A 57,671-nucleotide genomic window follows, 5' to 3' on the forward strand; every position below is an offset into this window, starting at 1 on the left:
ACATTGATAGTTATGATCCAGAATATGTTCTTATTTTATCAGGAGACCATATTTATAAAATGGATTATTCAAAAATGCTAGATTATCACAAAGAAAAAGGTGCGGATGTTACTATTGCAGTAATAGAAGTTCCACATGACGAGTGTAGTAGATTTGGAATAATGAACACTCGCGAAGATGACAGTATCTTTGAATTTGAAGAAAAACCAAAGGATCCTAAAAGCAATTTAGCCTCTATGGGAGTTTATATTTTTAATTGGCGTGCTCTTAAACAACTTTTAAAGGAGGATAACCTTGATGAAATATCTAGCAATGACTTTGGTAAAAATATAATACCAAAGATGTTAAATAATAATCAAGAGTTATATGCATATCATTTCAAAGGATATTGGAGAGATGTAGGTACTATTGAAAGTTTTTGGGATGCGAATATGGATTTGATATCTGACAATAATGAACTTAATATACATGATGATAAGTGGAGAATATATACAGTCAATCCTATGTTACCACCACAATATATAGGGCCTGAGGCGACTATAAACAATGCTCTGTTAAATGAAGGGTGTACTGTTTTCGGTGAAATAAGTAATTGTGTTCTTTTCCAAGGAGTACATGTAGGGAAAAACTCTAAAATAACTAATTCAGTTATTCTACCAAATACTAAAATAGGAAATAACGTAGTTATAGATAAAGCTATTATAGGAAGCGATGTTATCATAAGACGTAACTCATATATTGGTAATGGTCGCGATATTATTGTTATAGAAAAGGGACGCGAAATTAAAGCTGATTTAAAGGTAGTCAATAAATTATAAAACTTGCGAGGTGCTAAAATGCTTAAAAATTATATAGGAATATTAATGTTAAATGAACAAGAAGATAATATTAAAAGTCTCACAAAATCAAGACCTGTAGCATCTATACCTATAGGTGGAAGATATAGAATTATTGATTTCGTGCTTTCAAATATGGTTAATTCAGGTATTCATAATATAGGTATATTTACTAACACAAAATCTAGGTCTTTAGTTGATCACGTAGGTTCAGGAGAACCTTGGGATTTAGATAGAAAAATAAATGGATTATTTTTATTTAATCTTACCTCAGAAAGATCACAATTAAGGGATATAGATGTATTAAGTGGTAATATGGAATATATATATAGAACAAAGCAAGATTATGTAATAATATCTTCTTCAAATATGTTATGTAATATGGATTACAATGAGGCTGCTAAATATCACGAGGAATCTGGTAGTGAGATAACTTTAATATATAAAAAAACAGCAAACGGCAAAAAGCATTATATAAATTGTAATACTTTATATATTAATGAAGAAAACAAAGTCTTGAGCATTGGGAAAAACATAGGAGCAGAGGACAAACTAAATATATCAATGGAAATGTTTATAATGAAAAAAACTACTCTTATATCTATTATAAACAAGTGTGTTCAGACAGGATATCATAATTCTATAAAAGCGGCTATTTATAATTATGTTTCAAAAATTAATGTTAATGCCTATGAGTTTAAAGGATATCTTCAATGTGTAGATTCTATAAAAAATTATTATAAAACTAGTATGGATATGTTAAACCCTAAAATAACTAAGGAATTATTTCATAGCAAAGGGTTAATTTATACAAAAAGTAAAGATGAAGCCCCTACGAAATATTTTAATGGATCAAAAGTTAATAATAGTTTGATTTCAAATGGATGTATTTTGAAAGGAAAAATAGAAAAGAGTGTTATTTCAAGAAGGGTAGTAGTACATGAGGGCGCAGAAATTAAAAATTGTATAATATTTCAAAACTGCGAAATAAAAAAAGGTTGTAAGCTTACAAATGTCATAATTGACAAAAACACTATTATAAATGAGAATACAGTACTTGAGGGGGATGAAGAATTCCCAGTAGTAATTGAGAAAAAATTCCGACCATAATTATAGGAGGGTTAGTATGAAAGTATTATTTGTGGCTTCTGAAGCATATCCGTTTATTAAAACAGGGGGCCTTGGGGACGTTGCGTATGCACTACCTAAAGCCTTAAGAAAACTTGGTATCGATGCAAGAGTAATAATACCTAAATATAGTAGCATTGCCTTATCCTTTAAGAATTGCATGGAGAGTGTAGCTGCTTTCAGTGTACAAGTTGGCTGGAGAAATCAATATTGTGGTTTGGAATATTTAACTTATGATGAGGTGCCTTACTATTTTGTGGATAACGAAGATTATTTTAAAAGACCTGGGACATATGGATATTATGATGATGGTGAAAGATTCTCTTTCTTCTCAAAAGCAATATTAGAATCTATCAAATACATGGAGGATTTTGTACCAGATATAATTCATTGTAATGATTGGCAATGTGGAATTGTGCCAGCTTTGCTTAAAGAAAACTATAGTTATGACAAACTGTATAGTAAAATAAAAAGCATATTTACTATACACAATTTACAATACCAAGGAATATTCCCAAAAGAAATACTAGGCGATATAATAGACTTAGATCATAAGTATTTTAATGATGATGCACTTAAATTCTATGATGTTGTATCTTACATGAAGGGTGGAATTGTTTTCTCAGATGCTGTGACTACTGTAAGCGATACTTATTCAAAGGAAATACGAACTCCATTTTATGGTGAAAGATTAGATGGATTATTATCATCAAAAGCTGACAAGTTATATGGCATAGTAAATGGTATAGATTATGAATTATACAATCCTAAAAGTGATGAAAAAATATTATACAACTATGATGCAACCAATATAAAAGGAAAGGTTAAAAACAAATTAGCCCTTCAAGAAAAACTAGGTTTTCCTGTTGACGCGGATGTACCTATGATAGGTATTGTAACTAGACTAGTAAAACAAAAAGGTCTAGATTTAATTGTGGATAAGTTACAAGAATTGCTCAGTTTTCCTGTCCAAATAGTATTACTTGGTAATGGTGACGGATATTATGAAGACATATTTCAGTATTATGCTTCTATTTATCCAAGTAGGATATCAACAAACATTGTTTTTGATGAGAAGTTGGCACAACAAATATATGCATCTTCAGATATGTTCTTGATGCCATCGTTATTTGAACCTTGTGGAATAGGGCAGCTTATAGCCTTGAAATATGGAAGTATCCCAATAGTTCGTGAAACTGGAGGGCTAAAAGACACCATTATACCTTATAATAAATATACTGGGAAGGGCAATGGTTTTTCTTTTAGTAATTACAGCAATAAAGAATTATTAGATACGATAATTAGAGCTCTCGAATTATACAAAGATAAAGCATCTTGGGATAAGTTAGTTCAAAATGCCATGAGTTCAAATAATAGTTGGGAAAATTCAGCTGAAAACTATAAGGATTTATATAATAATCTAATAAAATAAATTTTTAGAAATATGTAAATTCTAAAATTGCTAGGTGGTGAATGTCGTGGTAATAGATAAAGAAATGCTTAAAATGGATTATATAGAAAAACTACAAACAATGTTTGCAGAAGACGTTGTTAACGCATCTTCATTACATCAATATTTGGCTTTAGGTTCTCTAGTAAAGGATTATTGCTCTAAACCCTGGATAGAAAGCAATAAAGAGTATGGAAAAAATAGAGGAAAACAGGTGTATTATTTTTCTATGGAGTTCTTAGTTGGTAGATTACTTAATAGTAACTTAGTTAATTTAGGAATAAAGGATATATGCGATGAGGCACTGAATGATTTAGGAATTAGTTTAATAGAAGTTGAGGATATAGAATTAGATGCTGGGCTTGGTAATGGAGGACTTGGAAGGTTAGCAGCATGCTTTCTTGACTCTATGGCGTCGACTGAAATACCTGGTCATGGTTGTGGTATAAGGTATAAATATGGGTTATTCAAACAAAAAATTGAAGGTGGTTACCAAGTAGAAGTTCCTGATAATTGGTTGAGAAATGGTAATGCTTGGGAAATAAGAAAAGAAAGCAAATCTGTAGAAGTAAGATTTGGTGGGCAAGTTCATTTAAGTGATGAAGATGGCGTAATTAAAGTTATCCATAAAAACTATGAAGTTGTGAAAGCTGTACCCTATGATACTCCAGTAAAAGGATATAAAAACGATACTGTAAACACTTTAAGGCTTTGGAGTGCAGAAACTATGGAAGAGGATTTTGATTTCTCATCATTTAGCCAAGGAGATTATGCAAAAGCAGGCGAGAAAAAATATTCGGTTGAAGCTATTTCTCAAGTTTTATATCCAGATGATAGTTATGAAAAAGGTAAATTATTAAGGCTTAAGCAAGAGTATTTTTTTGTAAGTGCTGGACTTCAAAGTATTCTAAGAAATTATAAAAAGAAAAAAATTTCACTCCAAGAGTTTCATAAACACGTGGCTGTGCAAATAAATGATACCCACCCAGCTGTAGCCGTGGCTGAACTAATGAGACTTCTAATTGATGAGGAAAACTTATCTTGGGACGATGCATGGAAGATTACAACTGGGACTATGGCATACACTAACCATACAATTATGTCAGAAGCACTAGAAAAATGGCATGTTGGAATGTTTAAAAAATTACTTCCACGTATTTATATGATTGTAGAAGAAATAAATAGGCGGTTTTGTAACGAAGTATATCATAGGTATAATGGTGATTGGAACAAAGTCAATAAAATGTCTATTATTTATGATGGATATGTAAGAATGGCATACCTCGCTATTGTAGGAGGCCATTCTGTTAATGGAGTTGCTAAGCTTCACACAGAATTATTAAAGCATCAAGAACTTTCTGATTTTTATGAATTTTTCCCTGAAAAATTTAGCAATCAAACTAATGGTATAACTCATAGGAGATGGTTGCTAAATTCTAATGGTGAGCTGTCAAAGCTTATAACGAAAACTATAGGTAATGAATGGATAAAGTCTCCAAATGAGCTCCATAAATTAATGGATTATGCAAAGAATTCTGCTTTTCAAGAGAAAACACATAATATAAAAATTAATAATAAAATAAAATTTTCAAACTATGTACAGGCAAACTATGGAACATCAATAGATCCGAGTTCAATATTTGATGTTCATGTAAAAAGAGCGCATTCCTATAAAAGACAAACTTTAAATGTACTTCATATAATGCATTTATATAATCAGCTTCGCGAAAATCCAAACTTGGATATGGTTCCAAGAACTTTTATATTTGGTGCGAAAGCTTCGCCAAGTTATTATATAGCAAAACAAACTATAAAACTTATTAACACTTTAGCAAATAAGATAGATAATGATCCTATAGTCCGTGGTAAAATCAAGATACTATTCCTTGAAAACTATGGAGTGTCACTGGCTGAGAAAATCATTCCATGCGCTGATGTTAGTGAACAGATTTCAACTGCATCTAAAGAGGCATCTGGAACTGGTAATATGAAATTTATGATGAATGGTGCTATAACTATAGCCACTTTGGATGGAGCAAATGTAGAAATATTTGATGAGGTTGGAAAAGAAAATATAATATTATTTGGTCTTACATCAAAAGAGGTAATAGAGTATTATAAGAATAAAAGTTATAACTCTTATGATTTATATAATAGTGATGCGCGAATTAACTTAATATTAAATCAACTTATAAATGGATTTTTAGAAACCCCTACAAATGAATTTAAAGGTATTTATGATACTTTGCTATCGCATAATGATGAGTATTTTGTACTTAAAGATTTTGATTCTTATGTAAAGGGTCATAAAGAAATTGATCGGTTATACAGGCAAAAATCTTTATGGCAGCAAATGTCTATTATTAATATAGCGAAATCTGGTATATTTTCAAGTGATAACACTGTAAAGAAATACGCAAAAGAAATTTGGGGAACTCCTGCAGTTCATATTAAGTTATAAATATATAAAATGCCATACTAGATAATTATCTAGTATGGCATTTTTTTAAATACATATTGATTTAACAAAAAAAATGTTGTAATATTATAAGATATAAACACGAACAATTAATAAAGAACAAAATTTAATATTCGCAAACTCATATATGCTTAGTAATATGGTCTAAGCGTTTCTACCAAGTAACCGTAAAGTACTTAACTATGGGTGTTTAAATAAAAACAGAGAGAATAGTTATCTCATAATTATTTAATTCAAAATTTTTATTGTAAACTCCTTAGGTAACTTGTTAAATAGTTTACTAGGGAGTTTTTATTTTACCAATTATATATGACAAAAATATAATTAACAAAGGAGAAAATGAATGGAAGCACTAAAGAATAAAATAACAAATCAAGGGATAGTAATAGGTAGTGAGATTTTAAAAGTTGACAGTTTTCTTAATCATCAAATTGATATAAAGCTCCTAAATGAAATTGGACAAGAATTCAAAAAAAGGTATTCTAGTAGTGAAATTACAAAGATATTAACAGTTGAAGCATCAGGTATAGGAATAGCATGTATTGTGGCACAATACTTTAATAACATTCCTGTAGTTTTTGCGAAAAAGAATGAAGCAACTACAATGGACACTAGTGTATATGAAGCTGATGTGTTTTCTTTTACAAAAAATAAGAACTACAAAATAAGAACTAGTAAAAAGTATATAAAAAAAGAAGATAAAATTTTAATAATTGATGACTTTTTAGCTAATGGGAATGCAGCACTAGGACTTATAAAAATTGTACGTCAAGCTGAAGCAAACGTTGTTGGAGTAGGAATTGTAATTGAAAAAGCATTTCAGAATGGGAGAAAATGCATAGAAAAGGAGGGTGTTAAAGTAGAGTCACTCGCAATAATAAAATCGTTACAAGATAATAAGGTAGTATTTAAATAAGAAATAATAATTATTAATTATATTAAAGGGGGATTTATTAATGAAAAAGAAATTAGGAAGTTTATTATTAGCGTTTACATTAATTATGCCATTAATACTAGTAGGATGTAGTAGTGATAAAAAAACTGGGGATAAAGCAACACAAAACAAGGAATTAACTGTAGGATTTATATACGTAGGACCTGTAGGAGATGAGGGGTATACATACTCTCATGACATGGGAAGAAAAGAGCTTGAAAAACAATTAGGTGTAAAGACTCTATATAAGGAATCGGTAAAAGAGGATTTAGCAGAAGTAGAAAAAGTATGCGAGGAAATGATTAATCAAGGAGCAAATGTTATTGTAGGAACAAGTTTTGGATTTATGGACGGAATGGCAGCATCAGCTGCGAAGCATCCTGATGTTAAATATTTGCATGCATCTGGGTACAAAACTTCAGTAAACATGTCTAACTATTTCGGACGTATATATCAAGCAAGATATCTTTCAGGTATAGTTGCTGGAATGAAGACTAAAACAAATAAAATAGGATATGTAGCAGCATTCCCAATCCCAGAGGTAATTAGAGGAATAAATGCGTTTACATTAGGGGTACAATCTGTAAATCCAAAAGCTATAGTAAAAGTTAAATGGACTAATACTTGGTATGACCCAGCTAGGGAAAAAGAGGCAGGAAAAGCATTAATTGCAGAAAAAGTGGATGTAATGGCTCAGCATCAAGACACTGCCGGACCATTACAAGCAGCAGAAGAAGCAGGGATATCTGCTATAGGATATAATACAGATATGAAAGCTAAAGCACCTAAGGCATACATGACTTCACCAATTTGGAATTGGGCACCATATTACATTGAACAAGTAAAAGCTATTCAAGCTGGTACTTGGAAATCAGGAAGTTATTGGAAAGGATTAGAATCTGGAGTAGTAAATCTTGCACCCCTTACAAAAAATGCACCAACTGGAGCAGCAGGAGCTGTGGCTAAAGCTAAAGCAGATATTTTATCAGGCAAAAACAAAATATTTGTAGGACCTTTAAGAGATCAAACAGGAGCCGTTAAAATAGCAAAAGGCAAAGTTATGACAGACGCAGAATTATTACAATTTAATTGGTTTGTTAAAGGAATAGAAGGAAAAATAGCAAAATAATATAGTGTTAAAAATATTTTTGAGAGGAGAATTTAAATATGGATAAAATCCCTTATGTATCTATAGATAATATTAGCAAGACTTTTGGAAAAGTAATAGCTAATAATAATATGAACTTAACGGTGCATGGTGGAGAAATTCATGCACTTCTAGGTGAAAATGGGGCCGGCAAAAGTACTCTCATGAACATGCTATCAGGAATATATACTCCTGATAGCGGTTCTATTTTTATTCACGGGAGAAATATGAATTTCACTTGCCCGAAGGATGCTATTAATGCTGGTGTAGGAATGATATATCAACATTTTAAATTAGTTGAGGAAATGACTGCCAGGCAAAATATATTACTGGGTCAAAATAGAGGCTTGTTTTTTAATAACAAGCTTGAAATTAAAAAGATTAATGGTATATGTGAAAAATTTCATTTAGAGCTTGATATAAATAAATATGTTTCTGATATGGCAGTGGGGGAGAGGCAAAACCTTGAAATACTTAAGGTACTTTATAGGGGTGCTGACATTTTAGTATTAGATGAACCTACTACGGTTTTTACTAAAAGCGAGACTGATAAATTATTTAAAATAATGATGAAGATGAAAGAGAAAGGCTGCGCAATTATATTTATAAGTCATAAAATGAGTGAAGTAATGGATATATGCGACAAGATTACGGTTCTAAGAAAAGGTGAAGCAGTAAAAACAGTGGAGAAAGAAAATACCACTCCGAAACAATTAACAGAATTAATGATGGGACGTAAGGCGAATTTAGCTATACATAGGATAGAGAAAGATCCCGGAGATGTAATGCTTGAGATAAAAGATTTAAAAGTGTTAAATGCCGAAAAGGCAGAGATAATTAAGAATATTAGTTTCACACTAAGGCGTGGAGAAATTCTTGGTGTGGCTGGAATCGCTGGTAGTGGACAAAGAGAATTATGTGAAGCTATTGCCGGAATACAAAGTGTCACTTCTGGTGAAATGGTTTTTGAGGGAGAGAATTTAGTAGGTAAATCTCCTAGAGATATTATTAATAAAGGTATAAGCATGAGCTTTATACCAGAAGATAGATTAGGAATGGGTTTGGTTGCGTCTATGGGTATGGTGGATAACCTTTTATTAAAAGACTATCATAAACAAAAGGGTATGTTTATAGATAGAAAACCAGTCGTAATTAAAGCAAAAAACATGGTTGAAAAATTTGAAATTAAAACGCCAGATATCTATCATCCTATAAAATATTTATCAGGTGGTAATATACAAAAAATATTAGTTGGAAGAGAATTAAGCATGAATCCTAAGATACTTATCATGGCATATGCAGTAAGAGGTCTGGATATTAATACATGTTATACAATTTATGATTTAATAAGCGAGGAGAAAAAAAAGGGAACGGCAATATTATTCATTGGAGAAGATCTAGATGTATTAATTCAATTATGTGATAAGATCATGGTTCTTTGTGATGGACAATCTACTGGTATTGTTTCTGCAAAGGATGCTTCAAGAGAAAAAATTGGCATGATGATGCTGGGAAATGCTACCCAGAGGGAGGAGATATAGATGATACACATTGTTAAAAGAGCTGGAATTAATAAGACTGATAATTTTAAAATTAGATGTATATCAGTACTCCTATCATTGCTTGTACTTGGCATCTTTTTACTAGTAATTAAACTTAATCCTATAGAGGTTTATGCGTCTATTGTAAAGGGTAGCTTTGGTTCAACTTATAGTATAAAGCAAACACTTATCAGGGCGATACCACTAGTTATAACTTCACTTGGAATTTCTATTGCCTTCAAAATGCAATTTTGGAATATTGGTGGTGAAGGACAAATAGTGATGGGAGCATTTGCTGCTACCTTTTTTGCTCTGAAATTCTACGATATGCCTACAATTCCTTTGATACTTATAATGTTTTGCGCAGGTATTATAGGAGGGGGCTTATGGGCATTAATTGCTGCTGTGCTTAAAGGAAAATGGAATACAAATGAAACAATTGTAACTTTGATGTTAAATTACATAGCCTTAAAATTTGTTACATATCTACAGTATGGCCCTTGGAAAGATAAGAACGCAATGGGGTTTCCTACAATACCTAGTTTTTCTGTGAATGCAACGCTTCCAGATGTTTTGGGTATAAATATGGGATGGATAATTGCACTAATACTTGTAATTATAGTGTATATTTTCATGAAATATACTAAGAAGGGCTATGAAATATCGGTTCTTGGAGAAAGTGAAAAAACAGCTATGTATGCTGGAATTAAAATTCGAAAAACTATGTATATAGCTATATTTTTAAGTGGAGCTTTATGTGGAATTGCGGGTGTGATTCAGGTATCAGCTGTGAGTAGAACCTTATCTCCTGCAGTTGCGGGTGGGGCAGGATTTACAGCTATAATCATAGCATGGCTTTCAGCATTAAGTGCACCGATAATAGTTGTAGTATCAATACTTTTTGCTGCACTTTTAGAGGGAGCGTCATTTGTTCAAACAGCATTCGGAATTCCTGAGGCAGCTGCACAATTAATACAAGCAGTTATATTATTTTTCGTATTAGGAAGTGAATTTTTCACTAAATATAAAATGGATTTTAAGTCTCAAAGCATAGTAAAGGAGGAAAATAAAAATGAATAGTATAACAACATTTTTAGCCGCTGCTGTTGTAGCAGGTACACCTCTACTTTTCGCTACCTTAGGTGAATTATTAACAGAGAAGGTAGGTAACCTTAATTTAGGTGTAGAAGGTATGATGCTTATGGGTTCCGTAGTTGGATTTATGGCAGGGTTAAGTACGGGAAATCCAATTATAGCTATGATAGCTGCGGCAATTGCAGGAGCCTTTGGTGCATTAATATATGCATTTTTAACTGTAACACTTCGTGCAAATCAAGTTGTATGTGGTTTAACACTAACTATATTTGGAACAGGGTTTTCTAGTATGTTAGGTAAAAAATTGATTGGACAAGTAACCCCGGATAAAGTTAAAGCATTCTTTGTACCTAAAAGTATTCCAATACTTTCTGATATACCGTATATAGGGGATATATTTTTTAAACAAGATGTGTTTGTGTATCTGGGGTATATAATAACTATTCTCTTATTTATATATTTATATAAAACAGCTAAGGGCTTAAATACAATGGCAGTTGGTGAAAATCCTGCAGCTGCTGATGCGGCTAGTATAAATGTTAATGTATATAAATATGTGAATACATTAATAGGTGGAGCTCTTTGTGGTCTTGGAGGAGCTTATCTATCCCTTGTTTACGTTCCAGCGTGGCAAGAAAATGTAACATCGGGAAGAGGGTGGATAGCAGTAGCCTTAGTGATTTTTGCAACATGGAGGCCTCAGAGGGCAATACTCGGAGCATACCTTTTTGGAGGTCTTGACATATTAGGATTTAGACTTCAGGGGTTACCTAATTTTGAAGTATCTCAATATCTTATTGATTTGCTACCATATGTAGTTACAATAGTTATTTTAGTACTGGTGTCTATTAAGAAATCTAATAAAAACTCACCACCAGCTGGGCTTTCAGTTCCTTATTTTAGAGAAGAGAGATAGTGGTATATATGATTATGATTGCATGGTAATAATAAAAATTGCTATGCAATTTTTATTGGGCGGGGGAGGGACGGTTAACAACTTTTTGATTTATTGTGGATTATTAGCGGGTGATGGTTAATAACATTTTGACTTATGAATTGTACTTAACTGTCCCTACCTTTTTATCATACCTATTTATCATATAAATAATTATTTGTTAACCGTCCCCAATTATTTTGTATTTTTCACTTAATCATAGTATGATGTATAGTAGGAATGGTGAAAAAATGAAATATGCAGTTATTACATTTACAAAACAGGGAGACGAAATTGCACAAAGTCTAGCCTCAAGTATTAATTTCGATTTATATTCAAAGAAAAATCGGAGAGATTTTAATTTCGAAACAGTTAGTAAAATGGTAATGGAAAATTATAAAGGTATTATTTTTATAAGTTCTACAGGAATTGCAGTTAGAGCTATAGCACCATATATAAAAAGTAAGGACATAGATCCTGCAGTAGTAGTTATAGATAATTCTTGTAATTATGTTATAAGTCTCTTAAGTGGTCATTTAGGTGGTGCAAATGAGCTCACATTAGAAGTTAGTAGAATTCTTAAGGCACAACCTATAATAACTACAGCTACAGATAATTTAGGTATTACAGCTCCGGATATGGTAGCTAAAGACAATGAGCTTATTATTGAGGATTTAAAAAAATCAAAAGAGATAGCTACGCTTTTAATAGAAGGGAAAAAAGTTGGTTTTTTTGATGATAAAGGAATAATACAAACACCTACTGGATATAGTAGTAGTTTAGATAATATTTTTGGGTTACTATGCGTTTGTAGTAAAGAAAGTATTAATAAGGGAATAGTAGTGGATGTAACACCTACTCTTAGATTAATAAGAAAGAATATCGTACTTGGAATAGGATGCCGAAAAGATTTTTCATCTGAAAAAATGCAGCAGACAGTAATTATGATTCTTAAAGAATCTAATATAGATTTTAGGGCTATTAAATATATAACAACTGTTACATTAAAAAAAGATGAGGTAGCGATAAACGAGTTAGTTAATTATTTTAAGTGTCAGCTTAGAATATTTACAATAGATGATATAAGGCCAATACAATATAAATTTTTTGGTAGTAATTTTGTAGAGCAAACTATAGGGGTTAGAGCTGTTTGTGAACCTTGCGTAGAACTTTGCGGTGCAAAAATTATAAAAAATAAAATGAAATTAAATGGTATGACCTTATGTATAGGTGAAGTATGATATAATAGAGTAGATGCTTTAAAGAAAAAATCTACAAATAAGTGTATTTTGAAAATAAGAAGGATTTCAATGAATATTTATAGGATCTAGTTATATTAGACTATAAATAATTTAAAGATAAAATTAATAGCAATTATGCAATAAGAGGAGTGTATTTATATGACAACAGAGAATAAGAAAGAAGAAGTTACAATCAAAGATACGACAGCAAATGGTGAAGAGAATGTTACCATGAAAGATATGACAACAGATAGCAACGAGGAAGTTACAATGAAAGATGCAATGGATAATACTGAAGATTCTACAGTAATTATTCATAGTGGAGACGTTGTACAAGGAAAAGTAATTTCTGTAAATGAAGAAGAAGTGGTTGTTAACATAGGTTTTATGGCAGACGGAGTTATATCAAAAGAAGAGATATCAAATGAAAAAGATATTAACCCTACAGACATAGTTAAGATTGGTGATGAAATTTCTGTATATATTATGAAAATTAATAATGGAGAAGGAAACGTGCTTTTATCTAAAAAAAGAGCAGATGGCCTAAAAGTATGGGATAAATTCCAAGAAATTTTAGATGCAAATGAAACTTTAGAAATAACAGTTAGTGATATAGTAAAAGGTGGAGCTACAACTTATATTGAAGGAGTTAGAGCATTTATACCTGCATCACAAATGTCAGATGCATATATAGAAAACTTACAGGACTTCAAAGGAAAAACTTTAGTAGTTAAAATAATTGAACTTGATAAAGAAAACAAAAACATAGTTTTATCTAGAAGAGTAATAGAAAAAGAAGAAAATGCAGTTAAAAGAGATATAGTTTGGAATGAACTTAAAAAGGGTGAAAAGAGAAAAGGCGTTGTAACTAGACTAGCTAAATTTGGTGCTTTCGTAGATTTAGGTGGCATTGATGGTCTTATTCACGTTTCACAATTATCATGGAAAAGAGTTCAAGATCCATCAGAAGTAGTATCAGTTGGAGACGAAGTAGAGGTTAAGGTACTAGATTTTGATAAAGAAAAAGGAAGAATATCTTTAGGACTCAAAGCTGAAGAAGGAAACCCATGGAATAATATAGTAAAGAACTACAAGTCTGGTGCTATAGTAGAAGGAACTGTTGTAAAACTAATGGATTTCGGTGCTTTTGTACAACTTGAATCAGGAGTAGAAGGACTAGTTCATTTATCAGAAATATCAGAGGAACGTATAGCAAAGGTTTCTGACGTATTAAAAGTTGGAGAAGTTGTAAAAGTTAAAATTGGTGAAATAAATGAAAAAGATAGAAGGATAAGTCTAAGTATTAAAGAAGCTGCAAGAGGAAATGAAGATTTTTCACAATATAAGCAAGAAGAACAAGGTGGATTAACTTTAGGAGATATATTAGGAGATAAGTTAAAAAACTATAAATTTTAGTTAAAGCTTGAGTTTTAATAAAATTATAAATCTTAGTAAGACTTGCGAGGCAAAACAACTAATAATTGTTTTGCCTCGTAATACTTTAAGGGGGCAAAATATTGCTAAAGTGTGAAATCTGTGGAAATCCAGCGGATAAACATCATATAGTTTATAAGAGTCAAGGAGGCATCGAATTTCCACTTAACTTTAGATACCTTTGCACGCATCATCATAGAGGGAAAACAGGACCTCATAAAAATAGGAGATTAGATCTAGAGTATAAGCTTAGTATGCAAAGAAAACTCGAAGATATTTTAATTAAGGAATTTTATCTAGTTGAGGAATTAGAATCTTTACTTAAAATAAATAAGGGAATGATTAAAAGACTTTTTAAAGAATATAAGCAAAGTGATAAAGGCTATAAAAGAAGTGATATTATTTTTAAACTTATGGGTAGAAAAAAATATGATGAGAATATGATTTTAGAATCAAAAATCTTAGAAGAAGTGACTTTTAAAACAAGAGTGTGAAAATTTTGAAACCATTATAAAAGATTAAAAGCTATATGAGATATAATTACTGTCTCATATAGCTTTTAATTTTTGACAATAGATATCAAACATTTAATTTAACTTAATAATTCCTGTAGAATATAATAATATTATGCCTATAGAAATAGGAGCAACAAATTTTATTATGAAACTATATAGTTTCTCAACTTTAAATGAATATAATCCATCGCTAGTAATTTCTTTGATTGCATTTTTACTTCCCCAAACCCAACCGACAAAAATACATATCAATATTCCACCTACAGGTAAGAAAATATTAGAGGCAATAAAATCGAAGAGATCAAAGAAGTTTTTGTGGAATATTTTAATATCGCTCCAAATCCCAAAAGATAAGGTACTTGGAATTGAGAGAGCAAAAACTGCTAAGGAAATTAAAATAGTGCATTTCTTTCTTCCAATATTAAATTTTTCTGTAAAGAAGGATACTATAACCTCTAAAAGAGAAATTGTTGAAGTTATAGCAGCAATACCAACTAAAAGGAAGAATAAAGTCTCAAAAACACCGCCGAAAGGCATAGCCTTAAATACTGCTGGAAGAGTTATGAATATTAAAGCTGGTCCTGAGGTTGGTTCAAGCCCATATGCAAATACTGCCGGGAAAATAACTAGTCCTGCCATTAAAGCAATTACCGTATCAGCAATAGTAACTTGAATTGCCAAGGAAACAATATTTACTTTTTTATCAATATAACTTCCATATGTCAATATTATGCCCATGCCTAAACTAAGTGAGTAGAAAGAATGTCCCAAAGCTTCCAATACTCCTTTAGTAGTTAGTAATGAAAAATCGGGCTTAAACAAAAATGCAACTCCTTTTGATGCACCATCTAAGGTCAAAGATCTAAACATTAATATAACTATTAGAATAAATAATAATGGCATTAAAATTTTGCTGTACTTTTCAACTCCGCTTTTAACCCCTAAGATTACAACGAAAGCTGTTAGTGCTAAAACTAAAAAAGTCCAAAATAGTGGTTCTATTGGACTACTAGTAATATTTCCAAAGTATTCACTTAAGTTATCAGGAGATACAGTTATTAAATTACCTATAGCTGACCTACCAATGTATGAAAAAACCCATCCTGCAATTATAGAATAAAAGGATAATATTATGAATGCAGTAGAAACAGATAAAATACCTGCTAAGTACCAAGGTTTATTTGGCTTGATCTGTTTAAAGGCGGCTATGGCATTAACTTGTGTTTTTCTCCCTAAAACAAATTCAGAAATCATTACAGGAAGGCCTATTAATAATATACATGCTAGGTATACTAAAATGAAAGCAGCACCTCCATTTTTACCAGTAATATAAGGAAACTTCCATATATTACCTAAACCTACGGCTGAGCCAGCGGCAGCGGCCAAAAGACCAAATTTTGAACCGAAATTGTCTCTTTTCATTATTAATCCACCTTTTTTAAAATATTTTTTTGATTTTTGATACTTTTAAAAAATTACAAAAGCGTTATTTGAAATTTAACATATAAATATAAAAAAATAAAAATAAAAAAATCTTTCATCCCTATGAATATATTTATATATTCATAGGGACGAAAGATTATACTTAACGTGGTACCACCCTAGTTTGTAATTTATTAAATTACCTCATTATTCAAGTCAAAGTAAATTTTATATAATACGTTGGGAAATATAATGATTTACTTAAACTTTAGTCATATAACGGTGACAGGTCGTCCTCATCTACAGAATAAATCTTTCGAATTGGCACTCAAGAGTGATCATTATACCTATCTAACACTAACTTTCACCAAATGTTAGTTCTCTGTGGATAGAAATCTGGTATTTTTATCTCTGTCTTCACTTTGGGAAATATTTATAATTTTTCTACAACTTATAAATATTATAAGTTTATGATTCTAAAATGTCAATATATTATCTAAGAATTCTTTAATATGGCACTAATAATATAAAGGGAAATCCCTAGGTCATGATAAGACGTAGCTTTACAATTTTGCTAGTTCAATTACTGAATAATATAAATGACTGAGTACTATAGGTGATAATCAAGCTCTAGACAATAATTTTTTACAACCAATTATAAGCACTAATACAAATACAGAGGTGAGAGCTATAGTTCCCCCTGGTGCACAGTTTATATAGTAAGATATAACAAGACCTAATATAATGTCAATAAACCCAAACATTATAGAGTAAATCAGAGTTTGCTTAAAACCTTTATTAAGTTGCAGTGATGTAGCTACAGGTAAGGCAATCATAGAGGACATAACCATTATTCCAAGTATTCTTAAAGATACTGAAATAGTAGCCCCTACAAGTAGAGCAAATACATAGTTGATTACCTTAACCTTTACGCCAGAAACTTTGGCACCTTCTTCATCAAAAGTAATATATAATAATTGATTATATAGAGAAAGTAAAGTTATTATAGAGATTACACTAAGTACAAGCATTATGTATAAATCAGTTTTTGTAACAGTTAGTATGCTTCCAAATAGAAAAGAATTAACATTGGCACCTGCTTTACCTGTACTTAATAAAGTTATTCCAACACCTACACTAAAGGTGAGTACAATTGCTAAGATTAATTCCGCATACTTTTTATAATAATCTCTTAAAAACTCGATGGATAGACCGCATAGAGCTGTGAAAATGAATGCACAAATTATAGGATTATATCCAAGAACTAAGCCAATTGCTACCCCGGCGAAGGAAGCATGAGCCATAGTATCTCCCATCATGGAGTATCTTTTTAACACAAGGAAAACTCCCACAATTGGGAATAAAATAGAAATTAGAACCGATGCAATTAAAGCATTTTGCATAAAGCCATATTCAAACATAAAAAAATCTTACCCCCTTTCATCTTGTAATTTGTTTTTATAATTATGTATAGTATAAAGTATTCCACTACACTTACTCATCTCGAAAATATCAGTTGAATTCTCAAGGGCTGCTTTTAAGTTATGTTCTACAGAAACCACTGTAATACCTAGTTTTTTGTTTAATCCCTTAATAATTCCATATATATCTTCCATACTTTGCATGTCTATGCCGGTTGAAGGTTCATCTAAAATTAGTAGCTCAGGGTTACCAATCAAACTTCTGGCAATAAAAATCTTTTGTTGTTGTCCTCCAGAGAGGTTTCCAATAAGAGTATGAGAATGATCTTCCATACATACAGCTTGAAGACTTTTTATAATAAGATTTTTATCTTTAAGCTTTAATACTTTTCTGTGGCAATTTAGCATCTCATAAACGCTTATAGGAAATTGAGCATTAAAATTTTCAACTTTTTGGGCTACATATGCAATTCTAGTTGTAAAAATAAAAATTTCACCACTATTAGGTTTTAATAAGTTCAATATTAATTTAACTAGAGTACTTTTGGAACTACCATTTTCACCTAAAATTGACACATAACTTCCTTTTTCAATTTTAAGATTAATGTTATTAAGTACATAGGGTTTTGAATTTGTATATGTAAAACATAAATTTTTTATGTTAATCATCTAAATCCTCCTTATTAATTCTTTCAATAGAAAACTATTAGTTATTACATATATAATTATGCAAAGTGGCAATAAATATATGTATAAAATAATAGCAGTAACAAGTAGTATACACCTAAATGCGAATAACTTGCAACAATTCTCTTAGTATTATTGCCAAATAATTATATAAATATATATCATAAAATTTATATAATTGGTAAAACTGTATATGATGATACTTTATTTTATAGCATACTCAAATTTGCGTTAGTATCTTATAATAAAAATGCATAATAAAATGCATTTAATGAGGGAAGGTAGTGTTATTATGAATAAAAACGAAGGTGCAACCCATGCCATTAGTAGAGTAGCAAAGGATAGTCAAGGAGAAATTACAGCATATGAATTTGAAAATGGAGAAATAGTTTCAAAAGAACAAGCTGTATTACTTGCAAAACAAGGGAATATAAGTGGGGTTTCTGTCTCTACTTCAAAAAAAGGTGAAGAATTCTTAAAAAGTCTACCTGATCAAAATAAAGCAAATAATTTAGATAGTCTGCCCGTTATAGATGATAATGATATATATTAAAAAATAACAATAATATTTATGAAATATTTAAAGCAGAGATATTCAGTTGTCTCTGTTTTTTTCTATTTTTGTTTTAGGATAACTTTAGGGTGAAACTTATGAGGGGACGGTTAACAACTAATGAACATTCTTTTATAGTGATTGGCAATTTTCCTTGAAAAAGTTTTTCCTTTGGAATACTATAAAGGTATATTTTAATAGACTTACATTACAATTATACGTATAAAATATGAGTATTATATCACAATAATGTTTCTTTTTTATTATGTAAAACTTTTGTAATAGATATAGATTAGCAGGGGGAGAAACAAGATGGAAATACTAAAAAACACTTTACAGTGCATCGAACCATTGAATAAGGAAGCTACTAAGAATGCATGGAATAGACTTGATAGTTTAACAAAACCTATTGGAAGTTTAGGTGAAATAGAAAACATTATAGCGAAGATGGCAGGAATTACTGGAAAGATACATAATAAAATAAATAAAAAAAATGTGGTTATCATGTGCAGTGATAATGGAGTTGTAGATGAGGGAGTTTCTAATTGCCCTAAAAGTGTAACAGCAACAGTTACTAATAATTTCACAAAGAAAATTACAGGAGTATATGTTTTATCAAAATTTGCTGGAAGTGATATTACAGTTGTTGATGTAGGAGTTGATGTGGACTTTAGCAATTCTAAGATTATAAATAAAAAAATTGCATATGGAACCATGAACATGATGAAGGGTCCTGCAATGACTAGAGAACAAACAATTAAAGCTATAGAAGTTGGGATTGAAACGGTTGATGATTTAGTAGGTAAGGGTTATGACTTGTTTGGAACTGGGGAAATGGGTGTAGGAAACACAGCCACAAGTGCAGCTATTTTAAGCGTTTTTTCTGGATTAGAAGTAGATATGACAGTAGGCAAAGGATCTGGGATTACAGAGGAGCAATACATTCATAAAAAGACAGTAATTAAAAAATCTATTGAAATTAACATGCCCGATAAAAATGATGTTATTGATGTGCTTTCAAAAGTTGGTGGATTTGATATTGCAGCATTATGTGGTTGTTTTTTGTCGGCTGCGAAAAATAGAGTGCCTATAGTTATTGATGGCTTTATATCCTCAGCAGCTGCTCTGTGTGCTTATAAATTAAACCCACTAGTAATAGGGTATATATTCGCATCTCACTTATCTGCGGAACCTGGAGCGGCCTTTATAATGAATGAGATGGGATTAAAACCTATGTTGAACTTGAATATGAGATTAGGGGAAGGGTCGGGTTGTCCTCTTGCTTTTAATATAATTGAGGCGGCTCTGTTTACAATGGATAATATGGGAACATTTGAAGAGGCGAAGCTTGACAGTAACAAGTATATTGATATAAGGGAGAATACCATAGGGTAGAAATTAGGTGTATAAAATTATGAATATATATTTGTTAAGGCATGGACAGACGGAAGAAAATAGAAAAGGTTCTTATTATGGTAACATGGATATAAGCTTAAATGCAAAAGGCATAAGTCAAGGCATTAAAGCGAGAGACTTCTTTAATGACATAAAATTAGATAGAGTATATGTTAGTAATAAAAGAAGAACATTAGAAATGGCAAAGCTAGCCTTAGGACTAGAGAAAATTGAAGTTATACAAGATGATAGAATAAATGAAACTAATTTTGGAGATTTTGAAGGAAGGACCTACGATGAAATCTTGAAGCTCTATCCCAAAGAAAGTATGTGTTGGAAAGAGAATTGGAAAGAGTTTGTACCACCTAATGGAGAAAGTTATATTAAGCTATGTGAAAGAGTTAAGAGCTTCATGGGAGATATAAAAAGGTTAGAAAATGAGAATATTTTAATATGTGCTCACTCGGGAGTTATAAGAGCTATATATTGTTATATTATGGATCAAAACATAGATTTGTTTTGGAAATTTGGTTGTAAGAATGGTGATATAAGTATTATAAAATATGAATATGGTAATTTATATATTGATGCAATTATACATAACTAGAAAATTAAGTTGACATTTAAAAACATATTAAAGGTCGTAGTGATTATTAGTATTAGGAAAGAGGTGAGATTTGCAAGGATTATCTTTGCAAATAAATAAGATGAGAGAATATTTAAATGATTTTTTACTGTTTTTTCAGTTTTTTACACGTATACCTATAAACAAAAGTTTAAAATGTGATAAAGAAAACTTTAGACGAGGATCTGTTTTTTTTCCTGTGGTAGGATTATTTATAGGTATTGTTCAGTGGATAATCTATTATATGTTAATAAAAGTGTTACCAGTTAATATTACGGCAGTATTTGTAGTTATTATACCAATAATTATTACTGGAGGGTTACATGTGGATGGGTTAGGCGATACATGTGATGGTTTCTTTTCATTAAAAGGTGATAAATATAAAATAATAGAAGTTATGAAGGACAGCACAGTGGGTACTTATGCTACTATTGCTATAGTGTTCGATATGTTAGCAAGATATGCAGCAGTGAACACTATCATACAAATTAATCTACCACTTATATTAATTGCCACACCAATAATTGCAAGATTTACTGTGGTTTTTATATCTTTTATAGGGAAAAATGCCAAAGAAACAGGTTCGGGCAACATATTTATTGGTAATATTGATGTCAAAAGGTTAGTAATATCAGGTATTATAACTATAATATTTGGCACTTTATTAATAGGACTAAATAAAAGTATTATATTGATAGTTTCAGGACTACTTTTAAGTTTCCTGATAAATAAGTTTTGTGAGAGTAAAATTACGGGACTTACAGGAGATAGTTTGGGTGCTAATAATGAATTAGTTGAAATACTAGTTATGATGTTATTTATAGCAATGAACTAAAACTAAGTGGGACGGTTAACAATTAGTTGGTTTTTAAAAAGGTACAAGGTTTTTATTGAAATTGTACCTTTTTATTATTGATGCAAGTATTAATTGCGTATGCTTATACGCTGTTAGTCTCTACAATAATAAATAGTATATCTTATGTGCTTGTCCAATGTATATAAATTAAGAATACTTGTGAATTACTTTATAAATTTTCATTTTTAATAACAAATAGTAAACCAATCTCATTAAGCGTATGATTTAATAAAATCACCAATAATGTTTTCGTATTTTTCATTCGATCCAATTAAATCTATGCCAATAGTGCTTAATTTAGATACTCTAGCTTGAGTTATATTTCCAAGGGTGCTAGATATATCACTTGATTTAAAATTACATAGGCTTCTCATTAAAACAACAGCTAAAGCTTTTGCATGCACAAACTTTCTACTATATTTTATATAAAGGTGAATTTTTGATATATCCATTCTTGATGCTATAAATTCTATTATATCTTTTGGGTTAAAGTTGCGCACAAGTATCTTTCTATCATTATTATATTCAGCTTTTTCATCTTCAAATTCAATTTCTTGTTTCAATTTTTCTTCGTTACATCTGAAAACAAGGTTATAGTAATTTTTACGTGCATTTTTAAGGGTGTTGCCAAAAAAACTTATAATAAATGAATAATCAACTAATTTAAAGAAATCACGTCTTTTTCCTAAAAATATTGCTAGACTAGAAAAAGCATATTTTTCAGGGCAATTTTTATATTCAACTATAGTTGTAGGATTATTGTGCATATAGAGAGATAGGGTTTTCAAGTATCTATCGTTATTAACTATTTTACTTTTAAATCTATCCTTAAAAAGATGTCCTTCTCTTTTATATTTTTTATTAAAGTACATTGCATAAGAAAAATTTATTCCATGCATCACTTTTGATATATCCGCGCCATTAGCATCAACTATTAAATGTACATGGTTATTCATAAGGCAGTACCCATAAAGTTTAAAATTATAAAGAGTTTTATACTTCTTTATAAGTGTCAAATATCTTTTTTTATCGCCATCATCCTTGAATAAAGTTACCTCGCTGATACTTTTACACATAACATGAAATATAGAACTATCTGTTTTTACTCTCGCCATTCTTGGCATAGAAATCACCTATCCTCATAAACTTTTCTTTGAATTATTGCCTATGTGGTTGAATGTTATTCTTAAGTTAATATTTTATTTAATTGTTAACCGTCCCTAAGATTGACTGGGAAGATTGTAGTTTAGTATAAACTCTTGATATTGACAGTGGGGCATAAATATAATAAACTAATAACAAATAGAATACAATAGAATTTTAGGTGCCTAGTAATAGGTGAAAAGGGAATGCGGTTTGAATCCGTAGCAGCCCCCGCTACTGTAATTGAGAAATCAAAAGCCAGGAGACCTGCCTAAATGATGTTAACAAGCTTTCGGAGGGAAAGAACTTTTTAATGCAGTTAATATAATTATGAATTAATTAAAAAGTAGTCGCTATCTTAAGTGTGCTATTTTTTTGTTTTTTGAAAAAGATTATTATAGAAAGAATTAAATTTAAAAAATATTTAGTAAGGTGGAAAAGAGAAATGAAGAAAGCAATTTTAGTTGTAAGTTTTGGAACAACATACGAAGATGCAAGAAAAGTAACTATAGATATAATTGAGGAAAAAATAAAACGTACATTTATAGATTATGATATAAGAAGAGCATTTACTTCACATGTTATTCTTAAAGTTCTTAAAAACAGGGATAATATTTATATAGATACGCCAGAGGAAGCTTTGGAAAAATTAAAAAATGAAGGTTACGATGAAGTAATTGTACAGCCTTTGCATGTTATTCCAGGAGTGGAATTTGATTATGTAAATAATGTAGTTAATAAATATAAAGAATGTAATGCATTTGAAAGCATTGTGGTAGGAAGACCTCTTATATGTTTTAAGGGGGAAGAGGCGGGAGTACCAGATGACTACACAATAATGGTTGACGTTTTATCAAAACAATTACCAAAAGATGACACAGTAATATTAATGGGTCATGGTACAAACCATATTGCAAATGCAGTGTATTGTTGCTTTGAAAGTGTTTTAAGGGATAGAGGGTTTAATAATGTGCATGTAGCAACGGTTGAAGGGTACCCAACTTTAGATAGAGTGATACCTAATGTAATGGCTGAGCAGACCAGAGAAGTTACCTTGATGCCATTACTACTCGTAGCAGGAGATCATGTAAAGAATGACATGGTGGGAGAATCAGAACATTCATGCAAGAATATTTTAGAAGCAGAAGGATTTAAAGTTAAATTATACTTGCATGGATTAGGAGAAAATAGTGACGTTCAAGATATTTATATACAGCATATTAATGATGTCATCAATGAAACGTTTGACAATGTAGGAAAAACACCTAAGGGCATTTAAAATAGAGAAAATTGCAATTAGGGAGCTTTTAACAGTAGAAAGGAAGGTATTCAATGGTACATGGTGGAGATGTTTATACTAATGGATTGCTTGAGGGACGAGAATTAATAGATTATAGCTCTAATATAAATCCATTAGGAGTTCCTAAAAGCTTTATTGATAATATTGGTGAAGCACTAGATGCCTTAACAAGATATCCAGATATTCAATATAGAAATGTGTTAAAAGGCTTAGGGGAATACATTGGTTGCCCTCAGGAATATTTTGTTTTAGGTAATGGGGCGGCAGAAATAATCGACTTAGTTATAGCTTGTCATAAAAGTTTGCTAATTGTTGTGCCATCCTTTGTAGAGTACGAAATTGATGCTAAAAAGTGGAATTGTAGTATAGAGTATTCTTATTTAAAAGAAAATATTAATGATGACATGTTATTAAAAAATAGATATGCGCAGCTCTCATACGATTATGATGATATACTAAATAAATTAAAAAATGTACAAGGTATAGTTTTAGGTAATCCTAATAATCCTAATGGCAATATAATAGATAAGCCAGAGTTTCAAAAGATTCTTGAGTACTGTGAGAGGAATGATAAAACAATAATAATAGATGAAGCATTTATAGAATTTACAGGTGGCAAGCAGCACAGTTTTGAAAGCTTGGTGAAAGACTACAAATGTTTATTTATAATAAGAGCTTTAACTAAATTTTTTGCAATGCCCGGCATAAGGTTTGGATATGGAATAAGTAGTAATACTTATTTAATAAAATTAGTTAAAGGAAAACAAAATCCTTGGAACATAAACTCTTTTGCAGAAGTTGCTGCTCGCTACGTTTTAAAGGATGAATTATATATAAGAAAAAGCAAAGAGTGGATAAGAGATGAAAGAGCCAGTTTTCTAAAAGCATTAAATAATATAACATTTATAGATAAAGTATTTTTAACCTATGGGAATTATGTATTATGCAAATTAAAGGGGATAAATTCCGATGAATGCTATAAACTATGTTTTGCTCAAGGTTTTGTTATAAGAAAAGCAGACAATTTTAGAGGACTTGATAAACAATATATAAGGCTTGCTATTAAGGATAAAGATAGAAATAAAAAATTGATAGCAGTTTTTAAGAAACTCAGAATTGAAAATGAGTGAATATATGATAAAAGCTTGGGGACAGTTAACAACTAATTGAACTTTAGAGTGCAGTCCACAAAGGGATGTGAATGTAGATGAGGAGTATAGTTATAGCTTCAAATTCCAGTGGTGGTGGGAAAACAACTGTAACACTTGGGATTATGAAAGCATTGAAAAATAGAGGATATGAGGTGCAGGGGTATAAAGTAGGACCCGATTATATAGACCCAGCTTTTCATACAAAGATAACTGGTAAAGATTCACGTAATTTAGATTTGTATCTTATGGGAGAAGATGGAATTAAGGCTAGCTTTTCTAGAGGAAATGGCGACATTGCAGTAGTTGAAGGCGTAATGGGATTATATGATGGAAAGGGTATAGACACAGAATATTCTACGTATCATGTGTCAAAAGTTTTAGACCTGCCTATTATACTTGTACTGTCTCCAAAGGCACAAGTGGCAACACTTTGTGCAGAAATTAATGGAATGGTTAATTTTAAGGATGCTAATATAAAGGGAATAATACTAAACAACATAACAGAAAATTATTATAAACTACTAAAAGCTGCCATTAAAGCAAATTGTAATTTGGCGGTTTTAGGTTTTCTCCCTAAAGATGAAAGTTTAAGTTTAAAAAGTAGGCATTTAGGTTTAATTCAAAGTAGTGAAATAGAGAATTTAGAGGAAAAAATTGATATTTGTGCTGGATTATTAGAAAAACATTTGGATATAGATTTATTATTAAAGCAATTTAAGGAAAGTGGAAAATACGTAGATGAATTTCATGTGGAGAACAAAGGGAAAAGAATAGCTGTAGCTTATGATAGGGCCTTTAGTTTTTATTATAAAGAAAATTTAGAAATCCTAAAGGAAATAGGAGAAGTTATATACTTTAGTCCAATTGTCGATAAAGAGTTACCAAGTAATATTGATTTTCTTTATCTAGGTGGAGGGTACCCTGAGGTATTTAAAAAAGAGTTATCTGAAAATACATCAATGCTTAAAAGTATAAAAAAGGCTCTAGATAACGGACTGCACTGTTATGCTGAATGTGGGGGATTAATGTATCTTACACAAGGCGAAAAACTTCAAGGAGAAGAACAAATATCGCATAATACCGTGGGATTTTATAGTGGGTATTATACTTTAACAAAAAAACTTCAGAATTTTGGATATGCACAAATTAAAGTAGAAATAGAGAATGATGTTATGCCAAAAAATATGAGGATAAATTGTCATGAGTTTCACAAATCATTTGTTAATTTAACTGAAGAAAAGATATGTAAGCTTTCTAAAGAGGTTTATGATGGAAGTCAGAAAAATTGGTTATGCGGATATGTTAAGAAAAATACTATAGCGGTATATGGACATGTGCACTTTTTTGGGAATTTACAATGGGTTAAGGAAATTTTAAATCAGTGAATTAGTTGTTAACCGTCCCCACTTATTGGTGGTAACTTATTTATCTTAATAGAAAAGGAGATTAAAATATGGAATATATAAAAATTCCTATGGATATAGAAAAGAGAAGCTTTGAAATTATTGGAGAAGAAATGGGAGAACATAAATTTTCAGGTAGTGAGTTATCAATAATTAAAAGAGTAATACATACTACTGCTGATTTTGATTATAAAAACATAGTTTATATACGGGATGGAGCAATAGACGAGGCTGTAGAGTTACTTAAAAAAGGAGTGACTATATATACTGATACAAAAATGGCACTTGCAGGTATAAATAAAAAAGCTCTTAAAGATTTAAATTGCAAAGCATTATGTTATGTTAGTGATGAAAAGGTGGCGGAGATAGCAAAAGCGCGCCAAATAACACGGTCTATGGCAGCAGTGGAGAAGGCAGTAGAGGATGGAGTTGAGTTCTTCATATTTGGTAATGCACCTACAGCTTTATTTAGATTAAAGGAGCTAATCCATGAGGGAAAATGCAATGCCAAATTTATAGTGGCAGCACCTATAGGTTTTGTTGGAGCGGCGGATTCTAAAAAAGAAATTGAGAAACTAGATCTTCCAATGATAACAGTCAGGGGAAGAAAAGGTGGAAGTACAGTGGCTGCATCTATTTTAAACGCGTTAATGTATATGATAGTAGATAGAAATTAGTAAGTCACAAAAACTTTGTTTTTAAATTAAATTATTATAATAGTAAATATAAATGAGGTGAGGAGATAGCAGATGGATAATATAATAATTTATGTATTGCTACTTTATATGTTTCTACTTACAAGTAAGATTGATTCATTGCAAAAACATATAACTCGTATGAACTCAAATTTAATTAAGGTTGCTAAACAGGTTGGAGTACCACAAGAGCCTTTAGACGATGAATTAAGAAACCTTATTAATGAAGGAAAAAAAATTCAGGCAATAAAAGAAGTAAGAAAGGCTACTGGACTTGGATTAAAGGAAGCCAAAGATTATGTTGATAACCTACAATAAATAACAACCTTAACAGGGGGTATATAATGATGCTTGATTTATATGTTAATTTTAATGGTAAAAAACTGAGATGTGGATATACAACTGGTTCTTGCGCTGCAGGTGCTGCAAAAGCGGCTACTAAAATTTTGTTTTATAATACTGAAATAAATGAGATAAGGATAGACACACCAAAGGGTATAGAATTGTTGCTCCCAATAGATAAGGTAGTAAGAGGAGAAAACTTTGTTGAATGCTGCATTATAAAAGATGGTGGAGATGATCCTGATGCAACTACAGGCATGGAAATTTGGTCAAGGGCTGAAAAATTAGAATCAGGATATACCTTAAAAGGTGGAAAAGGCGTTGGAATAGTTAGCGGAGAAGGATTGTACGTACCTAAAGGGGAATGGGCAATAAACCCAGTACCTAGAAAAATGATTGAAAAAGAGGTGAAAGAGGTGCTCCCAAAAGATGATGGGGTTGCAATAACTGTGTTTGTACCCAAGGGGGAAGAAGTAGCTAAGAAAACATTTAATCCAAGACTGGGCATTGAGGGTGGTATATCAATACTAGGAACTACAGGCATTGTAACACCAATGTCACAAGAGGCACTTACAGAATCTATTAATATAGAAATATCTCAAAAAAGAGCGGAGGGACATAAAAATCTCACCTTGGTTTTTGGTAATATGGGAGAAGGCATGGCTGAAAAGGTAGGACTTAAAACTGACAACATAGTAATGGTTTCAAACTATATAGGTTTTGCTCTAAATAGCTGCATGGAAAAACATGTAGAGAAGATTCTGCTTATAGGGCATATAGGAAAAGTGTGCAAAATAGCAGCAGGATGTTTTCAAACTCACAGCAGAGTATGTGATGTGAGGCTTGAAGTAATAGCTCTAGAACTAGCTTTAATAGGAGCACCTACTGATATTGTTACTAAGGTTTATAAGGAGAAAACTACTGAGGGAGCAATAAATCTATTAGGCGAAGATTACAAAGAAATATATGAAAACATTGCAAATAAAGTAAAAGAAAGATTATTCCAGTATACTTATGAAACAATTCCAGCAGAAGTTATTATGTTTTCTATGAATAAGGGAATTCTTTGTGACACCAGAGAAAAAGGGTAGGGACGGTTAATAACTAATGAACTAATAGACAAACAATTAGTGGGGACAGTTAACTACTAATAGATAAATAATCAAATAGTGAAAGGTAGCAGAGTATATGGTTTATATAGTAGGAATTGGGCCTGGCAATCCTCAATACATTATTCCTTTAGCGATAGAACGTATTGAAAAAGTTGATGTAATAGTTGGATTCCAAAGAGCAGTAAGGAGCATACCTAAAACTAATGTCCCTAAGATAATAGTGACAACATTAAAGGAAGTTATGGATTATATAACAGCAAACATAGATAAAGATGTTGCCATAATAGCATCAGGTGATCCATGTTTTTACGGCATAACAAACTACATAAAGAGTAATTTTAATGGTGACATAGAAATAATACCTGGTATAAGCTCTTTTCAATATTTAATGTGTAAGCTTCAAAAACCATGGCAAAATGCTTACTTAGGTAGCATGCATGGGAGACAAGAAGAATTTATAGAAATAGTACGTGAACATGAGATATCCGTGTGGCTTACAGATAAAAGTAATTCACCGCAAACTTTATGTAGAAAACTCTATGATAATAATATTAAAGCTACGATATATGTGGGTGAAGAATTATCATACGCGGATGAAAGAATAATAAAGGCAACAGTTGAAGAAATTAAGGATAAAGTTTTTGATGATCTTAGTGTCGTTGTTATAGAAAACATAGAAAATATAAATTAAGTAAGGCACATAAAATAAACTAGCAGAGTGAATTTCATTTAGCTAATTGTGCCTAATTAGATATGGAGGATTAACCATGGCAAAATTATATGGTGTAGGGGTAGGACCTGGGGATAAAGAACTACTCACAATAAAGGCAATAAAAACTATTGGAAAATGTGATGTAATAGTAGTACCAAGTGCTATGCATGGTGGAAAAAGCATAGCTCATGAAATAGCAGAAGAATATATCAGCAAGGATTCCGAAGTGTTAATTAAGCATTTCCCTATGGGTGGAGCAGAGCAGGAATCTAAAATTTATGAAGCATTCAAAGCTATTGAAGAAAAATTAAAAGCTGGGAAAGATGTGGCGTTCTTAACTATAGGAGACCCGTTTGTATACAGCACATATATATATCTTTTAAATTATATAAAGGAAAGCGGATACGAAGTTGAGACGATTCCAGGAATAACCTCATTTTGTGCTTGTGCCAGCATTGCCAATGAATATTTAGTAATAGGCAACGAACCGCTTTTAATACTTCCAGCAACTAGGCTTGATACTATAAAAGATGAAAAATTCTTAGTAATTATGAAGGTTTATAAAATTGAAGAAGAAGTCTTAAATTGCCTTGAAGCAAAGGGGTATAGCTATGTATATGTTAAAAGAGCAGGCAGAGAAGGCCAAGAAGTTCTAAGGTGTCGCGAAGATATATTAAAAAATAAAGAATATATGAGTTTAATAATAGCAAGGAAAGAATAAACTGGACTAAAAAGCGGGGACAGTTAACAACTAACTTAACAATACTTAATAAAGGATAGGTGAATTTAATGGTTTATTTTATAGGTGCAGGACCAGGTGATGTGGATTTAATAACAGTTAAGGGAAGAAATATATTATCTAGTACGGATATAGTTATATATGCGGGATCACTTGTAAGTGCTGAGCATATAAGCTTTTGCAAAGAAGATGTAGTAGTTCACAATTCAGCTTCAATGACTCTCGAGGAAGTTATAGAGGTTATGAGAAAAGCACATAGTGAGAATAAAAATGTAGTAAGATTACATACCGGTGACCCAGCTATATATGGAGCTATAAAAGAGCAGATGGATGAATTAGATAAATTAAATATAGATTATGCAATAGTGCCAGGAGTAAGCTCCTTCTCAGCAGCAGCAGCTGTTATAAAAAAAGAATTTACTCTCCCAAGTGTAACTCAAACTTTAATATTAACAAGGGTCGAGGGCAGAACCCCTGTACCAGAAACTGAGGATCTAGAAAAGCTTGCGTCAGTTGGGGCATCTATGGCCATTTTCTTATCTATAAGTATGATAGATAAGGTAGTTGCAAAACTTAAAGCAGGTTACGGGAGAAATGTACCAATAGCTGTAATTGAAAGAGCTACTTGGCCAGATGAAAGAGCTATTATTGGAACTTTAGATGATATAGCGGAGAAGGTAAAAGAGGCTAAAATAACAAAATGTGCTCAAATTCTTGTAGGTGATTTTATAGATTGTGAATATGAAAAGAGCCTTTTATATGATAAGACCTTTACACATATGTTTCGAGAAGGAAAAAATAGATAGTGAAGGAGATGTTAAATTGGGAAAATTATATGTAATAGGAATAGGTCCAGGTGGACCTTCTCATATGACAATAAGAGCTATGGAGGCCATAAAAGAAAGTGATATGGTTGTGGGCTATAATAAATATATAGATATGATAAAACCCTTATTACAAGATAAAGAAATATTTTCAACAGGCATGAAGGGTGAAGAAGAAAGGTGTAAAAAGGCACTAGAGCTTAGTCATGACAAGATAGTTAGCGTAGTGAGTACTGGTGATTCTGGGATTTACGGAATGGCAGGTTTAATTCTTCAGCTTAGGATAGATGAGGAAGTTGAAGTTATTCCAGGAGTTACAGCATCGTCTGCTGCGGCATCTGTCCTTGGAGCACCATTAATGCATGATAACTGTAACATAAGTTTAAGTGACTTAATGACCCCATATGAATTGATTCAAAATAGAGTAAATCTAGCCGCAGAAGGTGATTTTGTTATATCATTATACAATCCTAAAAGTAAGGGTAGACCTCACTATTTAAGAGAATGCATAAATATAATAAAAACACATAGAGATGGAACTACTCCAATAGCTGTAGTTAAAAATGCGCTTCGCGATGGACAAGAGGTAAGTATATCTACATTAGATACCTTTGACGAGGACATAGTTGATATGTTATCGATTGTTATAATTGGTAACAGCCAAAGCTACGTAAAAGATGGTAAGTTTATAACACCAAGAGGTTACAAAGTTTAAAAAACAGGGGAAGATGGAGGGACGGTTAAATAACAAATAGACTTTTACCGTATCAATAAACAAAGTAAAGTAAGGGAAAGTTATTAACCGTCCCAGATATTAGTCATCATAAACATCACTTAGTTGTTAACCGTCCCCACTATTTTCTCACAATTTAAGGTAGGTAGGAGTGAATAAAGATGATAGGTTTAATTGTAGGTACATCAGAAGGGAAAAATATTCTCTCAGGACTAAATGAGTTTACAGAGGACATTCTTGTCTCAACAGCTACTGCTTATGGAGCAGAGCTTTTAAGAGATTATAAATATAAAGTGTTTAATGATAAGCCATTAGATTTAGGGGGGCTTATGCAAGTAATAAAGCACCATGATATAAAGATACTAATTGATGCATCCCACCCTTATGCTTTAGAAATTACTGAAAATGCAATTGAAGCATGCAAAGTCTATGGAGTACAATATGTTAGATATGAAAGGCCCTCTATTACAGAAAATTTTAAGGATAATAAAAACGTTATTGTGGTGGAAGATTATGATAGTCTATATCCGTATCTTTCAAAAGTGGAAGGATGTATTTTAAACACTACGGGTAGCAGGAATATAGAAAAGATTATAGGCTTTAAATTAAAAAATAGAGTAATACATAGAGTTTTACCTTCCATTAAGGTTTTAGAAGACATTTTGGAATTAGGAGTAAGAGTTGATGATATAGTTGCTATGAAAGGCCCTGTAGGTTACGAATTAAATTGCGGTTTTATTAAAGAATACAAGGCTAAGGCAATAATTATGAAGGATAGTGGAATTCAAGGTGGAACTTACGATAAAATAAAAGCGGCGGTAGATAACAATATACCTGCATTTATAATAGGAAGAAAAGATATGGAGTATTCAAATGTGTTTTATAGTGAATTAGAAATTGTGAAATTTATTTCAGGTTTAATGTAGCTTCAACTTTGACTCAGTGGGATTATGAAGATTAGTTGACTAGTTAAAGTATTATTATAATATATTATTTATAGTTATTAACTCTCCCGGCATATTTGCCCGCGCTAATTCCGCATATTTGTGCATAGGTGTATACATTTATAAATATTGGACAAATTAATATATATGGGTGTTTATGTATCAGTATTGATACACATAAATTATAGTGATATAATAATAATTATTATATAATTAGGAGGGGTTAACTTGAACAAAATAGCGTTGATTACAGATACTACGAGTGATTTAAGAAGTGACGCAATAGAAAAATACAATATAAATGTATTACCCTTTAGGATTATCTATTCTGATAGAGAGTATTTGGATAATATAGATATTACACCGCAGGAAGTTTATAATAACATGAAAAAAGAAGTACCTACTTCATCATTGCCGTCAATGAAGGATATGGAAGAATTATTTTTAAAATTAGAAGAAGAGGGATACACTCATGCTATAGCAATAACTTTATCCACTGGGTTATCTGGTATATTTAATGCTATGAAACTTATAAGTGAAAACCACCCAGGGATCACTACACATATATGTGATTCAAAGTCTATAGCACTTGGTGAAGGATTAATAGTAACAGAATGTGGAAAGTTAATTAAAGAAGGAAAAAGTTTTGAAGAGGTAGTTAAAGCTATTCCGTCTATTAAGAGTAGAATCCATTTATATTTTGTTGTAGGTACTTTAGAATATTTAAAAAAGGGCGGAAGAATAGGTAAAGTTGCAGGAACTATTGCCGAGCTTTTAAATATTAAACCTATAATTTCGTTTGATGACGATGGTAAGTATACTACATGCGAAAAGGTAAGAGGCAGGAAGCAATCTCTTAATAAACTTGTAGAACTTACGAATAATATTTTAAATAAAAAGAAATGTAAAGTTTATGTAGTGCACGGTGATGCCCTAGAGGAGTCAAAAAAAGTAATGGAAAAAATAAGCGACAATCCAAACGCTATTTCAGTAGAATTTGGAGGATGTATAAGTCCTGTATCAGGAGTTCATAGTGGACCAGGTCTAGTGGGAATGGTTTGCATAGAGGAACCATAAGTAAAAATGTCTGATATATTAAACAAAAAAAGTGAGATAGACATTAGGGCTCAGGAAAAAAAATTGTACTTAGAATACAAGAAAAAACTTTCGCAACTTCGAAAAGTTAAAAAAGAAAAAGAAGCAGTGGGGCAAGTATTTACAAAAGGGTTATTACCTTTATACGTGCTATATATTCTAAGTTTAGGAGAAACTAATGGGAATGATATATCTCATAAAATAGGCGAACGAACGAATGGTCTTTGGAATCCTAGTACAGGCGGGATATATCCTCTTTTAAAAAGGTTAGAAAAGGAACAAATGGTTGTTGGAGAGTGGAATAATTCTAAAAAAGCACAAAAAATTTATAAAATTACACAAGAAGGTAGACGACAATTAGAGCATAAAAAATATTTATTACAAGATAAAATAGAAGAAGCTCTACAAGTATTTAAAATTGTTTATGGTGATTTATATAATTAAAGTATATAAAATAAGTAGCTGCAAGTGAATTCACTTGCAGCTACTTATAAATTTACTAGCTTAAAGCTTAAGTTTTAAGTCTCCTTCCCTTATCCAACCTTTTTTTCTCATAATTTCTGAAAAAATCAAAGTTAGAACTGCAGGAGCTATAAAGTGTAAAAGCAATATTTTCATAACTATAATTGAGGTAGGAGCGCTTCCCTGCATAGCTGCAAGAGTTCCAAACTGACCTACGAAACCGCTAGTTCCCATGCCAGCACCTATAGAATTATTCTTCATAAAGAATACTGAAGTAGATAGAGGACCTAAAATTGCTCCAGCGAGTGTTGGAGGTATCCAGACTTGAGGACGTCTTAGGACGTTAGGTAACTGTAGCTTGGAGGTACCTAGTCCTTGTGATACTAAACCACCTACTTTATTTTCTCTATAACTAGAAACAGCAAAACCTATCATCTGGGCGCTGCAACCAACTGTCGCAGCACCAGCTGCAAGTCCAGACATGTTTAAAGAAATTGCTATAGCAGCACTACTAATTGGAGAAGTAAGTGTTAGGCCCATTAAGGTTGCCACAGCGATACCCATAGGAATAGGCATAAGGGTAGTAGCAGAATTTATTACTGCTCCTAAATTTGTCATAAAGGCTGAAATATAAGGACCGACAAATTTACCTGCTATACTACCAGCAACAATAGTAACAATAGGAACTATAAGAATATCAAGTTTTGTTTTTCCGGCAACCAAGTTACCAAGCTCTGCACCTATTACAGCAGCAATAAAAGCCCCTACTGGGCCTCCACCCATATACATATATCCAAATGCACCAGTTGCAGCCGATGAAAACATAGTAAGAGGGGTAACCTTTAAGCCCCAAGCTACAGCCACGCCAATAGCAGAACCTATTACAGGGGATTTAGATGAAATAATTGTTGTAAACTCTTTAAGGAAGTTTAATCCAGGAATTTTAGATGATTGACTGAGTATAAGTCCAATGATTAATGAAGCAAACAGACCTAATGCCATGGCACTTAAAGCGTCTACAAAATCTCGCTTAAAGACTTTTTTAACAATAGTTTTGAACTTTTCCATGTGTTCTCCTCCTAATAAATATATACTTTATTATGCTCAATAATTGTTATTTAATTCTTTCTGATATGTATATACCAATGTATATACATAGAGGTTGACAACATTATAACATCTTATTATAAACACATCAATAAGAAAAATAAAAATAAATAACTAGTGAAATATGTTAGCAAAATGACTGATTATTCCTGCCCAAATACACGAAAAGGTATAAAAAAAGATAAAGTGCTAGGAAAGCTTCCCAGCACTTTATGACTTATTGTATAATTTCTTAAACATTTAAACTACATAGGTATAACTAATTATTATCAAAATCTAAGTAAGAACTGCCATCAAGAGGAATTAAAGCTTGAAGACCTGGCCGATCATTCGCTAGACCTACAGCATAAACTGTATAAAAACGTTGAGGTTTTAGTCTAATATTAGGAACATATAATGCAATAGTCGTTGTTCCTGTTGGTCTAACTTCTAAAGTATAGGTACCAGCAGGAACTTCTATATAATCTGTAAATTGTTTGTACTTAATATTTCTGAATAAAATTTTGCCGTCTGGTAATGCAATATCAACAGCACCAGCATTAGGTGATAAATGAGCAAATTTAATATAAACCTTATCACTAGGGTTTATAATTCTAGGCTCAAGAACAAGTAATAAGTCAATGTTAGGCAATATTCCTATAGCTGCAACAGTATAAATTTTTTCAGGTGGAACAAATATATTTTTATCAAGTACAGGTGAGGTTTTAGTACCTGCTGCATATAATTTTACATTGTAATCACCAGTAACAACCTCTATATAATCTGTAAAAGCACCATAGGTAAGATTCCTGAATTTTAACATGTCATTAATATACACGTCAACCGCTGGGGATTTAGGTGAAGAATGAAGAACTCTAAAATACGAAGTCATTGGGCTTACTCTATATAGAGAATAAGGATTATTAATAGTTTCTGGACAATAGAACATAAAAGGCTCCCTTCTAACATATTTCTACTATATTAATATATGAAGAAATATGTCAGAAGGTTACTAAAATTATGCTTTATGAAAATGATATATTATAAACCTATGAATACATTACAGTCTAAATCATAATAATAATAATGATTAATATTGTTATCTAAAACATATCCTTCTTATTTAAAAAATAAATGACAAAGATTACAAGAAGTACAATGAATGCGACGACATACCAAAATCCTAAAGCACTATTCGGTATTCCAGATACATTCATACCAAATAGCCCAGAAACCATATTAGGTATAGCCATAACTATGGTAATAGCAGCAAGAAATTTCATTACTATATTAAGTTTATTTGATATAACAGAAGCGTAAGCATCCATAGTTCCATTTAAAATGTTAGTATAAATAGTACACATTTCTATGGCCTGTCTATTTTCAATAATGACATCTTCTAATACGTCTTTATCGTCATCATACATTTCAAGAAGGTCTAGTTTAAGCATTTTCTCTAAGGTAATTTCATTTCCTTTTAAGGAAGTAGAAAAATAAACAAGAGATTTTTCCAGTGCCAATAATTGAATAAGTTCTTTGTTTCTTAAGGTTTTATGTAGTTGTTTTTCTACTATGTAGCTTTTTTTATCAATCTGTCTTAAGTATATTAGATAATAGTTTGCAATTCTATATAAAATTTGTAGCATGAACCTTGATCGCTTAAAGGTAAAGAATGAGTTTATTTTCCCTTCAGCAAAGTCTGATAATACTTTACTGTTTTTTAAACAAACTGTAATTATTACTTTATCAGTATGAATCATAGCTATAGGGTAAGTGTCATAGGTTAAAGAATTATCATCCATATCTGTAAAGGGAATGTCTAGAATAATTAATGTACAATCTTCTATGTCAATACGGGAAGTTTCTTCTTCATCCAAAGCAGCCCTTAGAAAATCCATAGGTGCAGTAGTGTTTTTAGAAACGAATACTAATTCTTCATCAGACGGATCTATTAAGTTAATCCAACAACCCGGTTCTATATTCTCCAGCCTTGTTAACTGTTTGTTTTCTGCACTGCTATATATTGAAAGCATTACAACACCTCCTTGTGTAATTTCCTTTATATTATAGTCCATTGAAGGCGATATATACAAGTTATAATAAATTAAATAATTTTTAATATTTGCTATTATAGTAGTAAACCATAGTTGACAAGAAAGAGAGAATAATTGATAATAGTATATGGAAAGTTATACACATTAATTAAAAAAATGAGAATAATAATAGAGAAATTGGACTAAATATATTGTATAGTATTATTGAGGGGAGTGGGAGAATTCATGGATATGTATCCATTATTTATAATTGCTATAGCACTATCCTTAGATGCGTTTGGAGTTGCTTTATGTATAGGCTTAAACGATAAAACTACATTCGCAAATAAGGTAAGCTTTACAATTTCCTTTGGGTTATTTCAATTTTTATTATCATATATTGGGGCTTATGCTGGGTTCCTTTTTAATACATATGTAGCCTCAATGCCGACTATAATTGGCGGTATGATTATATCAGCAGTTGGAGTAATTATGATTAAAGAAGGAATTGAGAATCAAGGCAGTTGTCCACTACTTAAACCTAAGATGTATATTATTTTGGGGGTGTCAGTGAGTATAGATGCAATGGTTGTAGGGTTTACGGTATTAAATAATATAACGAAGGTTATGTTATTTAAAGATACATTGTTTATTGGTGGGATAACTCTAGTAATGGTAACGATTGCCTTTTTAATCTCTAAATATTTAAAAAAAATAGAAGTTGTAGGTAAATATGCAGATTACATCGGAGGAATAATATTAATTATTTTTGGGCTTAAGATGATGTTTTCTTAAAAGAAAGGATGATAAACATGTTAGAAAAATTAAAGGATTTAAATTCATTTAAGGCGTTTAAATATTTTAAAGAGATGAACGAAATTCCAAGAGGTTCTGGAAATGAAAAAGCAATAAGTGACTGGCTTGTAAAATTTGCAAAAGAACATAATTTAAAAGTTATTCAAGATAAAGCTTTAAATATTATAATTAGTAAACCTGGAACTTCCGGATATGAGAATGCGCCAAATATAATAATTCAAGGTCACATGGACATGGTCTGTGAAAAAAATATAGATGCAAAGCATGATTTCTTAAAAGATCCTATTGAATTTATTGTAGAAGGTGACAATTTACGAGCAAATGGTACTACACTCGGAGCAGACGATGGTATTGCAGTTGCATTTAGCCTTGTAGTGCTTGCATCGGATGATATTGCGCATCCACCAATTGAACTATTAGTAACTACTGGAGAAGAGATAGGTATGATTGGAGCTCAGGCAGTAGATCCTAAGAATTTAAACGGAAAAATATTAATTAATATAGATTCAGAAGAAGAGGGAAAACTTTTAGTAAGTTGTGCAGGCGGGGTACGTGAAAAAATAAAGCTTAAAATAGATTGGGAAAAGGCAGATAAAAGCTTTATAAGTGTTACCATAAGACTAAGAGGTTTAAAAGGCGGGCACTCTGGAATGGAAATAAACAAAGAAAGAGGAAATGCTAACAAAATTATGGGACGTTTTTTAATGGATTTAAAATCGGTTATAGATTTTAAAATAAATTCTATAAGTGGAGGAGCTAAAAATAACGCAATTCCTCGTGATGCGGATGCAATTATATTATTTAGGGAAGATGATAAGAAAAGAGTTATTGAAAAATTATCACAATGGAATTCAACACTTAAAAATGAACTAAATGGGATTGATCCTGATGTTAATTTAGCTATTGAAATCATGAGCACTAAAGTAAATAAAATCTTTTCAGAAGGAACTGCTACAAAAGCTCTTCAAATATTGTTTTTAATTCCGAATGGAGTTAAAAGTATGAGTATGGCAATAGCAGGCTTAGTTCAAAGCTCAACAAATATAGGGATAATTGAAACTAATGACGAAAACATAGTATTTGATTCTGCAATAAGAAGTTCTGTAAAAAGTTTAAAGAAGGCAATACGTGATGAAACTATAGTAATTGCAGAGATGGTAGGGGCAACTATTGAATTTGAAGCAGATTATCCAGAGTGGGAATATAATAAAGACTCTAAGATAATGGTAGTACTTCAAGATGTGTACAAAAATTTATATGGTAAAAGACCTGAAATATCAGCGATACATGCAGGCCTTGAGTGTGGTTTGTTTAGTGAAAAATTTGAAGGTAATATTGATCAAATATCATTTGGACCTAATATTTATGATGTACACACACCGGGTGAACATTTAAGTATATCATCAACAGATAGAACATGGAATTATTTAGTAGAAATACTGAAAGAAATAAAATAAAATAGTAAGGTGAATGAGATGGATGTAATTTCATATTTGAAACAAAATAATATTAGAATTACTAAGGCAAGAAAAAGTATATTAGAAATTATAATTTCTAGAAGTGAAGCCATAAATGCAAATCTAATATATGAGTTATTAGAAAAAGATGATATAAAAATAGACTTGTCAACGGTATATAGAACCCTAGATTTGCTAGAAAATAAAAAGATATTAAATAAATTTGATTTGGGGAATAATATGTATAACTATACTATGAATAATAATTCTCATAAACATATAATTGAGTGTGATTTATGTCATAAAAAAATGCTTATAGATTGTCCAATACCACAAATAGAAGAACAAATAAAAGCAAAGACAGGAATAACTCTTACAGAAAGTCATATTCTTTTAAAAGGCATCTGTAAAGAATGTAAAAAATAAGAAAGGATGAGTTTGATGCAATTTTCTTCATTGGTCTTAATGGAAATAGATAAAGAAACTAATCAATTTGTTAAAGAGCTTGGGAGTTATGAAGCTTCCGAAGGAGCGGAATTTGTTACGAAACTAAATTATTTTGGAGAATTAATTAACTTAACTTTTGATACACAGGTCGACGTTGAAGAATGGCAGTTTACAGCGATCTATGACAATTTTAATGAGGAAATTTTCAAATCCAAAGGATATTATATTGAGGCCGTAGATGATGAATATAACCCAACTTGGCTCGTTAAATTCAAATATTCGGATGAGCATATGGTGGTGCGCGAAGCTATAATTGAAATATGTGAATTAATAAAGCAAGAACTTAGAGAAGTTTTTATAAAAATCAAAGGAAAAGAAGAGGAATATAAATTTGAGCAGGAGTAAATTATGAAAGAAAAAAATTTAAAGGCCATCATAAATGGTATTACTCAGCAAAATGGTTATTTATTAGAAGATATAACAAGTAAGAAAAACAGATCGCAGCTGTGGACGGTGAGTAAAAATATTGGTGGAGTGTTATATAGATTAATATTTATAACGAAAAATAGTTCTAATGAAATATTGCAATATGATATTCCTGACGACAAAAAAAACATTTATATACTAGTCTCTGATAAGGACGATGGATCTGATAGGGAGCAAGAAGACAATTCATTAAATTATTTTTTAGAGAAACCATTAATTAAAGTTAATTTGTTAAAGAGAAAAGTAACATATTCTGAAAATGTGAATTTACAAGTTGTTGAAGACATAGTGTCTGTGATGAATAATGGCAATTTACATAGTAGTAGTCAAAAAATAAGTGCAGGAGATAAACCTTGGATTACAATGGGAATTATAGCTGTCAATGTTGTAATGTATATTGTTACAGCATATTTGAGTTTTGTTTATGCACAAGGTAGTATATTTAACAGTGATACCAATGTTCTAATCTTGCTCGGTGCGAAAGTTAATAATCTTATAGCGCAAGGCCAATATTACAGGTTTATATCTTGCATGTTTTTACATGGCGGGATTGTGCATTTAGGTGTCAATATGTATTCACTTTATGCTATAGGGCCTATGGTCGAAAAGGTTTATGGAAAGGCAAAGTATATTGCTATTTATTTTATTTCCGGAATATGTGCATCTATATTTAGTTATATTTTTTCAACAAATGTGTCAATTGGAGCATCAGGTGCAATCTTTGGATTACTCGGGGCAGTACTTATTTTTGCTATTAAATCTAAAGGTAAAACTGGAAATGCTTTTATAAGAAGTATTCTGTCAGTTATATTTATTAATATATTTATAGGCGCAACTTTACCGAACATTGATAATTTTGCTCATGTAGGTGGACTTCTTGGGGGAATGATTGTAGCTTTTATAGTTAATTTTAGAACCCAAGTTTAATAAGGCACATAAACATAAATAGCAAGCTTATATTAAAACTTGTTATTTATGTTTATGTACCTTTGTTTTAATATGCATTAATTTATATTTAAGTAATATTAATTATAATACGCCTACAAATTTTAATATTATAATTATTACAACGACTAAACCAATTAGTTGTAACATTAATGCACCTCCTTATACAAAAATGACGGTTTACTCATTAAAAAATAAAGATTCCTTAAATAACTTTAGTGTATAGGGAATCTTAAAATTTTATGCAACTCCATTATTTTTATCCTCAATAATATTAATCAAATCTTCGTGACATATGGTTTCCTTCTCAATCAATAAAGCTGTTACAGCATCTAAAGAATCTTTTTCATCAAGCAGGATACTTTTAACTTCTTCATATAAATCTGAAATCAAATTTTTACATTCTAAGAATACTGTTTCTTGATTTGTAAAACCTGATTCTTTTAGTTTAGCCATACTAAGTAAACCTAGGGATTCACCCATTCCATATTCTGTAACCATATTTGCTATAAGCTCAGTACTTCTTTGCAGGTCACTATAAGCACCAGTAGTTACATGATCTAGACCAAATGTAATTTCTTCAGCAGCCCTACCACCTAAAAGTACCATTATTTTTTTCTTTAAATGATCTTTATTTTGATAAAGCGAATCTTCAGGAATACTTAAAGTATATCCGCCTGCACCTTTAGTAGTTGGGATTATAGTTACTTTAGACACTTTATCCTTTGGCAACATTTTAAGCGAAATTAAAGCATGTCCCGCTTCGTGGAATGCGGTTATGTTTCTATCTTGGTCTTTAATATAATCTCTATCAACTTTTTCATAACCAGCTAGCATTATTGAATAAGCTTTATCCATATGCTCATTACTGATAAATACAGCATTGTCCTTACATGCAATAATAGCAGCCTCATTAGTTAAATTCTCTAGTTTTGCACCTGAAAAGCTAGTAGTTTTATGTGCCCATTCAGCATAATCTATATCTTTAATAGGCTTGTTTTTAAAATGAAGTTTTAAAATTTTCTCTCTAGCAGATACATCAGGTAGAGTGACCTCAATATGCCTATCGAAACGACCAGGCCTTAATAGTGCCTCATCTAGCATATCTAGTCTATTGGTTGCTGCAATCACAATTATACCCTCTGTTTCATTAAAACCAGACATTTCAGTTAGGAGAGCGTTAAGTGTTTGATCTTTTTCATCAGAACCACCACCAGGTCCATTATTTCTTTTTTTACCAATAGCATCAATCTCGTCAATAAATATAACCGCTCTACCTTGGCCTCTAGCTTTTTTAAATAAGCTTCTAATTCTTCCGGCACCAACCCCTACATATATCTGAACAAAATCTGAACCAGATACTGCATAAAAAGGTACATTTGCCTCGCCTGCCACGGCTTTTGCAAGTAAAGTTTTTCCCGTTCCTGGATCGCCATATAGAATTACTCCTTTTGGCATTCTAGCACCATAAGCAGAATATTTTTCAGGGTTTTTAAGGAAATCTACTACATCCTGTACACTATCTTTAGCTTCTTCATTACCTGCTACATTAGCAAAATTATAACCTATATCTTCTACTGCAGTAACATCAAGATTTGTAGCTGAAAACATGCCTTTTGACTTTCGTTTTGTTGATTTAAAGGCCATAATTCCAAGAACTATAAGTGATATAACAAAACCTGAAATTGATGCTATTTCAGAAGGACTAGTTAGGGTTTGCTCTGAAACATTTATTCCATCCTTTAACAAGTTCTCTTTGAAATTATTAGTTCTTGGATTGTCAGTTGTATAGATAGTACCATCGTTAAGTTTAACTTGAACTTTAGGTGAAGTTGTTACGTATACAGTTGAGATGGAACGCGTTGAAACATCTTTAAGAAAGGCAGTGTATTGTTTATCTTTTGATATTTTAAAAGTACTACTCACAAAGATGAGAAATACTAAAGAAAGAACTGCAGTGATAGCAGGAATCAAAATATATTTGTTTTTAATTTTATTCATATGATCGAAGCGAGTAAGCAACTATACTTTTAAAGTATTTGCGGAATCGCCTCATTCACCATCCTTTCGCATAATATACTTATTTTTGTTTCTGCTAATTTAAATGTGATACTATTATATCTGATATAATAGCTTGTATATTTTTTATGCTTTGTAGAATTGTGTCGATATATTAGCAACTTATAAGAGCTATTATAATATCTTTTTAAAGCCTTGTCCACCGAACCTAATAGAATATGGAAATGTAAATAATGTAAAAGATATTATTGATAATTTTATCTTTTGTTGTATAATTTATTTATGATAGTTCAAGGGGTATTCCATAATACCTTTAAGGTTCAAGAAAATTTTAAGCATCTTAGATGGTAGAAAAATATATTGTTTGATTAAAAAGGAGAAGGTCTAAAATGGGAAAGAAAGTTTATGCAATAAAAGAAGGATATAATTCTAGTACTAAAGAAAAAATAGAAAACAAGATAGTTGGCACTTGGGCAGAGTGCTTAAAATATGTAAAAGGTGTAAAAGGTGCTAAGTATAAAAGCTTTGAAGATATAAATGAAGCCGAAAAGTTTTTAAGTGATGGAGGAAATGTTTTTAAAAAGTCAGATAATAATTATCCTAAAGATTGCCTTCATATTTATGTTGATGGTAGCTATAATTCAACTACTTGTGAGTATTCTTACGGAATGGTAGCCACGCGTAATGAGGTAGTTCTACATATAGAGAGTGGCTCAGGAAAAAGTGATTCAGCTAAAAACATAAGACAAATAGCAGGGGAGCTTGAAGGTGCAGTAAAAGGTTGTAAGTACGCTCTGAGTAAAGGTGAGAAGAAAGTAGTAATATTCCATGATTATGTTGGAATATGCTACCATGCTACAGGATTTTGGGATAGAAAAGAGGAATCATCAAAGGAATACTATACGAAAATGCAAGAACTTATGAAGAGGGGAATAGAAGTTATATTTGTTAAGGTTGATAGTCATACAGGAGATTTATTTAATGAACTTGTTGATGAAAAATGCAAAGAAAAACTAGGTATAAAATCAGATAAGGTTGTAGAAAAATGGTTACTTAAAAACATTATAAATGTAGGCAGTGAAGAGGTAAAAGAAGAAATCCTGAAAATAGCTCCAAGCGGAAATGCAAACATAATTGTGATGAAAGATGAGAATGAAAAAAGTAAAAAGGAAAAAGATAAAGAAGAAAACAATCAAGAAGGAAAAAGAGCATATGGGTTTAATGATATTGTTAGTGAATATAGCTTAAACCCAGGAAATGCAAACATTATAATAGAGAATTTAAGTAGTATTGACAAAACAAAGTTTATTACTTACTTATTAGGGAAGATTAAATAAATATAGGATTTTAATATAAAATATGGGGGTAATAAATTGATCGATGATTTTAAAAATAGAAAAAAAGAACCATATTTGTGTTTTAGGGCGAATAATGTAATAGAAGTTAATAAAGAATTTATTGATTTTACAGGTTTTAGTATAGAAGAAATATTGGGTAAGTCATTGCTAGAAATAGGAGTGATGCTAAAAACTAGTTCGCAATTTTTACTAGATAATATAATTAAAAAGTATTCTGGATTTATATTTACAAAATTACTTTGCCCGCGAGAAGTTAATATATCACTTTACTATGATAATGAAACAAATGATGAAATTTATACTTTTGTCGAGAAATCAAATTTCAGACTTGAGGACAAGATTATTTTTGTAGAAGGAGCATTCACAGATGACATATCAGGTGCAGCTGTTTACAGTGTGCCTGATTTAATACTTCTTAAAGCGAATGAAAAGTATCTTGATTTAATTAATTCATCTTTTAATATTCATAGTAATTGCATAGGGAGACCTATTGGAGAAATTGTGAAAGAATTTGTAGGCAGCCAGGAAGAAATTATTTGGGATTCTATTCTTACAATGCGAAAAGCTAGCTATATAAAAGAATTTAGAGTTAATGATATTTCAAATGATGCAACTTATTGGAAATTTACTCAAATAGCTATATTTGAGAATAAAAACATGAAATACATATTCGAAACAGCTATAGAGGTTACTGAGAGGGTCTTTGAAAACCAAAATTTAGAGAGGCAAAATAGGATAATAATACAGCAAAAAAAACAATTAGAACAACATAATACACAGCTGGTTAATATAATTGAAAATTTATCTGAGGGGGTAATGTTTGCAAATAATAAAGGTGAATTTATAATGGTAAATTCAGAAGCAAAAAGGTTAATTTACCAATCAGACATAGGAATTAATATACGAGATGCTCTAAGAGAAACTGAAGTGTTTGATATGGCAGGAAATGAGATACCATTCGAAAAATTTCCTTCAGTTAGAGCATTAAGAGGTGAAAAATCAAAAAATGTTAAGATTTTTGTGCGTCATCCTAATAGGGAATATTTTGCGGAAATTAGCTCAATTCCTATTTATGATGCATTTGGTGAGTTAACAATGATAGTGTCATGTTTTCATGATGTTACAGAAATAATAGAGCAATCAAAAAAAATTGAAGAACAGAAAAAAGAACTAGAAGCTATTATTGAAAACATATCCGATTCTATTGCTATTTTTGATAATAAGGAACAGTATATATTGCTTAACAAAACTTCAAGGGAAATGTTTTTCTCGTCATATGATAGCATGGACGATATAAGTAATGGATATAAATCATCTGAGTTTTTTGATATCGATGGGAAGAAAATTGAATTAGAGAATATTCCTTCTCGGAGAGTTATGAGGGGAGAAAAGTTTAGGAATATGAGAATGATAGTAAAGTCTCCGTATAAAACATTATATTTAGATATTAATGGCACTCCTATATATGATAGCAAAGGAAATTTTAGTTTAGGAGTGCTTTGTAGTAAGGACATGACAGACTACTTTAAGCGGGAAGAAGTTATAAGAAGTAGATATGAATTTGTAAGCGGAATGATTAATACTTTTGATTTACCCGTTGTTAGGTTATCATGTCCAGACTTAAAAATTGTGGACATCAATAAAAAGGCATTTAATATCATAAGGTTACTAAGACCTAATGTTAAATCAATTAATGAAATAAAAAATAATGCGATTGAAAACTTATTTGAAATGTTTAAATCGAGTGAATACTACCACTGCGTTAGTCAGGTGTTAAAGGAAAAGAAAATTAAGTATTTAAATAAAAAAAATCTTTTGTTAAATGGACAAGAGGTATACTGGAATATTATATTTGAACCTGTACTCTGTGTAAATGGTGAGATCCGAGAAATATTAATATTAATAATAGATGTTACTACTGAAATTAAGTCTAATATTGTCATGGAAAATACATTAAAGTTACAGGGAGAATTTCTTGTTAATATATCTCATGAACTAAAAACACCATTAAATGTTATATTTGCAACTGCTCAATTATTTAATATGTATTGCGATAGTGGATCACTTGACGAGAAGAAGGATTCAATTATAAAATACATAGACTCAATTAAGCAAAATTCATATAGATTATCTAAAATTATTAATAACATTGTAGATTTGTCAAAAATTGAAGCAGGATTCTTCAAATTAAATTTATCAAATAACAATATAGTTGAAGTTGTAGAAGAAATAGTGATGTCTGTAACTTCACTTACTGATAGTAAGGGTTTAAATATTATTTTTGATACAGACAAAGAAGAAAATATCATTGCATGCGATACAGAGAAAATAGAGCGGATTGTGTTAAATCTTATATCAAACGCTATAAAATTTTCAGAGGTCGGTGATGAAATATTTGTGGATGTTAGGGATGAAAATGAATTTGTTGAAATATCAGTGAGGGATAATGGAATTGGCATTGAAGAGGAGTACTTGGATATGATATTTGATAGATTTAAGCAAGTAGATAAATCTTTATCGAGAAATGCAGAAGGTACGGGTATAGGCTTAAGTTTAGTTAAATCAATTGTAGAATTACATGGTGGTATTATACAGGTTGAAAGTAAGTTTGGGAAAGGAAGTAAATTTACAGTTAAACTTCCAAAGGTAAAGGTACTTCACGAAAATATGCTATATAGTAGCAATGTTCGGAGCAAAAATGAAAGTATTCAAGTAGAACTTTCGGATGTTTATTCTAAGTAACTAATATTTATAAAATATATGAAGATTATAAGATATGGATTAAGTTAGTGAAAAAGAAGATTTAGTTAGTATTACATGTAATTGTGAATTTTAAAAAAGTAGATTAATTATTATAAAAATGCACATCCTATAAAGAGTAACTAAAGAAAGGATGTGTAACTTATGAATAGTAAATTTATGTCAACAATTACAGCAGGTGCAATAATTGGAGTAGTAGCGGGCACCATGTTAATTCCTAACATGGACAGAAGCACAAGAAGAAGAGCTAAAAAAACAGGTAAGATGGTAATGAATATAGCAGGTGACATGTATGATAGTATGAAAGATTATATGTTATAAAAATTATTAAAGACTCCGAACTATATTAAAAATATGTGGTTTGGAGTTTTTATAGTTTACAGTTTTTGATATTTTTACTGGAAATTATGTTGAACCAATAATTGTATACAATTATTGGTTATAGTTTTTAATATTTTATTAAAAATTTATGTTGAACCTATAATTGTAAACAATTATAGGTTATAGTTTTTAATATTTTTACTAAAAATTCAAAACTTATTCATACATTCAGAATTATATAGGTAAACTATGTTATAATTGAATTAAAATTGTCGATTTGTTAAAATAAAAGTATTCTATATATGACCATGTTGTAAAGGAAGAGTGATTATGGAGATATTGTCTTTAGGAGAAAAGATAAAGAGAAAAAGAAAAGAACTTAATATGACATTAAAGGATCTTGCAGGAAACAGGATAACTCCAGGACAAATTAGTCTGGTTGAATCTGGGAAATCTAATCCTAGCATGGATTTATTAGAATATTTGGCAAGTACTTTAAATACCGCCGTTGAATATCTAATGGAATCAGAGGAAGCTCAAGCAGAGAAAATATGTTTGTTTTACCAGAATATTGCTGAGTCGCATATTTTAAATAAAGACTTAGTACAGGCTGAACAAAACATAGAAAAATCTATATATTATTCTGAACAATATAAGTTGGAATATAGAAAAGCAAGAAATTTATCTTTAAAAGGCGATATATACATGGAAAGAAAAGAAATTGCTGAGGCTCAACAGGTATTTCTTTCGTCAAATGTAATCTTTATAAAAAATAATTCTTATGAAGAGATAATTAAAACTTTTCTGAAACTCGGTATAATAACACTTGAACTTAGGGGATATCAGTCAGCTTCAAGTTACTTTAAGCAAGCTGAAAAAGTGTTTATGGATAATCAAATGGGAAATGATTTTTTATTAGGTAAAATATATTATTACATAGGGTTCACTTATTTTAAATTAGAAAATATGGAAAAGGCTATTAAATATTCATATTTAGCTCAAGAAAAATTTAAACAAATAGATAATAAGAAAGAATACGCTAATTCGCTTTTGTTATTAGCATACGAATATAACAGAAGAGGCGATATTAAGAATGCTATCAAGTATTCTAAAATTACTTTGAAGGTATTTAGTGAAATTAACAATTTAACATATGTATCAGAAATAGAAAACAATTTAGGAAGATTGTTTTATGAATTTGAAAACATGGAAGAATCTTTTATACATTTAAACAAAGCCAAGGAAATAAGGCAAAAGACTAATGATTCAAAGTTAATAGATACCTTAGTAAATATTTGTGAGAATTATATTAAACTTAAGTCTGTAAGCAAAGCTAAGGAAGTTTTAGAATATATATTAGAATATATAGAAGCTGGGAATTACAATGCATTATCTCATTACTATCTATTAAAATATAGAGTCGATTTATTAGAAGATAATAAGTTAGAAGCTGAGAAAACTTTATTACAAGCACTAAACTTTGCTAGGGAACAAAAGCAAATAAAGAAATCGGCTGAAATATCTATAATGATTGGAAAGTTCTATATTGAAGGTGCCAGAGGCTCAGACGCAGCTAAATACCTAAATGAGGGTGTAGAGTTATTTAGACAACTAGGAATAATAAAATAATTTAAGTAAAACTATTTTATGGTTAGGTGATGAGGATGAAAATATTATCAACGGGAGAAAAGATAAAAAGGAGTAGAGTATATAAAGGGTATACCTTAAGAGAGATATGTGATGATAAAATATCAGTATCTAAAATGAGTTGTATAGAGAATAATAAGGTAAAGGCTGAACCTTGGATACTCGAACTTATAAGTAAAAAGCTGGACATAGACATTGAATATTTGAATGAAAATGTATTAGAACAAGTTGAAGAGAATATTAAGTCATTGAAAGAGGATGCCATAAGTAGCAAGGATGTTATGAAAGGCAAGGAATCTGAGGGTGATAAGGATAAGGCTTTTGAAGCAAAAGTATCCTATAATTTAGAGTTTGCTGAAAAATATAATTATTATGATTTAGCTATTGAATTAATACATATGTTGTTTAATTTTTACTTGGATAAAAAGGACTTTGAAAAAACTCAATCTATTACGTCGAAGTATTATGATCTACATTTAAAAACAAACATAGAAGATAACCAATTAACCTACTACATAGACATGGCGAGACATTTATACATAAAAGAAGACTATCTCCAAGCTTCGAGCTACTATTGTAATGTGCGAAAAGGATTAAGAGAAAGCAAAACGCCTAATTATAAGAAATTAATAATAGTTACTTATAACGAAGCTGCCTGTAATATTATGCTGAAAGATTATGAGCGAGCATATGAAGTGGGAATAAGATTGTTAGAGTTGGTAGAGTATGTAGATACAGAATTTAAAGCAGCTGAGATATACCATATGCTGGCCATGTTATCCATAAGAATGGACAATGGTAAGTTTGCAGAATATGAAAAAAAGTCATATGAGCTATATAAAGATAAGGATTCTAGTAAAGCACTAGCTATTTTTAATTATGGATCTACAATGTTTGATTGTAATATGAAGAGTAGAGCAGTTGAATATATTAATAAGGGGCTAAGCGTATATCCTAAAGGCAACAAGGTAGGACTTGTTAGCTATATGTTAGATTGCGTTAATGAACTTATTAAAAATGACGTAGTAGAGCTTGCACAGGTTATTTCTGATGAAGTTCTAAATTATGCAATAAATTTAGATGATATTATGTTCATAGAAAAAAGTTATTATTATAAAGCTATTATTCTTGATAGACAAGGCAAAGCATCAAGTGCAGAGATGTATATGAATTTATCTTTAGATTCATTGTTAAAATTTGGACCAAAGCAAGACATATATATGCGTTACTTAGAAATGGGCAGTATGTACCATAAACTGAGTAATGTAGCTGATTCTATAAAGTATTTTAGTTTAGCGATACAACTTGAAAAAAAGATGTAGGCTTGGAATTTTCCAAGGCCTACATCTTTTTTTTGAGTTACAAGTTATTTAGTAGTTTCTCTGTTTATTATAAATTCCTTAGCTTTAATCTCTAAACTATCGTCTAGGGAAGTTAAAGCAACTTCATCATATTTGTTATTTAATGCTAGTGTAAGTATCCTGTCAGCAAGCTCTGGATTTTTAGATAGGAGGGAACCATGGAAATAAGTACAGAAAGTATTTTTATAAATGCAACCCTCGTTACCATCTTCTCCGTTGTTACCATACCCAACTTTAACTGTGCCAAGTGGTAATAAATCATTAATATAAGTTCTCCCAGAGTGATTTTCAAAGCCTACATAAGTTTCATCAAAGACTTCATTATGAATAATTGTGTTACCTATGAAACGTTTATCCCCACCTTCTGTGTAGATATCTAGAATGCCAAGGCCCTCTAGTTTTTCACCGTCGGGGGTAGTATAATATTTCCCAAGCAATTGATAACCACCACAAATAGCTAAAAACACTTTTCCACTTTCTATATATTCCTCCATTGCAGATTTTTTAAACTCTATTAAGTCTGGTGAGACTATAGCCTGCTCATAATCTTGTCCTCCACCAAAAAACACAATATCATAATCTTCTGCATTGAATATATCACCCATAGATACGTTAACGATATTTACTTGAATATCACGAAGCTCCGCTCTATGTTTCAATATTAAGATATTTCCTACATCCCCATATACATTTAATAAATCAGGATACAAATGACAAATATTAATTTCCATATTATTTTTGTTTACCTCGCCTTCTAATTTAGATTTGGTTTATTACCAAATTTTCTTTATGTAACCCTTAGTGTGTAAAAACTTTCTCAAATTTATCATGGCAGTATAGGTAGCTAGTATATAAACTATTTCACCATTGCAGGATTTAATCTTGTTAAGCAAGGTTTCTTCGTCACTACATAGGAGAAAGGAATCTGATGAAAAACCTGCAACCTTAAGTCTTATTGCCATATCATACATACGGATTCCTGATATCATAACTTTGTTTATATTGAGGCTAGTTAAACGTTCAAAATTAACATCCCATATCCACGAAACGTCTTTCCCATCTGCATAATTATCATTTAGCATAAGAGATAAATTTATTTTTCTTTTGTCTAAATTAATAGTGTTTACAGCCTCGTCATAGCCTGCAGGATTCTTAACTAATATTATTTTAACTTCGGTTCCCTCAATATTTAATGTTTCTTGCCTTCCAAAGCTACTAGCCACGTTTTTAAGAGATTGCTCTATAATCGTATCTTCAATATCTAATAATTTAGCTACCGAATATGCACATAGGGCATTATATATATTGTAAGTACCTGGTTGATTTATGTAATATTCTTTACTATTAAAATTAACTATGGAACCACTTGTGTTAAGTTCAATAATTTTATCTACAAAGTATGTGAGAGCTGGGCGCTTATATCCACAACCAGTGCAATGGAAATCGCCTAGATGATTGTAGGTGATAAAATTATATTCATAAGGAGATTTACAGATTGTGCAAAACTTAGCATCTGCATTAATATCTACTATTTTGTTATCATTAACTTTAGTACCAAAGCCGTAGTATATTAAATCATTTTTAACATCTAAGTTTCCAAACAAAGATTCATCTCCATTAAGTAGAAGAGTCGATGTAGGTACTTTATCAATTCCTTCAAGTATCTTCTTTAGTGTTGTATACACCTCTCCGTATCTATCCATTTGATCTCTAAATAAATTGGTAATAGTAATAATACGTGGGGTTATATATTCAGTTACAAACTTAAGATTAGCTTCATCTACCTCTATAACAGCGATTTTCTTCTCCACAGACTTTTTAAAAGAATAATTAGAAACAAAACATGCAACTATTCCTGTATACATATTTGCTCCAGTATTATTAGTAATTACTGGTTTATTGCTATCTTTTACAATGCTGTAGATCATGCTTGTAGTTGTAGTTTTTCCATTTGTACCGGTTATGAGTATAACCTCATAATTGTTAGCAATTGTTTTCAAAATATCTTTATCAAGCTTTAAGGCAATTTTACCGGGAAAATTAGTGCCACCTTGAAATATAAGCTTAGATAATTTCATAACAAACTTTGATACTAATATACTGAGTAATGACTTAATTTTAATTTTGAACACATCCTTTAATTATACTTCTATTTTTAAGTTAATATAATTTTATAACATAGTTGCTTAAATGTCTAACATATTAATGTAACTTATAATTAAATATTATAGCTTTTTAGCTATGTATTTGTTAAAATATAAATATAACACACAAAACGGTCCATAAAAAAATAGTATATAATTAAAAACTGAACCCAATAATCAATTAGTGAATTTTTGAATTAATTTAAAAAGAACTGCTTTAGAGCAATTTTTTTATAGTGAAAGGTGTGTTAGTTTGAAGCAACAAGGATATATCTACTCAATTTTTTCTGCTATATTATTTGGAAGTGCAGGCCTTCTTGTTAAATTAGCTTATGTAGGGGGAATTGATTCTATAAGTTTATTAACACTACAATATATTATAGCAGTGCCATTAATGTTTACAATGATGTATATTTTTAATAAAAAGTCTTTCAAAATAACAAAGAAACAAATAGTAAGACTAGCTGTGCTTGGCATTGTTGGAAATACATTTATGACGGTATTTTATTATACAGCGTTTAATTATTTACCAATGCAAATGGTTGCCATATTATTATATACTTATCCAATAATGGTTTTTATATATTCAGTCCTGTTTAAAAAGGAATCGGTAGGATATAAAAAGACTTTTGCTGTGTTTCTAGCATTTTTGGGTTGTGTTTTAACGCTAGACATTTTATCAGGACAGATTAAGTATTCATTAAAGGGAGTTATATTTGCCTTGATATGTGCAATGTTTTATGCCTTTATGAATATATATAGTGAGGAGAAATTGCAAGGACTAGAACCACTAGTAATCAACGCTTATTCTACTCTATTTTCATTAATGAGCCTTATTATATATAAGTTTCCTGCGTTTATTTTTAGTGGGCATGTAACTAAGAGACTTCTTTTGTATACTACGATACTTGCTATATTTTGTGAGATTATCCCTTTGACTTTATTATATGCTGCAATAAAATGTATAGGGTCATTAAAGGTATCTATAATAGGAAATCTTGAAATACCAACTGCTATGATTGTGTCATTTTTTATATTACATGAGCAAATCGCGAGTATGCAAATAATTGGAACTATTTTAGTGGTATGTGCAATATATATGATAAGAATTGAACCTAAAACTAAATAATACAAAAATTCCAACGGTATAAAGCATTACAAAACGTTGGGTTGATTTATGTAAATTTTCCTTTAAATATGATATACTCTTTAAATAAATGAGATTTTATTAGGGATGTAAAAATAAACTAGCAAATGGACTAGTTATTTTTTTGAGTATCTTTTAAAATTTATTTAATAAATAACAATTTTAGTAAAGCAAAGCTACCAAATAAGGAGGAATTATGAGAAAGAAGGGTATCATTTATAGAGTTTTAGTTTTCACTATTATAGCAGCAGCTGTAGTTCTTTGGGATTTTAAAGGTAGAACTAGTTTAAATACTAATGACATAGGTTTACAAGTTACTAAATGGGATAATTTTTATAATGGAAATAATATTCATTTTTATTATTTAAATCCTCAGAATGAAAACTTAACAAAACTTAAAACTAAATATGGACTAAATAAACTTATTGATAATAATGCAGATCAGCTAGATAACTCCATAAAGATTATGAAATTTATTAATAAGAGAGTTAAGGCCCAAAGTACTGCAATGTCCAGTGATAAAAGTGCCCTCGAAATAATGAAAGTGGCATTTAATGGGGATGAAATATCAGATAGTGATTATGCAATTATATATGAAGAGTGTTTAGCTTCTCTTGGAATTAACGTACGTCAAGGAATGCTAAGGAGTACTGATAAAAAAGTTAAAGGAAAATCATATTTTAATGTATGTGAAATATGGAGTGATAAATACCATAAGTGGATAATGCTCGATGGCGTTAATGGCTGCTATATGAGAGAAAAGCAAATACCACTCAGTGCTATTGAAATAATAAACAAGGGTATAGGAAACGTTCAAATAGTTAATTTAAAAGGTACTAGCAAGTATATAAAGAATATGTCAGGTTATTTTGAAAGCTATAGTATATCTATAGATAATAATAAATATGGTGAGTTAAAAAGTAATTCTAAAATTACTTATTTGAAAGATAAGCAGCTTCCTAAAATAGAAACAAAGGAGGGATTTATTCAACCTACTATATTTGTTAATAATCCACAAGTGTTTACTATATCTCCAAATTTGCAATATGTTAATACAGGCAAAGAGGAAACTGCTACTTTAATATTTGCGAAAAGGGATTTGAAAAACGACACCAAGGAAGTAGATGACTTTACCATTGGGGTATTTATGAATAGTTATATGTTGCCAAACTATTTTATAAGTGTTAATGGTTCTGACTATATAAAAGTAGAAACCTTTTATAGTTTACAAATTAAAAAAGGAATTAACTCTATTAAGTTATCACAAGATGGTAAAACCTTATCTAGGGAAGTAATAATAGAAAAATAAACATATTATAATAAATTAATTATTGTTAGAAGGGAGCACACATTAGATGAATTTGAACATTATATTGGCGTTTAAAGCTATAATAATAGCTATAGTAGAAGGGGTAACAGAATTTATTCCTATTTCCTCTACTGGACATATGATTATTGTTGGAGATGTTATAAATTTTAAAGGGGCATTTGCAACCAGTTTTGAGGTAGTTATTCAACTAGGAGCTATTCTTGCAATTATAGTTTTATATCGTATTAAAATATGGAACTCAGTTGTTGAGCTACTTAAGGGGAAAGCTTCAGGTATTAAATTTTGGACTAATATTATAATTGCATTTTTACCAGCTGCAGTATTCGGGTTTCTTTTGAATGATAAAATAGATGAATATCTTTTTAATTCGGGAACTGTGGCCGTGGGGTTAATAGTTGGTGGTATTCTAATGATTATTATAGAAAATAAATTTAGAAATAAGTATACTACAGAAATTATAGAGAAAATAAGTATTAAGCAATCATTTAAAATAGGTTGTTTTCAATGCCTTGCGTTATGGCCAGGCATGTCTAGATCGGCATCTACTATAATGGGAGGGTGGATTTGTGGCGTGTCTACAATTGCTGCAACTGAGTTTTCATTCTTCCTCGCAATACCTACTATGGTTGGAGCTACAGCATTAACATTATTTAAAAGTGGAATGAATTTTAGTAGTGGAGAAATTGTCACTTTGGTTATTGGATTTGTAGTTGCATTTTTAGTTGCAATAGTTGTAGTTGAAAGATTTGTAGCTTATTTGAAAAAGAAACCTATGAAGGTTTTCGCTGTTTATAGAATAATTGTTGGCATAGTATTAATATGTTTAATTAAATTTGGTGTTATATCATTATAAATTATGATAATGGAAGGTTATTAACATTCCATTCATAGTAGTGTGTCATTTATATTTTCTAATTGCTTGGGGTATATTATATAGAGTTTAGAGGGGTGTATATGATACATAAAATTAAAAAATCATGAAATTAGGTGTACAGTGCTCGGTTATATTCAAAGAGGTGGGATAACATCATCTTATGATAGAATACTTTCTACAAGGTATGGTGTTGCAGCTGTTAACCTAATTAATGAAGGGAAATTTGGAGAGATGGTTTGTCTTGCAGGAAATAAAATATCTTCTGTATCTTTAGAGGAGGTTATTGGACACCCGAAGAATGTAGATCCTAGTGGAGAATTAGTTAAAGTAGCTAGAAGCATTGGAATTTCCTTTGGTGATCAATAAGATTCTTCAATTTTTAAATGCTTGTTTAGTATTATAAATGAGTAAATTATCAATATAAATATTAAAAGCTAGGTAACTAGTCTTTTTTTATTTATTGAAAATTGTGAAATATTTAGTTGAGTTTTTTTACTTCCCTTGGAATTTTTTTATGTTTGTGCCATCACTTATAAGTACGATATTTTTATTTATATCAGTTCTATAGATTATAGAATTTATTTCTTTTAATTTGTCTAAGGTCTCTTTATTTGGATGACCATATGTGTTATAAGCTCCACAACTTATTACAGCAATTTTTGGAGAAACTTCATTTAAAAAATTTTGTGAGGTTGATGTCTTACTACCGTGATGACCAACTTTAAGTACTTGAGCTTTTAAATTGTAACCATTGTTAATAAGTTCTTGTTCAGCTAGTTCTTCGGCATCACCTGCAAATAAATAAGTAGAATTTCTATAAGAAACTTTTATAACACATGAGTAATCATTAGTATTTTCGTAGGTTGCGCTGTTGGGTGACAGCATAACGCAAGAAGTATTCGCACCTAAATCTAAATACATGTTAGGTTTAGCTATGTTTATTTTAAAATTTTTACTTCTTAAAGCTCTGATCATATCAACAAAAGATTGAGAGGAAGATATAGCTTTAGGTGCATAGAACTCTCCAACATCGAAGGTTTTAATTATACTAGCCATACCTCCTATATGATCTTCATGAGGATGTGTTGTAAC

53 protein-coding genes, 1 pseudogene and 2 riboswitches (2 of these 56 running past the window's edge) are annotated in these 57,671 nt (G+C 30.7%); of the genes and pseudogenes, 43 read left to right on the plus strand and 11 right to left on the minus strand.

Going from position 1 to position 57,671, the window contains the following annotated elements:
- The 12 genes from LGK95_RS05420 to LGK95_RS05475 all read left to right on the plus strand — a co-directional run.
- A protein-coding gene (locus LGK95_RS05420; protein WP_226123003.1) for a glucose-1-phosphate adenylyltransferase crosses the window boundary here: on the plus strand, positions 1-818 show its 3' portion. It extends 337 nt beyond the left edge of the window; only the last 818 of its 1,155 coding nucleotides appear in the window; its start codon lies beyond the left edge, outside the window; it ends in the stop codon at positions 816-818.
- A gap of 18 nt (positions 819-836) precedes the next feature.
- Entirely contained in the window at positions 837-1,946 is a 1,110-nt protein-coding gene (glgD, locus tag LGK95_RS05425; protein ID WP_226123005.1) for a glucose-1-phosphate adenylyltransferase subunit GlgD, read from the plus strand.
- A 16-nt stretch (positions 1,947-1,962) separates the two neighbouring features.
- Positions 1,963-3,396 (plus strand): glycogen synthase GlgA, encoded by a 1,434-nt coding sequence (gene glgA / locus LGK95_RS05430; protein ID WP_226123007.1) that lies wholly within the window; start codon positions 1,963-1,965, stop codon positions 3,394-3,396.
- Between the two features lie 46 nt (positions 3,397-3,442).
- Positions 3,443-5,875 carry a glycogen/starch/alpha-glucan phosphorylase gene (locus LGK95_RS05435; protein WP_319001900.1) on the plus strand — a complete coding sequence of 811 codons (2,433 nt, stop codon included), beginning with the start codon at positions 3,443-3,445 and terminating at the stop codon, positions 5,873-5,875.
- A gap of 119 nt (positions 5,876-5,994) precedes the next feature.
- A riboswitch (purine riboswitch) is annotated at positions 5,995-6,096 on the plus strand.
- Positions 6,097-6,236: 140 nt separating this feature from the next.
- Positions 6,237-6,809, plus strand: coding sequence for a xanthine phosphoribosyltransferase (locus tag LGK95_RS05440; protein ID WP_226123009.1), 573 nt, complete (start codon positions 6,237-6,239; stop codon positions 6,807-6,809).
- A gap of 40 nt (positions 6,810-6,849) precedes the next feature.
- Positions 6,850-7,956: a BMP family ABC transporter substrate-binding protein gene (locus LGK95_RS05445; protein ID WP_226123011.1), complete on the plus strand. Its 1,107-nt coding sequence runs from the start codon at positions 6,850-6,852 to the stop codon at positions 7,954-7,956.
- Between the two features lie 38 nt (positions 7,957-7,994).
- Entirely contained in the window at positions 7,995-9,515 is a 1,521-nt protein-coding gene (locus tag LGK95_RS05450; protein WP_226123013.1) for an ABC transporter ATP-binding protein, read from the plus strand.
- Positions 9,516-10,595 carry an ABC transporter permease gene (locus LGK95_RS05455; protein WP_226123015.1) on the plus strand — a complete coding sequence of 360 codons (1,080 nt, stop codon included), beginning with the start codon at positions 9,516-9,518 and terminating at the stop codon, positions 10,593-10,595. It begins immediately after the preceding gene.
- Positions 10,588-11,526 carry an ABC transporter permease gene (locus LGK95_RS05460; RefSeq protein WP_226123017.1) on the plus strand — a complete coding sequence of 313 codons (939 nt, stop codon included), beginning with the start codon at positions 10,588-10,590 and terminating at the stop codon, positions 11,524-11,526. Before LGK95_RS05455 ends, LGK95_RS05460 begins: the two co-directional genes overlap by 8 nt.
- 269 nt (positions 11,527-11,795) lie before the next feature.
- Positions 11,796-12,785 (plus strand): cobalt-precorrin 5A hydrolase, encoded by a 990-nt coding sequence (cbiG, locus tag LGK95_RS05465; RefSeq protein WP_226123019.1) that lies wholly within the window; start codon positions 11,796-11,798, stop codon positions 12,783-12,785.
- Positions 12,786-13,025: 240 nt separating this feature from the next.
- Positions 13,026-14,201 (plus strand): 30S ribosomal protein S1, encoded by a 1,176-nt coding sequence (rpsA, locus tag LGK95_RS05470; RefSeq protein ID WP_226123240.1) that lies wholly within the window; start codon positions 13,026-13,028, stop codon positions 14,199-14,201.
- Between the two features lie 101 nt (positions 14,202-14,302).
- Positions 14,303-14,713, plus strand: coding sequence for an HNH endonuclease (locus LGK95_RS05475; protein ID WP_226123022.1), 411 nt, complete (start codon positions 14,303-14,305; stop codon positions 14,711-14,713).
- 93 nt (positions 14,714-14,806) lie between these two features.
- Here the strand turns inward: LGK95_RS05475 and LGK95_RS05480 are convergent, their stop codons facing one another.
- The 3 genes from LGK95_RS05480 to LGK95_RS05490 form a co-directional block, all read right to left on the minus strand.
- Positions 14,807-16,156 carry a sodium-dependent transporter gene (locus LGK95_RS05480; RefSeq protein ID WP_226123024.1) on the minus strand — a complete coding sequence of 450 codons (1,350 nt, stop codon included), beginning with the start codon at positions 16,154-16,156 and terminating at the stop codon, positions 14,807-14,809.
- A 623-nt stretch (positions 16,157-16,779) separates the two neighbouring features.
- Complete coding sequence (locus LGK95_RS05485) at positions 16,780-17,577, minus strand: metal ABC transporter permease (protein ID WP_226123026.1); 798 nt, start codon at positions 17,575-17,577, stop codon at positions 16,780-16,782.
- Between the two features lie 9 nt (positions 17,578-17,586).
- On the minus strand, positions 17,587-18,246 hold the full coding sequence (locus LGK95_RS05490; protein ID WP_226123028.1) for a metal ABC transporter ATP-binding protein: 660 nt from the start codon (positions 18,244-18,246) through the stop codon (positions 17,587-17,589).
- 310 nt (positions 18,247-18,556) lie between these two features.
- On the opposite strand from LGK95_RS05490, the gene LGK95_RS05495 reads away from it, so the two are divergent.
- From LGK95_RS05495 to cobS, 4 genes are all read left to right on the plus strand, one after another.
- Complete coding sequence (locus LGK95_RS05495; RefSeq protein ID WP_226123029.1) at positions 18,557-18,817, plus strand: DUF3892 domain-containing protein; 261 nt, start codon at positions 18,557-18,559, stop codon at positions 18,815-18,817.
- 312 nt (positions 18,818-19,129) lie between these two features.
- Positions 19,130-20,212 (plus strand): nicotinate-nucleotide--dimethylbenzimidazole phosphoribosyltransferase, encoded by a 1,083-nt coding sequence (gene cobT, locus LGK95_RS05500; protein WP_226123031.1) that lies wholly within the window; start codon positions 19,130-19,132, stop codon positions 20,210-20,212.
- A 19-nt stretch (positions 20,213-20,231) separates the two neighbouring features.
- On the plus strand, positions 20,232-20,819 hold the full coding sequence (cobC, locus tag LGK95_RS05505) for an alpha-ribazole phosphatase (RefSeq protein ID WP_226123033.1): 588 nt from the start codon (positions 20,232-20,234) through the stop codon (positions 20,817-20,819).
- Between the two features lie 100 nt (positions 20,820-20,919).
- Positions 20,920-21,672 (plus strand): adenosylcobinamide-GDP ribazoletransferase, encoded by a 753-nt coding sequence (gene cobS, locus LGK95_RS05510; protein WP_319001904.1) that lies wholly within the window; start codon positions 20,920-20,922, stop codon positions 21,670-21,672.
- Positions 21,673-21,905: 233 nt separating this feature from the next.
- Here the strand turns inward: cobS and LGK95_RS05515 are convergent, their stop codons facing one another.
- On the minus strand, positions 21,906-22,817 hold the full coding sequence (locus tag LGK95_RS05515) for a transposase (protein ID WP_226123041.1): 912 nt from the start codon (positions 22,815-22,817) through the stop codon (positions 21,906-21,908).
- Positions 22,818-22,998: 181 nt separating this feature from the next.
- Positions 22,999-23,125: riboswitch (cobalamin riboswitch) on the plus strand.
- A gap of 156 nt (positions 23,126-23,281) precedes the next feature.
- On the opposite strand from LGK95_RS05515, the gene LGK95_RS05520 reads away from it, so the two are divergent.
- The 13 genes from LGK95_RS05520 to LGK95_RS05580 all read left to right on the plus strand — a co-directional run bounded on the left by LGK95_RS05520 (position 23,282) and on the right by LGK95_RS05580 (position 34,330).
- Positions 23,282-24,115 (plus strand): sirohydrochlorin cobaltochelatase, encoded by an 834-nt coding sequence (locus LGK95_RS05520; RefSeq protein ID WP_226123043.1) that lies wholly within the window; start codon positions 23,282-23,284, stop codon positions 24,113-24,115.
- A gap of 53 nt (positions 24,116-24,168) precedes the next feature.
- Positions 24,169-25,266, plus strand: a complete 1,098-nt coding sequence (locus tag LGK95_RS05525) for a pyridoxal phosphate-dependent aminotransferase (RefSeq protein ID WP_226123045.1) — start codon at positions 24,169-24,171, stop codon at positions 25,264-25,266.
- Positions 25,267-25,343: 77 nt separating this feature from the next.
- The gene (locus LGK95_RS05530) at positions 25,344-26,672 is read left to right on the plus strand and encodes a cobyrinate a,c-diamide synthase (protein ID WP_226123050.1); all 1,329 of its coding nucleotides are present in this window, start codon (positions 25,344-25,346) and stop codon (positions 26,670-26,672) included.
- A gap of 68 nt (positions 26,673-26,740) precedes the next feature.
- A complete protein-coding gene (locus LGK95_RS05535) occupies positions 26,741-27,367 on the plus strand; it encodes a precorrin-8X methylmutase (protein WP_226123052.1) in 627 nt (208 codons plus the stop codon).
- A gap of 72 nt (positions 27,368-27,439) precedes the next feature.
- Positions 27,440-27,703 carry a ribosomal protein L7/L12 gene (locus LGK95_RS05540; protein ID WP_226123054.1) on the plus strand — a complete coding sequence of 88 codons (264 nt, stop codon included), beginning with the start codon at positions 27,440-27,442 and terminating at the stop codon, positions 27,701-27,703.
- A gap of 29 nt (positions 27,704-27,732) precedes the next feature.
- Positions 27,733-28,818: a cobalt-precorrin-5B (C(1))-methyltransferase CbiD gene (gene cbiD / locus LGK95_RS05545; RefSeq protein ID WP_226123242.1), complete on the plus strand. Its 1,086-nt coding sequence runs from the start codon at positions 27,733-27,735 to the stop codon at positions 28,816-28,818.
- A gap of 97 nt (positions 28,819-28,915) precedes the next feature.
- Positions 28,916-29,530, plus strand: coding sequence for a precorrin-6y C5,15-methyltransferase (decarboxylating) subunit CbiE (gene cbiE, locus LGK95_RS05550; RefSeq protein WP_226123056.1), 615 nt, complete (start codon positions 28,916-28,918; stop codon positions 29,528-29,530).
- 76 nt (positions 29,531-29,606) lie between these two features.
- On the plus strand, positions 29,607-30,272 hold the full coding sequence (locus LGK95_RS05555; RefSeq protein ID WP_226123058.1) for a cobalt-factor II C(20)-methyltransferase: 666 nt from the start codon (positions 29,607-29,609) through the stop codon (positions 30,270-30,272).
- 68 nt (positions 30,273-30,340) lie between these two features.
- Positions 30,341-31,096: a precorrin-4 C(11)-methyltransferase gene (gene cobM / locus LGK95_RS05560; RefSeq protein WP_264174481.1), complete on the plus strand. Its 756-nt coding sequence runs from the start codon at positions 30,341-30,343 to the stop codon at positions 31,094-31,096.
- 16 nt (positions 31,097-31,112) lie between these two features.
- Positions 31,113-31,829, plus strand: coding sequence for a precorrin-3B C(17)-methyltransferase (gene cobJ, locus LGK95_RS05565; RefSeq protein WP_226123064.1), 717 nt, complete (start codon positions 31,113-31,115; stop codon positions 31,827-31,829).
- 179 nt (positions 31,830-32,008) lie between these two features.
- Positions 32,009-32,773 carry a cobalt-precorrin-6A reductase gene (locus LGK95_RS05570; RefSeq protein WP_226123065.1) on the plus strand — a complete coding sequence of 255 codons (765 nt, stop codon included), beginning with the start codon at positions 32,009-32,011 and terminating at the stop codon, positions 32,771-32,773.
- Between the two features lie 246 nt (positions 32,774-33,019).
- Positions 33,020-33,868, plus strand: coding sequence for a DegV family protein (locus tag LGK95_RS05575; RefSeq protein ID WP_226123067.1), 849 nt, complete (start codon positions 33,020-33,022; stop codon positions 33,866-33,868).
- A gap of 6 nt (positions 33,869-33,874) precedes the next feature.
- Positions 33,875-34,330: a PadR family transcriptional regulator gene (locus tag LGK95_RS05580; RefSeq protein ID WP_226123070.1), complete on the plus strand. Its 456-nt coding sequence runs from the start codon at positions 33,875-33,877 to the stop codon at positions 34,328-34,330.
- A 60-nt stretch (positions 34,331-34,390) separates the two neighbouring features.
- On the opposite strand, the gene LGK95_RS05585 is transcribed toward LGK95_RS05580, so the two are convergent.
- The 3 genes from LGK95_RS05585 to LGK95_RS05595 all read right to left on the minus strand — a co-directional run bounded on the left by LGK95_RS05585 (position 34,391) and on the right by LGK95_RS05595 (position 37,467).
- The gene (locus LGK95_RS05585; RefSeq protein ID WP_226123072.1) at positions 34,391-35,416 is read right to left on the minus strand and encodes a PTS transporter subunit IIC; all 1,026 of its coding nucleotides are present in this window, start codon (positions 35,414-35,416) and stop codon (positions 34,391-34,393) included.
- 298 nt (positions 35,417-35,714) lie between these two features.
- Positions 35,715-36,383: a DUF4397 domain-containing protein gene (locus tag LGK95_RS05590; RefSeq protein ID WP_226123074.1), complete on the minus strand. Its 669-nt coding sequence runs from the start codon at positions 36,381-36,383 to the stop codon at positions 35,715-35,717.
- Positions 36,384-36,537: 154 nt separating this feature from the next.
- On the minus strand, positions 36,538-37,467 hold the full coding sequence (locus LGK95_RS05595) for a magnesium transporter CorA family protein (protein WP_226123076.1): 930 nt from the start codon (positions 37,465-37,467) through the stop codon (positions 36,538-36,540).
- A 246-nt stretch (positions 37,468-37,713) separates the two neighbouring features.
- Between LGK95_RS05595 and LGK95_RS05600 the strand changes: the two genes are divergently transcribed.
- From LGK95_RS05600 to LGK95_RS05620, 5 genes are read left to right on the plus strand one after another with little or no spacing between them, the layout of a single operon-like run.
- Positions 37,714-38,262 (plus strand): manganese efflux pump MntP, encoded by a 549-nt coding sequence (locus LGK95_RS05600; RefSeq protein WP_226123078.1) that lies wholly within the window; start codon positions 37,714-37,716, stop codon positions 38,260-38,262.
- 17 nt (positions 38,263-38,279) lie between these two features.
- Complete coding sequence (locus tag LGK95_RS05605; RefSeq protein ID WP_226123080.1) at positions 38,280-39,740, plus strand: aminoacyl-histidine dipeptidase; 1,461 nt, start codon at positions 38,280-38,282, stop codon at positions 39,738-39,740.
- A gap of 18 nt (positions 39,741-39,758) precedes the next feature.
- Positions 39,759-40,166, plus strand: coding sequence for a Fur family transcriptional regulator (locus LGK95_RS05610; RefSeq protein ID WP_226123082.1), 408 nt, complete (start codon positions 39,759-39,761; stop codon positions 40,164-40,166).
- A 15-nt stretch (positions 40,167-40,181) separates the two neighbouring features.
- The gene (locus LGK95_RS05615; protein WP_226123084.1) at positions 40,182-40,592 is read left to right on the plus strand and encodes a DUF6762 family protein; all 411 of its coding nucleotides are present in this window, start codon (positions 40,182-40,184) and stop codon (positions 40,590-40,592) included.
- Positions 40,593-40,595: 3 nt separating this feature from the next.
- Positions 40,596-41,600, plus strand: a complete 1,005-nt coding sequence (locus LGK95_RS05620) for a rhomboid family intramembrane serine protease (RefSeq protein ID WP_226123086.1) — start codon at positions 40,596-40,598, stop codon at positions 41,598-41,600.
- A 258-nt stretch (positions 41,601-41,858) separates the two neighbouring features.
- Here the strand turns inward: LGK95_RS05620 and LGK95_RS05625 are convergent, their stop codons facing one another.
- Entirely contained in the window at positions 41,859-43,619 is a 1,761-nt protein-coding gene (locus tag LGK95_RS05625; protein ID WP_226123088.1) for an ATP-dependent metallopeptidase FtsH/Yme1/Tma family protein, read from the minus strand.
- Between the two features lie 407 nt (positions 43,620-44,026).
- Here LGK95_RS05625 and LGK95_RS05630 point away from each other — a divergent pair, with 407 nt between their 5' ends.
- The 5 genes from LGK95_RS05630 (at position 44,027) to LGK95_RS05650 (ending at position 51,045) form a co-directional block, all read left to right on the plus strand.
- Positions 44,027-44,974 carry a ribonuclease H1 domain-containing protein gene (locus tag LGK95_RS05630; protein ID WP_226123090.1) on the plus strand — a complete coding sequence of 316 codons (948 nt, stop codon included), beginning with the start codon at positions 44,027-44,029 and terminating at the stop codon, positions 44,972-44,974.
- A 36-nt stretch (positions 44,975-45,010) separates the two neighbouring features.
- Positions 45,011-47,737 carry a PAS domain-containing sensor histidine kinase gene (locus tag LGK95_RS05635; RefSeq protein ID WP_226123091.1) on the plus strand — a complete coding sequence of 909 codons (2,727 nt, stop codon included), beginning with the start codon at positions 45,011-45,013 and terminating at the stop codon, positions 47,735-47,737.
- A gap of 162 nt (positions 47,738-47,899) precedes the next feature.
- Positions 47,900-48,076 carry a YtxH domain-containing protein gene (locus tag LGK95_RS05640; RefSeq protein WP_226123093.1) on the plus strand — a complete coding sequence of 59 codons (177 nt, stop codon included), beginning with the start codon at positions 47,900-47,902 and terminating at the stop codon, positions 48,074-48,076.
- A gap of 330 nt (positions 48,077-48,406) precedes the next feature.
- Positions 48,407-49,705 (plus strand): helix-turn-helix domain-containing protein, encoded by a 1,299-nt coding sequence (locus tag LGK95_RS05645; protein WP_226123095.1) that lies wholly within the window; start codon positions 48,407-48,409, stop codon positions 49,703-49,705.
- 35 nt (positions 49,706-49,740) lie between these two features.
- Complete coding sequence (locus LGK95_RS05650; protein ID WP_226123096.1) at positions 49,741-51,045, plus strand: helix-turn-helix domain-containing protein; 1,305 nt, start codon at positions 49,741-49,743, stop codon at positions 51,043-51,045.
- A 44-nt stretch (positions 51,046-51,089) separates the two neighbouring features.
- Here LGK95_RS05650 and LGK95_RS05655 read toward each other — a convergent pair whose 3' ends face one another.
- Entirely contained in the window at positions 51,090-51,815 is a 726-nt protein-coding gene (locus LGK95_RS05655; RefSeq protein WP_226123097.1) for a type 1 glutamine amidotransferase, read from the minus strand.
- A 42-nt stretch (positions 51,816-51,857) separates the two neighbouring features.
- Entirely contained in the window at positions 51,858-53,216 is a 1,359-nt protein-coding gene (locus tag LGK95_RS05660; protein WP_226123098.1) for a MurT ligase domain-containing protein, read from the minus strand.
- A gap of 265 nt (positions 53,217-53,481) precedes the next feature.
- On the opposite strand from LGK95_RS05660, the gene LGK95_RS05665 reads away from it, so the two are divergent.
- The 4 genes and pseudogenes from LGK95_RS05665 to LGK95_RS05680 all read left to right on the plus strand — a co-directional run.
- Complete coding sequence (locus tag LGK95_RS05665; RefSeq protein ID WP_226123099.1) at positions 53,482-54,357, plus strand: DMT family transporter; 876 nt, start codon at positions 53,482-53,484, stop codon at positions 54,355-54,357.
- Between the two features lie 214 nt (positions 54,358-54,571).
- Positions 54,572-55,684, plus strand: a complete 1,113-nt coding sequence (locus tag LGK95_RS05670; RefSeq protein ID WP_226123100.1) for a hypothetical protein — start codon at positions 54,572-54,574, stop codon at positions 55,682-55,684.
- A gap of 46 nt (positions 55,685-55,730) precedes the next feature.
- A complete protein-coding gene (locus LGK95_RS05675) occupies positions 55,731-56,558 on the plus strand; it encodes an undecaprenyl-diphosphate phosphatase (RefSeq protein ID WP_226123101.1) in 828 nt (275 codons plus the stop codon).
- A 114-nt stretch (positions 56,559-56,672) separates the two neighbouring features.
- Positions 56,673-56,945, plus strand: a pseudogene (locus LGK95_RS05680) (6-phosphofructokinase); the annotation flags it as partial.
- 126 nt (positions 56,946-57,071) lie between these two features.
- Here the strand turns inward: LGK95_RS05680 and LGK95_RS05685 are convergent.
- Positions 57,072-57,671: the 3' portion of a ComEC/Rec2 family competence protein gene (locus tag LGK95_RS05685; RefSeq protein ID WP_226123103.1), read on the minus strand. Its footprint extends 273 nt past the window's final position; only the last 600 of its 873 coding nucleotides appear in the window; its start codon lies off the right edge, out of view; its stop codon occupies positions 57,072-57,074.

This window comes from Clostridium algoriphilum, assembly GCF_020443705.1.
GTDB classification, from domain to species: Bacteria; Bacillota; Clostridia; order Clostridiales; family Clostridiaceae; genus Clostridium_AD; species Clostridium_AD algoriphilum.

Bases quoted from the DNA above. Each gene is read 5' to 3' on its own strand.
- LGK95_RS05440 (WP_226123009.1), top strand. From the start codon at position 6,237: ATGGAAGCACTAAAGAATAAAATAACAAATCAAGGGATAGTAATAGGT.
- LGK95_RS05605 (WP_226123080.1), top strand. From the start codon at position 38,280: ATGTTAGAAAAATTAAAGGATTTAAATTCATTTAAGGCGTTTAAATAT.
- cobC (WP_226123033.1), top strand. From the start codon at position 20,232: ATGAATATATATTTGTTAAGGCATGGACAGACGGAAGAAAATAGAAAA.
- LGK95_RS05595 (WP_226123076.1), bottom strand. From the start codon at position 37,467: ATGCTTTCAATATATAGCAGTGCAGAAAACAAACAGTTAACAAGGCTG.
- LGK95_RS05600 (WP_226123078.1), top strand. From the start codon at position 37,714: ATGGATATGTATCCATTATTTATAATTGCTATAGCACTATCCTTAGAT.
- LGK95_RS05590 (WP_226123074.1), bottom strand. From the start codon at position 36,383: ATGTTCTATTGTCCAGAAACTATTAATAATCCTTATTCTCTATATAGA.
- LGK95_RS05515 (WP_226123041.1), bottom strand. From the start codon at position 22,817: ATGCCAAGAATGGCGAGAGTAAAAACAGATAGTTCTATATTTCATGTT.
- glgD (WP_226123005.1), top strand. From the start codon at position 837: ATGCTTAAAAATTATATAGGAATATTAATGTTAAATGAACAAGAAGAT.
- rpsA (WP_226123240.1), top strand. From the start codon at position 13,026: ATGACAACAGATAGCAACGAGGAAGTTACAATGAAAGATGCAATGGAT.
- LGK95_RS05460 (WP_226123017.1), top strand. From the start codon at position 10,588: ATGAATAGTATAACAACATTTTTAGCCGCTGCTGTTGTAGCAGGTACA.
- LGK95_RS05645 (WP_226123095.1), top strand. From the start codon at position 48,407: ATGGAGATATTGTCTTTAGGAGAAAAGATAAAGAGAAAAAGAAAAGAA.
- cobS (WP_319001904.1), top strand. From the start codon at position 20,920: ATGAGAGAATATTTAAATGATTTTTTACTGTTTTTTCAGTTTTTTACA.
- LGK95_RS05450 (WP_226123013.1), top strand. From the start codon at position 7,995: ATGGATAAAATCCCTTATGTATCTATAGATAATATTAGCAAGACTTTT.
- LGK95_RS05640 (WP_226123093.1), top strand. From the start codon at position 47,900: ATGAATAGTAAATTTATGTCAACAATTACAGCAGGTGCAATAATTGGA.
- cobM (WP_264174481.1), top strand. From the start codon at position 30,341: ATGGTTTATTTTATAGGTGCAGGACCAGGTGATGTGGATTTAATAACA.
- LGK95_RS05655 (WP_226123097.1), bottom strand. From the start codon at position 51,815: ATGGAAATTAATATTTGTCATTTGTATCCTGATTTATTAAATGTATAT.
- LGK95_RS05630 (WP_226123090.1), top strand. From the start codon at position 44,027: ATGGGAAAGAAAGTTTATGCAATAAAAGAAGGATATAATTCTAGTACT.
- LGK95_RS05530 (WP_226123050.1), top strand. From the start codon at position 25,344: ATGAGGAGTATAGTTATAGCTTCAAATTCCAGTGGTGGTGGGAAAACA.
- LGK95_RS05520 (WP_226123043.1), top strand. From the start codon at position 23,282: ATGAAGAAAGCAATTTTAGTTGTAAGTTTTGGAACAACATACGAAGAT.
- LGK95_RS05650 (WP_226123096.1), top strand. From the start codon at position 49,741: ATGAAAATATTATCAACGGGAGAAAAGATAAAAAGGAGTAGAGTATAT.
- LGK95_RS05615 (WP_226123084.1), top strand. From the start codon at position 40,182: ATGCAATTTTCTTCATTGGTCTTAATGGAAATAGATAAAGAAACTAAT.
- LGK95_RS05580 (WP_226123070.1), top strand. From the start codon at position 33,875: ATGTCTGATATATTAAACAAAAAAAGTGAGATAGACATTAGGGCTCAG.
- cobT (WP_226123031.1), top strand. From the start codon at position 19,130: ATGGAAATACTAAAAAACACTTTACAGTGCATCGAACCATTGAATAAG.
- LGK95_RS05585 (WP_226123072.1), bottom strand. From the start codon at position 35,416: ATGGAAAAGTTCAAAACTATTGTTAAAAAAGTCTTTAAGCGAGATTTT.
- LGK95_RS05570 (WP_226123065.1), top strand. From the start codon at position 32,009: ATGATAGGTTTAATTGTAGGTACATCAGAAGGGAAAAATATTCTCTCA.
- LGK95_RS05670 (WP_226123100.1), top strand. From the start codon at position 54,572: ATGAGAAAGAAGGGTATCATTTATAGAGTTTTAGTTTTCACTATTATA.
- LGK95_RS05485 (WP_226123026.1), bottom strand. From the start codon at position 17,577: ATGTTTGAATATGGCTTTATGCAAAATGCTTTAATTGCATCGGTTCTA.
- LGK95_RS05620 (WP_226123086.1), top strand. From the start codon at position 40,596: ATGAAAGAAAAAAATTTAAAGGCCATCATAAATGGTATTACTCAGCAA.
- cbiG (WP_226123019.1), top strand. From the start codon at position 11,796: ATGAAATATGCAGTTATTACATTTACAAAACAGGGAGACGAAATTGCA.
- LGK95_RS05535 (WP_226123052.1), top strand. From the start codon at position 26,741: ATGGAATATATAAAAATTCCTATGGATATAGAAAAGAGAAGCTTTGAA.
- LGK95_RS05445 (WP_226123011.1), top strand. From the start codon at position 6,850: ATGAAAAAGAAATTAGGAAGTTTATTATTAGCGTTTACATTAATTATG.
- LGK95_RS05490 (WP_226123028.1), bottom strand. From the start codon at position 18,246: ATGATTAACATAAAAAATTTATGTTTTACATATACAAATTCAAAACCC.
- LGK95_RS05625 (WP_226123088.1), bottom strand. From the start codon at position 43,619: ATGAATAAAATTAAAAACAAATATATTTTGATTCCTGCTATCACTGCA.
- LGK95_RS05555 (WP_226123058.1), top strand. From the start codon at position 29,607: ATGGCAAAATTATATGGTGTAGGGGTAGGACCTGGGGATAAAGAACTA.
- LGK95_RS05540 (WP_226123054.1), top strand. From the start codon at position 27,440: ATGGATAATATAATAATTTATGTATTGCTACTTTATATGTTTCTACTT.
- cbiD (WP_226123242.1), top strand. From the start codon at position 27,733: ATGCTTGATTTATATGTTAATTTTAATGGTAAAAAACTGAGATGTGGA.
- LGK95_RS05480 (WP_226123024.1), bottom strand. From the start codon at position 16,156: ATGAAAAGAGACAATTTCGGTTCAAAATTTGGTCTTTTGGCCGCTGCC.
- LGK95_RS05495 (WP_226123029.1), top strand. From the start codon at position 18,557: ATGAATAAAAACGAAGGTGCAACCCATGCCATTAGTAGAGTAGCAAAG.
- LGK95_RS05610 (WP_226123082.1), top strand. From the start codon at position 39,759: ATGGATGTAATTTCATATTTGAAACAAAATAATATTAGAATTACTAAG.
- glgA (WP_226123007.1), top strand. From the start codon at position 1,963: ATGAAAGTATTATTTGTGGCTTCTGAAGCATATCCGTTTATTAAAACA.
- cbiE (WP_226123056.1), top strand. From the start codon at position 28,916: ATGGTTTATATAGTAGGAATTGGGCCTGGCAATCCTCAATACATTATT.
- LGK95_RS05455 (WP_226123015.1), top strand. From the start codon at position 9,516: ATGATACACATTGTTAAAAGAGCTGGAATTAATAAGACTGATAATTTT.
- LGK95_RS05675 (WP_226123101.1), top strand. From the start codon at position 55,731: ATGAATTTGAACATTATATTGGCGTTTAAAGCTATAATAATAGCTATA.
- LGK95_RS05525 (WP_226123045.1), top strand. From the start codon at position 24,169: ATGGTACATGGTGGAGATGTTTATACTAATGGATTGCTTGAGGGACGA.